Annotated in this window: 44 protein-coding genes and 3 tRNA genes (2 of these 47 running past the window's edge); 25 read left to right on the plus strand and 22 right to left on the minus strand. The window is 61.4% G+C overall.

The genetic code is table 11. The annotated features are described in order from the left end of the window. The 4 genes from typA to E4J93_RS01620 all read right to left on the minus strand — a co-directional run. Window positions 1-983, minus strand: the 5' portion of a protein-coding gene (gene typA / locus E4J93_RS01605; RefSeq protein ID WP_147587735.1) for a translational GTPase TypA. Its footprint begins 847 nt before the window's first position; only the first 983 of its 1830 coding nucleotides appear in the window; it begins with the start codon at window positions 981-983; its stop codon lies off the left edge, out of view. 90 nt (window positions 984-1073) lie between these two features. After that, window positions 1074-1541 carry a hypothetical protein gene (locus tag E4J93_RS01610; protein WP_147587736.1) on the minus strand — a complete coding sequence of 156 codons (468 nt, stop codon included), beginning with the start codon at window positions 1539-1541 and terminating at the stop codon, window positions 1074-1076. 250 nt (window positions 1542-1791) lie between these two features. Beyond that, window positions 1792-1867 (minus strand) — tRNA-Ala (locus tag E4J93_RS01615). 61 nt (window positions 1868-1928) lie between these two features. After that, window positions 1929-2005: transfer RNA gene (locus E4J93_RS01620), tRNA-Ile, on the minus strand. 254 nt (window positions 2006-2259) lie between these two features. Here E4J93_RS01620 and E4J93_RS01625 point away from each other — a divergent pair. Further along, window positions 2260-2760, plus strand: coding sequence for a bifunctional nuclease family protein (locus tag E4J93_RS01625; protein WP_147587737.1), 501 nt, complete (start codon window positions 2260-2262; stop codon window positions 2758-2760). Between the two features lie 134 nt (window positions 2761-2894). Here the strand turns inward: E4J93_RS01625 and E4J93_RS01630 are convergent, their stop codons facing one another. The 8 genes from E4J93_RS01630 to E4J93_RS01665 form a co-directional block, all read right to left on the minus strand. Beyond that, window positions 2895-5369, minus strand: a complete 2475-nt coding sequence (locus E4J93_RS01630) for a glycoside hydrolase family 3 C-terminal domain-containing protein (RefSeq protein WP_147587738.1) — start codon at window positions 5367-5369, stop codon at window positions 2895-2897. Between the two features lie 175 nt (window positions 5370-5544). Further along, window positions 5545-8286, minus strand: coding sequence for a DNA gyrase subunit A (gene gyrA / locus E4J93_RS01635; protein ID WP_147587810.1), 2742 nt, complete (start codon window positions 8284-8286; stop codon window positions 5545-5547). 166 nt (window positions 8287-8452) lie between these two features. Then, window positions 8453-10474 (minus strand): DNA topoisomerase (ATP-hydrolyzing) subunit B, encoded by a 2022-nt coding sequence (gene gyrB / locus E4J93_RS01640; RefSeq protein WP_147587739.1) that lies wholly within the window; start codon window positions 10472-10474, stop codon window positions 8453-8455. A gap of 126 nt (window positions 10475-10600) precedes the next feature. Beyond that, window positions 10601-11164, minus strand: coding sequence for a DciA family protein (locus tag E4J93_RS01645; RefSeq protein WP_255431865.1), 564 nt, complete (start codon window positions 11162-11164; stop codon window positions 10601-10603). Beyond that, on the minus strand, window positions 11148-12275 hold the full coding sequence (locus E4J93_RS01650; protein WP_147587741.1) for a DNA replication/repair protein RecF: 1128 nt from the start codon (window positions 12273-12275) through the stop codon (window positions 11148-11150). The genes E4J93_RS01645 and E4J93_RS01650 overlap by 17 nt, the downstream gene beginning before the upstream one ends. Next, a complete protein-coding gene (dnaN, locus tag E4J93_RS01655) occupies window positions 12275-13378 on the minus strand; it encodes a DNA polymerase III subunit beta (protein ID WP_147587742.1) in 1104 nt (367 codons plus the stop codon). The genes E4J93_RS01650 and dnaN overlap by 1 nt, the downstream gene beginning before the upstream one ends. A gap of 263 nt (window positions 13379-13641) precedes the next feature. Beyond that, window positions 13642-15453, minus strand: a complete 1812-nt coding sequence (locus E4J93_RS01660; protein WP_147587743.1) for a DnaA ATPase domain-containing protein — start codon at window positions 15451-15453, stop codon at window positions 13642-13644. A 43-nt stretch (window positions 15454-15496) separates the two neighbouring features. After that, complete coding sequence (locus E4J93_RS01665; protein WP_147587744.1) at window positions 15497-17035, minus strand: ATP-binding protein; 1539 nt, start codon at window positions 17033-17035, stop codon at window positions 15497-15499. Between the two features lie 341 nt (window positions 17036-17376). On the opposite strand from E4J93_RS01665, the gene rpmH reads away from it, so the two are divergent. From rpmH to E4J93_RS01710, 9 genes are all read left to right on the plus strand, one after another. Next, window positions 17377-17520 (plus strand): 50S ribosomal protein L34, encoded by a 144-nt coding sequence (gene rpmH / locus E4J93_RS01670; protein WP_085829682.1) that lies wholly within the window; start codon window positions 17377-17379, stop codon window positions 17518-17520. 15 nt (window positions 17521-17535) lie between these two features. Continuing rightward, window positions 17536-17862, plus strand: a complete 327-nt coding sequence (rnpA, locus tag E4J93_RS01675; protein WP_147587745.1) for a ribonuclease P protein component — start codon at window positions 17536-17538, stop codon at window positions 17860-17862. 44 nt (window positions 17863-17906) lie between these two features. Beyond that, a complete protein-coding gene (gene yidD / locus E4J93_RS01680; RefSeq protein WP_147587811.1) occupies window positions 17907-18101 on the plus strand; it encodes a membrane protein insertion efficiency factor YidD in 195 nt (64 codons plus the stop codon). Window positions 18102-18130: 29 nt separating this feature from the next. After that, window positions 18131-18907 carry a YidC/Oxa1 family membrane protein insertase gene (locus tag E4J93_RS01685; protein WP_147587746.1) on the plus strand — a complete coding sequence of 259 codons (777 nt, stop codon included), beginning with the start codon at window positions 18131-18133 and terminating at the stop codon, window positions 18905-18907. 28 nt (window positions 18908-18935) lie between these two features. Further along, window positions 18936-19499: a R3H domain-containing nucleic acid-binding protein gene (locus tag E4J93_RS01690; protein WP_147587747.1), complete on the plus strand. Its 564-nt coding sequence runs from the start codon at window positions 18936-18938 to the stop codon at window positions 19497-19499. A 116-nt stretch (window positions 19500-19615) separates the two neighbouring features. Then, window positions 19616-20380 (plus strand): 16S rRNA (guanine(527)-N(7))-methyltransferase RsmG, encoded by a 765-nt coding sequence (gene rsmG, locus E4J93_RS01695; protein WP_147587812.1) that lies wholly within the window; start codon window positions 19616-19618, stop codon window positions 20378-20380. A gap of 1540 nt (window positions 20381-21920) precedes the next feature. Further along, window positions 21921-22721, plus strand: a complete 801-nt coding sequence (locus E4J93_RS01700; RefSeq protein WP_147587748.1) for a ParA family protein — start codon at window positions 21921-21923, stop codon at window positions 22719-22721. 43 nt (window positions 22722-22764) lie between these two features. Then, on the plus strand, window positions 22765-23586 hold the full coding sequence (locus E4J93_RS01705; RefSeq protein ID WP_147587813.1) for a ParB/RepB/Spo0J family partition protein: 822 nt from the start codon (window positions 22765-22767) through the stop codon (window positions 23584-23586). Further along, the gene (locus tag E4J93_RS01710) at window positions 23583-23843 is read left to right on the plus strand and encodes a hypothetical protein (RefSeq protein WP_147587749.1); all 261 of its coding nucleotides are present in this window, start codon (window positions 23583-23585) and stop codon (window positions 23841-23843) included. Before E4J93_RS01705 ends, E4J93_RS01710 begins: the two co-directional genes overlap by 4 nt. A gap of 459 nt (window positions 23844-24302) precedes the next feature. Here the strand turns inward: E4J93_RS01710 and rlmN are convergent, their stop codons facing one another. Beyond that, window positions 24303-25370 (minus strand): 23S rRNA (adenine(2503)-C(2))-methyltransferase RlmN, encoded by a 1068-nt coding sequence (gene rlmN / locus E4J93_RS01715; protein ID WP_147587750.1) that lies wholly within the window; start codon window positions 25368-25370, stop codon window positions 24303-24305. Window positions 25371-25509: 139 nt separating this feature from the next. On the opposite strand from rlmN, the gene E4J93_RS01720 reads away from it, so the two are divergent. Beyond that, window positions 25510-26469, plus strand: coding sequence for a D-alanine--D-alanine ligase (locus E4J93_RS01720; protein ID WP_147587814.1), 960 nt, complete (start codon window positions 25510-25512; stop codon window positions 26467-26469). After that, a complete protein-coding gene (locus E4J93_RS01725; RefSeq protein ID WP_147587751.1) occupies window positions 26469-29378 on the plus strand; it encodes a helicase C-terminal domain-containing protein in 2910 nt (969 codons plus the stop codon). The genes E4J93_RS01720 and E4J93_RS01725 overlap by 1 nt, the downstream gene beginning before the upstream one ends. Here the strand turns inward: E4J93_RS01725 and E4J93_RS01730 are convergent. Both E4J93_RS01730 and E4J93_RS01735 read right to left on the minus strand, forming a co-directional pair. After that, window positions 29369-30307 carry a WYL domain-containing protein gene (locus tag E4J93_RS01730; protein ID WP_147587752.1) on the minus strand — a complete coding sequence of 313 codons (939 nt, stop codon included), beginning with the start codon at window positions 30305-30307 and terminating at the stop codon, window positions 29369-29371. The two genes, E4J93_RS01725 and E4J93_RS01730, sit on opposite strands and share 10 nt — an antisense overlap. Further along, window positions 30294-31340, minus strand: coding sequence for a YafY family protein (locus E4J93_RS01735; RefSeq protein ID WP_187231557.1), 1047 nt, complete (start codon window positions 31338-31340; stop codon window positions 30294-30296). Before E4J93_RS01735 ends, E4J93_RS01730 begins: the two co-directional genes overlap by 14 nt. Before the next feature lie 282 nt (window positions 31341-31622). On the opposite strand from E4J93_RS01735, the gene E4J93_RS01740 reads away from it, so the two are divergent. Further along, on the plus strand, window positions 31623-35105 hold the full coding sequence (locus tag E4J93_RS01740) for a M28 family peptidase (RefSeq protein ID WP_147587754.1): 3483 nt from the start codon (window positions 31623-31625) through the stop codon (window positions 35103-35105). A 74-nt stretch (window positions 35106-35179) separates the two neighbouring features. On the opposite strand, the gene E4J93_RS01745 is transcribed toward E4J93_RS01740, so the two are convergent. Continuing rightward, entirely contained in the window at window positions 35180-35404 is a 225-nt protein-coding gene (locus E4J93_RS01745; protein ID WP_147587755.1) for a glutaredoxin, read from the minus strand. Between the two features lie 147 nt (window positions 35405-35551). Between E4J93_RS01745 and E4J93_RS01750 the strand changes: the two genes are divergently transcribed. Beyond that, the gene (locus E4J93_RS01750) at window positions 35552-35794 is read left to right on the plus strand and encodes a hypothetical protein (RefSeq protein ID WP_147587756.1); all 243 of its coding nucleotides are present in this window, start codon (window positions 35552-35554) and stop codon (window positions 35792-35794) included. Between the two features lie 742 nt (window positions 35795-36536). Here the strand turns inward: E4J93_RS01750 and E4J93_RS01755 are convergent. After that, window positions 36537-40802, minus strand: a complete 4266-nt coding sequence (locus E4J93_RS01755) for a SpaA isopeptide-forming pilin-related protein (RefSeq protein ID WP_147587757.1) — start codon at window positions 40800-40802, stop codon at window positions 36537-36539. Window positions 40803-41107: 305 nt separating this feature from the next. Here E4J93_RS01755 and E4J93_RS01760 point away from each other — a divergent pair. Continuing rightward, window positions 41108-41182, plus strand: a tRNA-Gly gene (locus E4J93_RS01760). Between the two features lie 67 nt (window positions 41183-41249). Here E4J93_RS01760 and purB read toward each other — a convergent pair. The 3 genes from purB to E4J93_RS01775 form a co-directional block, all read right to left on the minus strand. Beyond that, the gene (gene purB / locus E4J93_RS01765; protein ID WP_147587758.1) at window positions 41250-42599 is read right to left on the minus strand and encodes an adenylosuccinate lyase; all 1350 of its coding nucleotides are present in this window, start codon (window positions 42597-42599) and stop codon (window positions 41250-41252) included. Between the two features lie 115 nt (window positions 42600-42714). Further along, a complete protein-coding gene (locus E4J93_RS01770) occupies window positions 42715-43308 on the minus strand; it encodes an iron-sulfur cluster assembly scaffold protein (RefSeq protein ID WP_147587759.1) in 594 nt (197 codons plus the stop codon). Between the two features lie 59 nt (window positions 43309-43367). Then, window positions 43368-44123: a hypothetical protein gene (locus tag E4J93_RS01775; protein ID WP_147587760.1), complete on the minus strand. Its 756-nt coding sequence runs from the start codon at window positions 44121-44123 to the stop codon at window positions 43368-43370. Window positions 44124-44269: 146 nt separating this feature from the next. Here E4J93_RS01775 and E4J93_RS01780 point away from each other — a divergent pair, with 146 nt between their 5' ends. After that, entirely contained in the window at window positions 44270-45814 is a 1545-nt protein-coding gene (locus E4J93_RS01780; RefSeq protein ID WP_147587761.1) for a helix-turn-helix transcriptional regulator, read from the plus strand. Here the strand turns inward: E4J93_RS01780 and E4J93_RS01785 are convergent. Then, window positions 45811-47166 carry a coproporphyrinogen III oxidase family protein gene (locus tag E4J93_RS01785; RefSeq protein WP_147587762.1) on the minus strand — a complete coding sequence of 452 codons (1356 nt, stop codon included), beginning with the start codon at window positions 47164-47166 and terminating at the stop codon, window positions 45811-45813. The genes E4J93_RS01780 and E4J93_RS01785 overlap by 4 nt on opposite strands. A 547-nt stretch (window positions 47167-47713) precedes the next feature. On the opposite strand from E4J93_RS01785, the gene E4J93_RS01790 reads away from it, so the two are divergent. The 5 genes from E4J93_RS01790 (at window position 47714) to E4J93_RS01810 (ending at window position 53081) form a co-directional block, all read left to right on the plus strand. Continuing rightward, the gene (locus tag E4J93_RS01790) at window positions 47714-48436 is read left to right on the plus strand and encodes a 4Fe-4S binding protein (protein ID WP_147587763.1); all 723 of its coding nucleotides are present in this window, start codon (window positions 47714-47716) and stop codon (window positions 48434-48436) included. 15 nt (window positions 48437-48451) lie between these two features. After that, the gene (locus E4J93_RS01795; protein ID WP_147587764.1) at window positions 48452-50704 is read left to right on the plus strand and encodes an aldehyde ferredoxin oxidoreductase; all 2253 of its coding nucleotides are present in this window, start codon (window positions 48452-48454) and stop codon (window positions 50702-50704) included. 22 nt (window positions 50705-50726) lie between these two features. Continuing rightward, window positions 50727-51407 (plus strand): cytochrome c3 family protein, encoded by a 681-nt coding sequence (locus E4J93_RS01800; protein WP_147587765.1) that lies wholly within the window; start codon window positions 50727-50729, stop codon window positions 51405-51407. A gap of 193 nt (window positions 51408-51600) precedes the next feature. Further along, complete coding sequence (locus tag E4J93_RS01805; RefSeq protein ID WP_147587766.1) at window positions 51601-51861, plus strand: TIGR03905 family TSCPD domain-containing protein; 261 nt, start codon at window positions 51601-51603, stop codon at window positions 51859-51861. 5 nt (window positions 51862-51866) lie between these two features. Next, window positions 51867-53081 carry a hypothetical protein gene (locus E4J93_RS01810; protein WP_147587767.1) on the plus strand — a complete coding sequence of 405 codons (1215 nt, stop codon included), beginning with the start codon at window positions 51867-51869 and terminating at the stop codon, window positions 53079-53081. 42 nt (window positions 53082-53123) lie between these two features. Here the strand turns inward: E4J93_RS01810 and E4J93_RS01815 are convergent, their stop codons facing one another. Next, window positions 53124-53753, minus strand: a complete 630-nt coding sequence (locus E4J93_RS01815) for a GNAT family N-acetyltransferase (protein WP_187231558.1) — start codon at window positions 53751-53753, stop codon at window positions 53124-53126. 180 nt (window positions 53754-53933) lie between these two features. Between E4J93_RS01815 and E4J93_RS01820 the strand changes: the two genes are divergently transcribed. The 4 genes from E4J93_RS01820 to E4J93_RS01835 form a co-directional block, all read left to right on the plus strand. Then, window positions 53934-54665, plus strand: a complete 732-nt coding sequence (locus E4J93_RS01820) for a response regulator transcription factor (RefSeq protein ID WP_147587769.1) — start codon at window positions 53934-53936, stop codon at window positions 54663-54665. Continuing rightward, a complete protein-coding gene (locus E4J93_RS01825; protein WP_147587770.1) occupies window positions 54665-56260 on the plus strand; it encodes a cell wall metabolism sensor histidine kinase WalK in 1596 nt (531 codons plus the stop codon). Before E4J93_RS01820 ends, E4J93_RS01825 begins: the two co-directional genes overlap by 1 nt. Before the next feature lie 168 nt (window positions 56261-56428). Further along, a complete protein-coding gene (locus E4J93_RS01830) occupies window positions 56429-57037 on the plus strand; it encodes an NAD(P) transhydrogenase subunit alpha (protein WP_147587771.1) in 609 nt (202 codons plus the stop codon). A 103-nt stretch (window positions 57038-57140) separates the two neighbouring features. Continuing rightward, window positions 57141-57671, plus strand: partial view of an aminopeptidase gene (locus E4J93_RS01835; RefSeq protein WP_147587772.1) — the start only. The gene runs 750 nt beyond the window's last position; the window shows 531 of its 1281 coding nt (coding positions 1-531); it begins with the start codon at window positions 57141-57143; the stop codon falls past the right edge of the window.

Below are 57671 nucleotides of genomic sequence, written 5' to 3' on the forward strand. Positions count from 1 at the left end.
TCGCCATCGCGGCCGACCAGCGGAGAGGTAGAAGCCTCGAAAACGATGGACAGCGTAGGCGGATCAATCTCGATAGGATCGAGCTCGACGGGGTTCTCGGGGTCGGTGTAGACGTCGCCGATATCGGTGCTCTCGATGCCGACCACGGCGGCGATGTCGCCGGCGCCCACTTCCTTGCACTCGGTACGGCCCAGATAGTCGAATGTGAAGAGCTGCTTGACCGTGGCCATGGCGCGCTCGCCGCTGTTCTTGACCACCAGGATGCTATCGCCCTGGTGAACGGTGCCCGAGAACACGCGGCCGATGCCGATGCGGCCCACGAAGTTGGAGTGGTCGATGGTCACGCACTGCATGGCAAGCGGGCCGTCCACATCGACATCGGGGGCGGGCAGCTCGTCCACGATCATGTCGAGCAGCGGATACATGTCCATGTTGTCGTCTGCCGGGTCGAGACGGGCATAGCCGTTCACGCCGGACGCGTAGACCACGTGCTCCATGGCAAACTCGAGCTGCTCATCCGAAGCGCCCAGGTCGGCCATGAGGTCGAGGCAGTCGTTGAACGCGCGCTCGGGGTCGGCGCCGGGGCGGTCGATCTTGTTGATGACAACCATGATGGACAGACCGGTATCGATGGCGTGGCGCAGAACGAAGCGGGTCTGGGGCATGGGGCCCTCGAACGCGTCCACGAGCAGCAGGGCACCGTCGGCCATGCGGAGCACGCGCTCGACCTCGCCGCCGAAGTCGGCATGGCCGGGGGTGTCGAGCACGTTGATCTTGATGCCCTTGTACTCGATGGAGATGTTCTTGGCGAGAATGGTGATGCCGCGCTCGCGCTCCTGGTCGTTCGAGTCGAGCACGCGGTCCTCGACCTGCTGGTTGGCACGGAATGCGTCCGTGGCACGCAGCAGCTTGTCGACCATGGTGGTCTTGCCGTGGTCGACGTGGGCGATGATGGCGATGTTCCTCAGGTTATCAACGCGCATGTATTGGTCCTCGTTTCAGTTGTAACGATAACGTATGAGAATTAGGCGGGCGGTAGGTTTTCCGCCGTAACCGCTCAATTTTAACCACTCTTAGACGAGGAGGGGCTCTTCTCCTGCAGGTTCAGGCTCGCTCCACATGAAGTTCTCGCCCTGGCCGATACCCTTCACCAAGGTGAAGGCGGAATACGCGCTGGGCGCGCCCGACTCGCCGAAGATCGTGATCAGGGCGTCGTTGTACGCGCCGTCCATCCCCTGCACGCAGCCGAGATAGAGAATCGCGTAACGCACGGCCCTGCCGACGCTATCCTCGGGCGAGCCGTTCTTCGCGGCATCGGACACGAACGTGCCAGCCGCTTCGAGGCACACCTCGTCGCCGTCCTCGGAAAACGCCACGGCCGCGCGATTGCCCTCGGCATCCTCGATGCACGCAACGACCCCGGGGTCTTCGCCTTCGGATAGCGAGAAGAGGAACTCGTCGATCATGTCGCACGACATGCGGTCCAATTCGGGCGAAACGAATCCCGGCTGTCCGGCCTGCTGCTGTTGTTCTGCGGCCATATCTCTCCTTGCACGCTGCTCATGGCAATCGCCCGCGGCGGTCCGCCGAGGGCGAGCATTCTTTACAATCATCGAAAACTATAGTGCATTGCGGCCGCGATACACGTCGACTACGTGCGGTTTATCCAGAAAGCACAGCCATCTTGCCACCGCTCAATTTAGGGACAGGCACCAATCTGAGCGGCGCGGGCCCATGCGCCGGGACTATATAAAAGAAAAGGCACCCTTGCGGATGCCTCATCAGATTTAATGGTGGAGGTTAGGGGGATCGAACCCCTGACCTCAGGCTTGCAAAGCCCGCGCTCTCCCAGCTGAGCTAAACCCCCAGTAATAAACACCCCAGCGGCGACTCTGCTCTCGCTGGGGTGTCTATTGCGAAAGAAAATGTGGTGGACCTGACAAGATTCGAACTTGTGACCTCCCGGTTATCAGCCGGACGCTCTAACCAACTGAGCTACAGGTCCTTTGCACTTGTCCTATAATACAGACGACCCCCTCCTCTTGCAAGCATGAATTTGAAAAAAGTTTTGATTTCTTTTGATTTGTACTTCTACCTGGTCTTTTACCGATTTGCACGTCAAGACGCCGTGTCTCTTTTCTATTGCAACCGTAAAAGGGAACGTTCTCGGCCCCGCCTTGTAAGCGATTGAGTACTATTGCTATCCGTCTTGAGCGAGGGCTCGAGACAACGACCCGTAGTCACTTTGGAGGCGCCCGCATGATTCGCGTCGATATCGAATCCATCATCATGGCCGCTGGACCCGTCCCGTCCATCATCGTCCTGCGCGAACGCAGCCACGACCAGATCGGCGAAGCCGACCGGCGCGCCCTTTCGATTCAAACGGGGTCATTCGAAGCGGCGGCCCTAGGACGCAGCATCGAGCATGTCGAGAGCCCGCGCCCCGTCACGCATGGACTCATGAACGATATCGTCGACAAGCTCGACGCGACCGTCGCACGCGTCGAGATCAACGACGTCGACGCCCCCGTCTTCTATTCCACTATCATTCTGTCCCAAGGCGGCAGCGAGGAGATCAAGGTCGATGCGCGGCCCAGCGACGCCCTCGCCCTCGCCGTACGCTCGCGCGCACCCATCTTCGTTGAGGACGACGTGATGAACCGCGCGGGGAGCACCGCCGTCCGCAGTGCGGAAAGCAACGAAGCCGAATTCGAGCGCTTCGATGAGTTCGTGCAGACGCTCTCGCCCGAAGACTTCTAAAAAGAGCGAAGCAGCAGAGCCAACCCCATGCGTCACAGGCGCGCCGCGCCCCATCCCGGGCGCGGCGCGCTTTCATTATGCCCCGAGCCCCGCGCCGTCCCCGCCGCCCGTGAATGACCCTGGCACACGGCGCCTTATGACCGGAAGCGCTGTGCCGCCAGCTCGCGACGGGCCTTCAGCCAAAATGCAACGATGCGCCGCAGCCCCCGTAGATAGCAGCCATTCAGCATGAACACGAGCCCCTCGACCGTGCGCATCGACACGCCGCTCGATGTGAGCGAGCGCAGGGGCATATCCGCCACGATCTCGCTGATCATCTCGCGCGTCTGCCCTTCGACCTCGGCCATGGGCTTCCTCATAACACGGTCGATCAGGCGCAGCGCAAGCCTGCCAAACGGGCTCGCGTTCATATCCGCCACCGTCGAGTCGATGGTGAACGGAGTAACCTGTCGACGCGGGGGCAGAACAAGACCCGGCAGGCTTGCAAACGCCTCATCATCGAACGCCCCGGGACGCAGGTGGATATAGGCGTCGTCAACGGGCGCGAGCATCTCGGCGGAAAGCTCGGCCGGCGCGACCACGTCCCCCGCGAGCGAAGGCCCTGCAACCAGGTCGAGCCGTATGCACGCGCGCACGTCACGAGACGACGATGCCACCCGGAGCTCATAGCGACCCGCCAGAACGCGCCAGGCGCCCGCGCCCGCATCCCACACGCGCAGGGCCTCGCGCTCGACAGGCAGACGCACCGTCGCGGCTTCCCCCGCGGCGAGCTCGACGCTTGCAAACGACGCCAGACGTTGGCGCTCGCGGTACACCGGACTATCCTGCGCGGCGACATACAGCTGCACCACGTCGCGGGCAGGGCAATCGCCCGTGTTCCGCACCCGGCACACCACCTGCCACGCACCGTCTGCCTCTACAAGCTCGGCATCCCCATATGCAAACGACGAATACGAAAGGCCGTGTCCGAATGGATACGCGGGCTCGACGCCGGCTGCATCATAGAATCGATAGCCGCTCAGCACGCTCTCGCGGTAGCGCACCTCGTTATCGAAATCGGGGAATGCGGCCCCCAGCGGAGTGTCCTCCAAACGAGCGGGCCACGTCTCGGCCAGCTTTCCAGATGGCGACACCGCTCCCAGCAGCAGATCGGCCAAGGCGGCACCGCCGCGGCACCCCGCGAGATACGCCAACAGAATGGCATCCACGCGATGCCGCCACGGCAGCTCCATGGGAGCCCCGCCCTGCAACACCACCACGCAGCGCGGCGCCGCGGCCGCCACGCGCTCTATGAGCTCGTTCATGCCGCGCGGCATCACCATGAGCTTGCGGTCGAATCCCTCCGATTCGAAACAGTCGGGGAGGCCTGCGACCACCACGGCCACATCGCTCGCGGCAGCCGTCTCCACCGCTTCCCGCACCAGCTCGGACGACGTCGCCCCCGATGCACGGTCGTATCCGCGCGCATACGAAACCGCGCAGCCACGGTCGTTGAGCTCGTTATATAGGTTATCGAGGGCAACAGGGTTGATCTTGGAAGAACCCGCGCCCTGATAGCGCGGCTCGACCGCGAACTCGCCGATCAACGCGATGCGAGCGGAAGGCGCCAGCGGCAGCGTCCCATCGTTTTCCAACAGCACCGCGCTACGAGCGGCGGCGCGCCGGGCGAGCTCGAGCCCGGATGCTACAGCGGGAAGGGCTTGTTCGGCAGCGGACGATCGGCCGTTCGCGGGGGACGCGGCATCGTGCACGCGCGCCGCCAGACGCACCACGCGCATCGCGGCCGCATCCACGGATTCCTGCGGCAACCGGCCTTCCGCCACCGCCTCTTCGAGCGTTGCCGCGTAGTCGTCGCGCGGGCCGGGCATACACAGATCGAGGCCGGCGGCGACAGACGCCGTCACGTCGCTCACCGCGCCCCAATCGCTGATGCATACGCCGTCGAAGCCCCATTCGCCACGCAGCACATCGTGGAGCAACCACGGATGCTCCGAACAGTACGTTCCGTTCAGGCGGTTATACGCGGTCATCACGCTCCACGGAGCCGAACGGCGCACGATGTGCTCGAACGGCGCCAGGTACACCTCGCGCAGGGCGCGCTCGTCCACCACCGAGTTGGAGACCTGGCGGGCATGCTCTTGATTATTGGCGGCGAAATGCTTTACGCACGCGGCGACGCCGGTGCCCTGGATTCCGCGAACCATGGCCGCACCCAGTTCGCCCGCAAGCAGCGGATCCTCGCTGAAGTACTCGAAATTCCTACCGCACAGGGGACTGCGCTTCATGTTGACGCCGGGACCAAGCACCACGTGTACACCCTGATCGCGCGCTTCCTCGCCGATCGCACGGCCCACTTCCTCGACAAGCTCGACGTCGAACGAACAGGCCAGCGCGCTCGCTGTGGGATAGCACACGGCGGGATCGCTCGCGTTGATACCCAGGTGATCGGCCGCACCGGTTTGATGGCGCAGTCCATGGGGCCCATCCGACATCTCAACGGCAGGCAACCCGTGTTCGGGAAAGGCGACCGTCGACCAATGGCTCGCACCCGCCAGCAGCGAGGCGCGCTCATGCGGCGTCATCGTCGCCACGATTCCGTCGACATCCATGGCGTCTCCCGTCTCCTCGATCCTCACTCGCCTTGTTATACCCAGCGCCATGAAAAAGGCGGGGCGCATGTCATCTGCGCCCCGCCCGGCTTGGGTGTATGTCTCAACCGCGCGCGATGGCTGGCAAGCCCATCCAGCCGGTATCCAGCCCCGCCTTACTTGGCAGCCCGACGCCCTACTCGTCGAGCGGACCCTCCGCCGCCTCGCCGTCGCGAGCGTCGCCGGCATCGTCGGCCTCGGATGCCGCCGCATCGACAGCAAGGTCTTCTGGCTCCGCATCTTCATCGGACGCGGCGTCCTTCTTCTCGCTGTCCATACGCGCCACCGCCGTCACGCGGTCGCCCTCGTCTACGCTCATCATCTTGACGCCCTGCGTGGCACGGCCGGTCTGCGAGATCTCGGCCGTCTTTACGCGAAGGACCGTTGCGCCCTCGGTGATGATGAATAGCTCGTGCTGCGGTCCAACCACCTTCATCGCGGCCAGCTGGCCCTTGTGTTCGGTCATATGGATGGTGAAGACGCCCTGACCGCCGCGGTTCTGCTCGGGATAATCGGCAACCGGCGTGCGCTTGCCGTAGCCGCGCTCGGTCACGACCACCAGGTCGCCCGAACCGTTGGAGATCTCCATGCCCAGAACCTCGACGCCGTCCTTCATGCCGATACCGCGCACGCCGCTCGTGTCGCGGCCCGTCGCGCGCACCTGGTCCTCGGTGAACACGATCGCCTTGCCGGCGGTAGTGGCCATAATGACCTTATCGCCTTCGCACACACGGCGGACGTCGAGCAGGCGGTCGCCGTCCTTGAGGTTGATGGCGATGAGGCCGTCGCGGCGGCTGCGGTCGTAGGCACTCATCACGGTCTTCTTCACCATACCGTTGGCCGTGGCGAACATGAGGTACTCGTCGTCGGGGAACTCGCGGCAGGAGATGACGCTCGCGATCTTCTCGCCCTCTTCGAAGGGCAGCAGGTTCACGATGGCGGTGCCGCGGGCCTGACGCGTGCCCTCGGGAAGCTCGTGCACCTTGAGGCGGTACACCTTGCCGCGCGTGGAGAAGAACAGCACGTACTCATGGGTGCTAGCGATGAACATCTCGTCGATGACGTCGTCTTCCTTAAGGTTGACGCCGCTCACGCCCTTGCCGCCGCGCTTCTGGGAACGATAGCTCGCCACCGGGATGCGCTTCACGTATCCGGTATGCGTGATGGTGACGACCATGTCCTCATCGGCGATGAGGTCCTCCACATCCAGGTCGCGGCCGGCATTGGTGATCTGGGTACGGCGCGGATCGCCGAACTTCTTGCCGATCTCGCGCATCTCCTCCTTGATGACGCCCAGGATCTTCTCCTCGTGCGCCAGCAAGTCCTCGTAGTAGGCGATAGCGCGGCGCAGGCCGTCGAGCTCGCCCTCGATCTTGTCACGCTCCAGGCCGGTGAGTCGGCGGAGCTTCATCTCGAGGATGGCGGTGGTCTGCTCCGGCGTGAAGCCGAAGCGCTCGATCAGGCGCGCGCTGGCCTCGGCATCCGTGTGGGAGGACCGGATGATCGAGATGACCTCGTCGATATGGTCGAGCGCCATGAGGTAGCCCTCGAGGATGTGCGCGCGGGCGCGGGCCTTCTTCAGGTCGAAGCGCGTGCGGCGAGTCACCACGTCGACCTGGTGGTCGATGTAGTGGCGCAAAACCTCGGTGAGCGACAGGCACTTGGGCACACCGTTCACCAGCGCGAGCGTGTTGACGCCGAAGGTGTTTTGCAACGAGGTGAACTTGTACAGGTTGTTGAGCACGACCTCGGGGATAACGCCCTTCTTGAGCTCGATGACCAGGCGGATGCCCTTCTGGTTGGACTCGTCGCGCATATCCGAGATGCCCTCGATGCGCTTCTCGTTGACCAGCTGGGCGATCTTCTCCTGCAGCGACCCCTTGTTCACCTGATAGGGAATCTCGGTGAACACGAGGCGGCTACGACCCGTCTTGGTGGTCTCGATATGGGCCTTCGCGCGCACCGTGATGGAGCCGCGGCCGGTCTCGTACGCCTTGCGGATGCCGTCGGTGCCCATGATGAGGGCGCCGGTAGGGAAATCGGGTCCGGGCAGGAACTGCATGAGCTCCGCGACCGTGGCATCGGGGTTGTCGATGAGGTGGCACGTCGCCTCGATGACCTCGTTGAGGTTGTGCGGCGGGATGTTGGTCGCCATGCCCACGGCGATGCCCGAACTGCCGTTGACCAGCAGGTTGGGGAAGCGGGCGGGCAGGACCTTGGGCTCGGCCAGGGACTCGTCGTAGTTGGGACCCCAGTCGACCGTGTCCTTCTGCAGGTCGCGCAGCAGCTCCATGGCGGGTTTTGCCAGGCGGCTCTCGGTGTAACGCATGGCCGCCGCGGAGTCGCCGTCGATGTTGCCGAAGTTGCCATGGCCATCGATGAGCGGAGTGCGCATGGAGAACCACTGGGCCAGACGGACCATGGTTTCGTACACCGCGGAGTCACCATGCGGATGGTACTTACCGATAACTTCGCCGACGGTCCAGGCGGACTTCTTATGCGGGCGGTTGGGGAAGATGCCGCTCTCGTTCATCGCGTACAGGATGCGGCGGTGCACCGGCTTGAGGCCGTCGCGCACGTCCGGCAAGGCGCGGGCGGTGATAACCGACATCGAGTATTCGATGAAGGACTGCTTCATCTCCTGGCCGAACTCCGAGATCTGCAGCGAGCCGCCGTTGATGTCCTCGCCGGCGCTCTCGCCACGGTCCACGACGCCGAAGCTCTCCTCGAGCTCCTCGTCGTCGTCCTCCTCGTCGTCCTCGGACTCGGCATCGGGGTCGTACCCCGCCTCCTCGCCTTCCTCGGCACGAGCCAGCAGGCGCTTCAGGTCGTCGGGCATGCCCGCCGTCTCCTCCGAGCCCAGCTCCTCGTTATTCATATCGTCAGCCACGTGCTCTCCTTACTCGTGGTCGCAGAAACAAATGACCATCGCTGGTCCAAGCGGTTTTCCAGGTGCCGCAGATTGGGGCGAAAGAGAAGGGCGCGCGCCTTGCATGCGGCGCCCGACGATTGAGCCCCAAAACGCGGTGCTCGGGAAAGCGCGACTAGGCGTCCAGGAACCTGGCGTCGTGCGCGTGCTTCTCGATATAGGCGCGGCGGAATTCCACCTGGTTGCCCATCAGCTCGCGAACGGCGCGGTCGGCGATGACCGCGTCCTCGATGGTCACGCGCTGCAGGATGCGGGTCTTGGGATCCATGGTGGTGCTGGCCAGCTGCTTGGGGTCCATCTCGCCCAAGCCCTTATAGCGCTGGACGGTATAGCCCTTTCGCTTCTTGGTGACCTTGCCGCTAGCGTCCTCGTCGCCATCGTCGGGATTGAGGCCCAGGCTCACGATGGTATCGCGCAGGATCTCCTCCTCCGGCTGGCGGCCGTTGGGGTAGACGTAGTGAATCTTGTTGCGCACCTTCACGCCGAAGATGGGCGGGCAGGCCACGTACACGTAGCCGGCATCGATGAGCGGGCGCATGTACTTGTAGAAGAACGTGAGCAGCAAGATGCGGATGTGGGCGCCGTCGACGTCTGCATCGGTCATGATGATGATCTTGTGGTAGCGGGCCTTGGTGATATCGAAATCGCCGCCGTCGCCGGTGCCGTTGGTAACGCCGCAGCCGATGGCTGTGATGAGCGACTGGATGGTATCGCTGGAAAAGGCGCGATGGTCGCCCACGCGCTCTACGTTCAAGATCTTGCCGCGCAGGGGCAGGATCGCCTGGATGTCTCGGCGACGGCCGTCCTTCGCAGAACCGCCTGCCGAGTCGCCCTCGACGATGAAGAGCTCGGTCAGCTCGGGGTTGCGCTCCGAGCAGTCGGCCAGCTTACCGGGAAGGCTCGCCGTCTCGAGCAGGCTCTTGCGGCGCGTCGCCTCGCGCGCCTTGCGGGCGGCGTTGCGGGCCTTGCTGGCCTGCTGGGCCTTCTTGATGATCTCGCGGGCCTGCTTGGGATGCTCCTCCAGGTAGTCGGCCAGCCCCTCGGACACGATCTTGCGCACGAGCGCGCGCATGAAGGAGCTGCCGAGCTTGGCTTTCGTCTGTCCTTCGAACTGCGGGTCGGCCAGCTTGACGGACACGACGGCGGTGAGGCCCTCGCGCACGTCGTCTCCCGTGAGGTTGCCCTCTTTCTCCTTGAGGATGTTATTCTTACGCGCGTAGTCGTTGATCACGCTGGTGAGGGCCGTGCGGAAGCCCTCCATGTGCATGCCGCCCTCGATGGTGCGGATGTCGTTCGCGAAACTCATGACCGTTTCGGAGTACGAGGTGTTCCACTGGATGGCAACCTCCACCTCGCCGGTGCGCTCGACCGGCGCATCGGGCTCGGAGGCGCCGGATAGGTAGATGGGCTCCTTCAGCTCCTCGGGCACGGCCTTGCCGTCGTTCAGGAAGCGAACGAAGTCGATGATGCCTCCGGCGTAGCAGAACTCCTCCACGAAGGGCTCGACCTCGCGCTCGTCGGTGAGGACGATCTTGAGGTTCTTGTTGAGGAACGCCGTCTGCTGCAGGCGGTCATGGAGCACGTCGTAGTCGTAGACGGTGGTCTCGAAAATCTCGTCGTCCGGCCAGAAGGTCACGGTGGTGCCGGTCGCATCCGAGGTGCCGACCTCCCGCATCTTCTGCGTGGTAACACCGCGGCTGAACCGCATCTCGTACACGTGCCCGTCGCGGGCGACCTGAACGACCGTCTTCTTGGAAAGCGCGTTCACGACCGACACGCCTACGCCGTGCAGGCCGCCGGAGACCTTGTACGCCGAGTTGTCGAACTTGCCGCCCGCATGCAGGATGGTCATAACGACTTCGAGCGTTGGGATCTTCTTCACGGGATGCTCGTCCACCGGGATACCACGGCCGTTGTCGACAACCGTGATCGAGTTGTCCGGGTGCACGGTCACCTCGATCTTGGAGCAAAAGCCGGCCATGGCCTCGTCGACGGCGTTGTCGACGATCTCCCATACCAGGTGATGCAGGCCGGTCGAGCTCGTGGAGCCGATGTACATGCCGGGGCGTACGCGGACGGCCTCGAGGCCCTCGAGGACCTTGATCTCGCCTCCGCCGTAATCGTTCTGTGTCGCCACGCGGTTTTCCTCCCACACACGAAAGACGTTTTACTTCAATCTTTACTATGATACACGCTGTTTCGGGGTGTCACTAAATAACCCGATTACCCCTACAGCGCGTTGAGAGGCCCGTGGCGGGGCTCTTTACTCGCCGCGCGTCTTGCTCCACTCAAAGCTCGCTTTCATTGCCGATTTGAGCGCGCTGCGCAAAGCGGCGTCCTCGATGGGCGCCACCTCGCGGTCGAGGCGGTCGCTCTCATCCGACGTGAGCGGGATCCGCGGCTGCGGGGTGCGGGGCGGCGGTGTGGTGTCGATGCGCCCGCGAGGCCCCTGCGGGGTGTCCCCCACCGCCTGATAGCCCGCGCGCGAGGTCTTGAACACGATGGCGTCGACATCGGCGCCGCGAGCGGCCATGCGAGCGCGGACGATCTCGCGCAGCATCGTCATCTCCTGCGTCCAGGACGGCGAATCCATGTAAACGATCAGCTCGTTGCGCTCGGCGGCAAAGTGCAGGCCCGTGGCGTGCTTGCCCTCGCGCGTGCCGCCGCACACCGCGTTCCATGCCGAATAGACCGCACGCGTGCGCTCGGCGGCGCGCAGCTGCTCGCGGCGCTCGGGGCTGGCGTCGTCGAACAGGCGGGCGCGCTCCGCGCCCAGGAATCCCTCGAGGCTCCGCGTCTCGCGCAGCCGGTCATCGCGCTTCGCCAATATGGACCACCTTCGTTCGAGACAGCAGATCGTCGTTGAAATACCCCAGGTTGGTCGTGGTGATGACCGTCTGGACCTCGCCTTCGATAAACAGCAGGATCGCCGCGCGACGCTGCTCGTCCAGCTCGCTCATCACGTCGTCGAGGAGCAGCAGCGGTGCGTATCCCAGGATATCGCGCGTCACCGCCACCTCGGCGATCTTCCACGCAAGCACGAGCGAGCGCTGCTGCCCCTGCGACGCGTACTGGCGCGCGGGCCGCCCATCGATGGTGAAGGCGATCTCGTCGCGATGGGGGCCCACCAGGGTGAGACCGCGACGGCGCTCGTCGTCGGCGAGCTCGGCCAGGCGGGTGCGGAACAGCTCCTCCACGGCCGCGCGATCGGCGAGGTCGGGGGTGACGCCGGGGGGATCCAGCGCGCCGGCGGGGACGGAGAAGATAGAGGGCTCGTACGCTATGGCCATGCGCTCGTGCGGGGCGATGCCCTCGTACGCGCGGGCGGCATGCGAGGCCACGCGGCGCAGGAGCGCGGCGCGATGCTGCATGAGCGCGGCACCGTTGGCCACCAGGGCCTCATCCCACGCCGCCAGGAGCGACGGATCGAGCGCGCGCTCTTTCAGCAGGTTGTTGCGCTGCTCCACCACGCGTTCGTACGCCGACACCAACGCCGCGTACCGCGCGTTGAGCTGCACACCGAAATCGTCCAGCGCTCGGCGGCGCACGCTGGCCGAGCGCTTCACCATGTCAAGGTCGTCGGGGCAGAACAGCACGCTCGGCAGCGCGCCGCGCACGCCGGATGCGTTCGTCTTCTTGCCGTTGCGCACGAAGGCGCGGCGGCTTCCGCCGAGCTCGCACGCATGCTCGATACGCCGGCCCTCGCCTTCCAGCGTCAGGCGCACGAGTCCGCGTTCGTCGCCCTCGCGCAGCAGCTCGCGCGGAGCCGGCCGGCGGAACGACTGCCCCGAGGTGAGCAGCTGCAGCGCCTCGACCAGATTCGTTTTTCCCGCGGCGTTGCGGCCCACCAGGATCGTGATGCCGTCGGCCAGCTCGAGCTCGTAATCCTCGTAGCTTCGATAGCCCCGCGCCGTCAGAGTACGTGCATAGATGGCCATTAGATACGGACGGGCATGACCAGGTAGAGGTAGTTGATCCTGTCATAGCTCTTAAAGACGCCCGCCTGGTTGTAGGACTGCAGCTCCAGCGAGATCTCCTTCTCGCGAGCCAGGGCGTTCAGGCAGCCGAAGATGTAATGGTAGTTGAACGCGATCACGCCGGAGTCACCCTGGACGTCCACGTCAACCGTTTCACGTGCAACATCCTGATCGCTCGAAATGGCGGAAAGGGCCAGCGTGCCGGCATCGGCATCGATCTCAAACTTTACGGCCGAGTTATTCTGCGCGATAACGGCGACGCGCTTCAAGGCGGCGTTGAACGCGGCCACGTCGATCTTCACCGTAGTGGCGCACGCAGCGGGAAGGAGCGCTTTATAGTTGGGGAAGACGCCCTCGATGCGGCGCGAGACATACGTGGTGTTACCCGCCTCGAACACAACCTGGGTGTCGGTGGACCCCATGAGGATGGTGCCCTGGCCGCCGGTGATGGACAGCGCGTCGTTGAACGCCTCCGCCGGAACGTTGAGCTCGAAGGAACCCTCGAGCGAGGAGGTCTCCACCTGCGTGTCGCACACGGCAAGACGGTAGGAGTCGGTGGCCACCAGGCGCACGGTATTGTTTTCAACGGTCATGTACACGCCGTTGAGGACCGGACGGTTCTTATCGGTGGACGTGACGCGCCACACGCGCGAAACCATATCGGAGAGGACGTTAGCGGGTAGCTCCACCGTGGACTCCAACGCATACGTGGGGAACTCGGGGAAATCGCCGACGTCGAGCGTGTTGAGCCGGAAGGAGCTCTTCTCGCACCTGATGCTCACCTGGCGCTCCTCCATCTCGAAGGACACCGGTGCATCGGGAAGCGTCTTGGTGATGTTGGAGAGCATCTTGCACGGAACGACCATGGCCCCCTCGACCTCTACGCGCGCGGCGATGCGGTGGCGGATGGCGATCGTGTAGTTAGAGGTCTGGAATTCGAGAACGCCGTCGAATGCTCGGATGAGCACGCCCGAGAGAATGGGGAGCGTCGAAGAGCCGGCTACGCCTTTCATGACAGTAGCGAGCGCCTCGGAGAGTGCCGACTGGCTAACGGTAAACCTCATCTTTTATTCCTCTCTATATAGATATATATCTAATAATAGTAATAAGGCGGTGGACGCGGTGGATAGTTTACATATCTGCAGCTCAGGCGCTATATATCTTCTAGTTGAAGCCTGTGGAAAACCGAAGCGGTTATCAACAGGCGCCCGGTGCGGTGCGGTGTGCCCACAGGTGTCGGCAGCTCTTCAACATGATATCCAACAACTCCTAACAGGCTTCCCACAGGGCTCGTTCGAAGATTATCCCCATCTGTTTCCACGGTTTGCTAGGACTTCGTGGCGATCTTGGTTTTAAGCTGCTGTAGATCCTCGCAGATGCGGCGGTCTTCCTTCATCTTGCTCTCGACCACCTTGAGGCTGTTGAGGACCGTGGAATGGTCGCGTCCCCCGAACTCCGCTCCGATAGCCGAGGAGCTGAGCTCGCACAGCGAGTTGGACAGATATACGGCGACGTGTCGGGCGAAAGCGATGTCCTTCGAGCGCTTGGGGCCGATCAGGTCCTCATGGCTCACGTGGTAGAACTCCTCGACCACGGCTTGGACCGCGTCGATGTGGATGACCTTGTGGACCGTGTCGAAGTACTCGTCCGCCACCTTCTCGATATCCTCTGCGGACAGCTCCCGCCCCTGCTGCTCGCGTTCATAGGAGACGCTCGCGCAGCGCTCGCAGAAGCTCTCCAGCTCGCGGATGTTGTTGCCCGAGATCTCGGCCATATGTCGCAGCTGGTCGTCGGTGAGGGTGCCGCCCTGACCGCGTACGGCGTCGAGCAGCGAGGCGTCCACGTTGGCAAGGTCCGCTTCGGCTTGCACGCGGATGGAGCTCTCGTAGTAGCGCTTCAAGATCGTGTATTTCATCTCGAAACCGGGTTCCGACACCAAGCAGAGCATGCCGGCGTTGAAGCGGCTGGTGAGGCGCTCGTCCATGCCGAGGTTCTTGGGCGCGCGGTCGGACGCGATCACGACCTTCTTGTTTTCGCGGATGAACTCATCCATGAGCGAGAAGAAGTACTCGATGCTGGCCTGTTTGCCGATGATGTTTTGGATATCGTCGATGATCAGGACGTTCGCCTCGTGGTACTCGCGCAGTATCGAACGGCCCTCGGTCTTCTGCCGAGCGATCTCGTTGATGAAGTCGTCGATATAGGCTTGCGAGTTCGCATATTTCACGCGGATGTGCGGCTTCATCTCGGCGAGGTAGTTCTTGATGGCGAGTAGCAGGTGGGTCTTGCCCAGACCCGAGTCGCCGTAGATGAACAGGGAGTTGCACTGGCCCGGCTCGTCGGCAAATGCGGCGAAGCGCTGGGCGGAATGGTAGGCGTGCTTGTTCTCGTCGCCGTAGACGAAGGTGTCGAAGGTGAATTTCGAGCTCACCGGCGCGGGCGGCTCCGGAGCCGCGGTGGCAACGGCGCTTGGCGCCGCGGGCATTGCTGCCGCGGGCTGCACCTCTACCTGCTGGCCTCCTGCCGCCGCAGTCTTATTCGCGTTGAGGATGCGCATGAAGTCGTCGCGCGACATCGTGTTGGTTACGTTGACGCCGCTGGGGTCCTTTTCACGCGCGAGCGGCACGGTGCCGCCTGCGCCCGCGCCGGGGATGCTGGCGGGGAACGGGTCGGCGCCCGCCGCGGCGCCGATTGCGCCCCCGGCGGCGGAGGTCGGTGCTCCGGCGGCTGGCGGGCTTGCGGGCGGCATCGAGGGCACCGCGGCCGCGGTCTGCGGTGCGACGGACTCGGGGGCGATGGACTGGGCCGCAACGGCCGGGACCGCGGCGGCAGGAATCGCTGCAGCCAGGGTCGCTACCGGCTGCGCCGGCGCCACCTGCGGTGCGGGTGCACCGGCGGGCGGCTGGACCATCAGCTCGATGGGCATGAACGCGATTTCCTCGAGGTAACGCTCGATGATGGGTTTGTTGCGCTCCAGGAACGCCACGGCAAACCGCGTGGGGGCCTCGATGATGAGCGCCGTATCGGTCATGTCGAGGGGGCGCGACTGCCCCAGCATATTGGTGAGGCGAGCATCTTGGCCGTCGCGTTGGCAGAAGGCTACGGCGTCTGCCAACAGGATTTGCGCTTCGCTTTCCATGTTCTTCCTCTTATCGTCCGTCTAATTCACGTCTTGCCGCCTGCTAGCCCTGTTGGGATTGCAGGTTCTGAAGCCATACGCGCCCCATTTCGGTGAGCGTCCGCTTCTGCCCGCGCTTGATCACCAGTCCCGCGCCCGTGAGCGTTTCGAGCTCGCGCGACCAGGTGGGCGCCGATGAGCCGAAGGTACGTTCGAGGTCGGTGGGGCCGCATGCGTCATGTTGCTCGAGGTATTGCAGAGCGAGCATGCCGCGTTCGGATACGTATGGCTGCGCCGTTGCAGAGGCGGTGCTTGCAGGCAGGGGCGCCTGTGCCGGATGTTGCCAGGGGTTTGCGGGATATGCCGGCTCGGGCCACCCCGCCTGCTGCGGGTAGGCTCCCGCCGGCTGGTACATTCCCGGTGCGTAGGCTTGCTGTGCATAAGCTGGCCAGCCACCGTTCATGCCGGGCGCCGGGTATCCGTATCCGCCCCAGAATTGGCTCTGCGCCTGCGGTGCGGCTGGTCCCGCGTTTTGCACGCCCGCTGCCGCGCCGGGTTGCTGCGGTGGATAGGGGTAGGGATAGGGGTTCTGCTGCATGGGTTGCGTGCCCGGTGCTTGCGGATATGCGCCGGGAAGGGGCTGCCCCGGGATGCCCCCGGCGCCCTGCTGGATCGTTGGCTCCGCGGGCTGCATCGGGCTGGGGTAGCTTGCGCCCGCGGCCGCCGCCTGCGCCTCTTGGGTTTGCACGGCCGGCGCGGGCGCCGCCTGGCCGTAGGGTTGGCCGAATGCGCCCGGTGCGTGTACCGCGGCGGGCATGTATGGTTGCTGCGGGCTGGCTGCGGTCGCTCCGTACGGCACCGGGGCTTCGGCCGCCGCCGTGCCGTAGGGGGACTGGTTCGTCGGCGCGGAGGCATCGTGCGCCGACGCGGCGGCGTGCCCGCTTCGTACGGCCGCCCCGCGGGTTGCAGCCCGCTTGATCTCGCCGACGCGGGCGGGGTCGAGGCTCACGGTTACCACCGTGCCCTGCCCCAGGTTGTCCTCGATCGATACCGCTCCGCCCGCGTTCTCGAGGTACTGCTGCACCATGGGGAAGCCCGCGCCCGTGCCGCGGATGAAGCGCTTCTTGTCGCGGTCCGCCGACGTCACGCCAAACTCGAATGCCCGCTCTTTGTCCTCGATTCCGGGGCCCTGGTCGGCAAAGCGAATGGTTGCGCCGTTATCCAGGATCGAGATGATGGGCTCGACGAAATGGGCGTGAATGAAGTTTTCCACAATCTCGCGGATGACCATGAGGGAGATGGTGCCTCCCTGTTCTTTCATACACCGGTAGACCGTATTCGTGATCTCTTCCAAGTAGGTGCGCACGTCTTTGGGCGTGATTACGATCACGCGCGGTGTTGAAAGCATGTCGTCGTAGACGGCGATGCGCGTCGCGTAGCTCACCGGCGTTCCTTGGGCATCTTCGGACACCTGGCCGTTTTCCCGTGCAGCCTCGGCAAGCGGTCCTCCCGCGGCGGGCTGGGGAGGCAGGGCCCCTGCTATATGGTTGTTGTTGGGGGCGGGGTCGCCCGAATCCACAAAGGGATAGAAATCATCCACCATGGCATCCCGTTCTTTCGTTTCTGTTTCAACAGAATATCAGCTCAGGCTGAAAGCTTTCGCATCTTTCAACAAGTTTTCCCAATCGGTTGAAAACTGAAGAAAAGTCGCGAAAAGTTATTAACAACTTGCCAACAACCTGTGGAAAACTCGGTGAAAGAACGTGAAAGAAATTGTGTAGACGAATGATCTCGTGCACGAACGATGGAAATGCCCAGGGATTTGTCAATCTTTTCAGCCAGATTCATTGACATTTCCTCCAGCTATTCCCTACAATCTCTAAGCTCACATGTCTATATCTGTGAGTCTGTGAGCAGACGAAATGCACCAGGAGGATAGTAACCATGAAGCGTACCTACCAGCCCAATAAGCGCAAGCGCGCCAAGACCCACGGCTTCCGCGCCCGTATGGCCACCAAGGGCGGCCGTGCCGTACTCGCCCGTCGTCGTGCCAAGGGTCGCAAGCGTCTTACGGTGAGCGACAACTAAAGTCACGCAACTCGCATGAGGACACTGAAGTCTCGGCTGGAGTTCGAGCGTGCGTTCACTCAGGGAAGGCGATATAACCATCCCCTGATTCGAATGGTTATATGTGAAGCAGTCAACGAAGGCGATCCGGGTCGGGTCGCCTTCGTTGCTGCAAAACGCCTTGGCTGCGCCGTCGTGCGCAACCGTTCCAAGCGCGTGCTGCGTGAGGCGGCGCGCGCACTTCGCTTACCTATCGAGGGCTACGACATCATTCTGTTTGCAACGCCCAAGACGCGCACATCCCAGCCAGCTGCCATGATCGAAGCACTCGAATCCCTGCTTAAACGCGCGGGGGTAGCTTAGTGCGCGGATTTTCACTTGTTCTCAACGCTCCCAAGCGCGCTGCGATGGGGGCTGTGCGCGCTTACCAGCGCTATATATCGCCGTTGCTGCCAAGCGCGTGCATCTATTACCCCACCTGTTCACAGTATGCTGTTGAAGCTATTGAGAAATATGGTGTTCTAAAAGGCTGCTGGCTCGCCGCCGGGCGCATCTTGCGATGCAATCCCCTGCGAGTTGGCGGTTATGATCCCGTGCCCTAACAGGGCGTTTTCGTTCGGAGGATTTCAACATGTGGGATTGGATCGTTAACATTCTATTGGAGATCCTGAAGGTTATTCAGGGTTTCGCGGTCGACTGGGGCCTGTCGATCATCATCCTGGTGATCATCGTGCGCCTGCTTCTTACGCCGCTGCTTCTCAAGTCGACGAAGGCGACCGCCCGCATGCAGGTGCTGCAGCCCAAGCTGATGGAGCTGCAGGAGCGCTATGCCGATGACCCGCAGCGCCAGGCCGAGGAACTGCAGAAGTTCTACAGCGAGAATAAGTTCAACCCGTTCGGCGGCTGCCTGCCGCTGTTCATCCAGATGCCGCTTCTGCTCGCGCTCTTCACGCTCCTGCGCGACCTGCCGCATTATTTCCCGAACCACGAGGGTTCGTTCGCTTTCTTCGATATCCTGCCTAGCCTTACCACTTCTCCGGCTACCGCTATGGCCGACGGCTTCACCGCGGCGCTGCCGTACATCATCGCGTTGGTGCTCTTCTCGGTGCTCACGCTTATCCCTCAGCTGTATATGTCCCGTAATCAGACGGGTGCCCAGGCTCAGAGCATGCGCACCATGGGCGTCGTCATGACCATCATGATGCTGTTCGTCGGTTGGGGGCTGCCCGCCGGTGTTCTGCTGTATTACGATGTTTCTACGCTTTGGCAGGTTATCCAGCAGATCTTCGTAACGCAGAAGATCATCGACAAGGCCAAGGCAGAGGAAGAGGAGCGCCTGGCTAACGCGCCCATGGAGGTCAACGTTGTTCGCCGCGAGCGCAAGCCTCGTCCGCATAAGAAGAACTAATCAGGTACCTTACTAACTAGGAGGAACCATGTCTGAGCTGATGAACGACGAGACGGCCGTTACCGAGGAGGCCTCGATTGATTTTGAGGTGCTTGCGGAGCGCTATAAGGCCGGCGAGGCACTTTCCGATGCCGAGCTCGATGCTATCGCCGATATCGCCGTTTCCATTCTGCGCGCCATTCTTGGACACTTCGATGCCGCCGACTCTCCCATCGATGAGTATGACGGTGATGAGGGCGAGCTGATCCTTGACGTTACGGCTCCCGATCTTGCCGTCCTGATCGGTCGCCATGGTCGTACGCTTGAAGCTCTTCAGACCCTTTTCTCTCTGCTTGTGAGCAGGAAGCTCGGTTTTCGTTATCCGGTTGTTGTTGATGTCGAGGGATATAAGAGTCGCCGCCAGGATAAGGTTGTATCGATGGCGCTGTCTGCTGCCGCTCGTGCTTTGAGTCAGGGCCGGTCAGTGAAGCTTCCTCCTATGACCGCGTATGAGCGTCGTCTCGTCCATATCGCGCTTCGTGATAACACTGAGGTTGATACGCATTCCGAGGGTGTTGATCCCGAGCGCAGGGTTGTAATTCAGCCTCGTTAAGACAGGTTGTTTCCAAGGGGATGCTTACTGCATCCCCTTTCTTTTTGTCTCTCCTGACTGAACTTCGTGTATCGTGGATTTCAGTCAGAGATTTTTGAAAGGAAGTGTTATTGCTCATGCCCGCCGCTCGTACGATCGATCTCCAAGATTTTGAGATTGGACAGGATAGGTATGATCAGCTGCTCTCCTCCTTGAGCGCCCTTGTCGATGAGTCTGGTTTGTCGATCTCTAGAGATAAACTTGGGTTGTGCTTGGATCATCTGCTGTACGTGTGCCAGGTTAATGAATATATCAACCTGACTCGCATTACCGATTTAGATGATGCCATTGTTCTCCATATCCTCGACTCCCTGCTTCTTGAATCCTATATTCCAGATTCTGTTGAACGAGTTCTCGATATGGGTACCGGTGCAGGCTTTCCAGGTATTCCGCTTGCTGCCACAACTGAGCTTGACTATGTTCTTCTTGATTCTGTTGGTAAGAAGATCAATGCGGTGAAAGCATTTGCAGAGAAGCTTCAGCTCGGCAATGTGGCTGCTGTCCATAGCAGACTTGAAGATTACGCGCTTGAGGAGTCCGGGCGATTTGATTTGGTATGTGCTCGTGCTCTCGCATCTATGCCGGTTCTTGTTGAGTATGCTACACCTTTCTTACGCAAGGGCTCCTACCTGATGATTAGCAAGGGTAATCCTGAACAGTCCGAGATTGATGCCGGCAATGCAGCTGCAAGCATGTGCGGTCTTGAGCTTGTTTCTCATGATGAGTTCGATCTCCCACGCGATCTTGGCCATCGCTCGATCTATCTGTATAAGTCCGTGCGGGCTCCAAAGGTTCAGCTTCCTCGGCCTTCTGGCACTGCGAAGAGGACTCCTCTCGCATAGTCTGCTTAGTTTCACGTGAAACATTTTCATGCCGGCTGTGGGAACGTCCATAGCCGGCATTTTTGTGATTCGAGTTGTGCGTAATGATGTCTTTCAAGTTAGCGTTGCCGCTCGATAATTTGGAGCGCTTGCTTCAAATTGACATGTCTGCAGTTCCATCGCAAGCATTGCGTCAAACTCTGGCTTAAATGCCATTTCGAAATATTAATAACCTGCGGTGTTATGATTATTTCAAACCACAGTGATGTTGCACGGTAGTTTTACTTGAGCTTGTGATTGTATTTCTAATGACTGCAGACTCCACAGTTGTTGATGTTGAGTCTGCTTAGTGTCGGTCAATATCGGTGGTTATCATTCCAATGGTATTTACTCAATCCAAGTATCTGTTTTGATCGCAATATGGTTGAATGTGTCTACGTATTCATGGAGGTAGTCGTTTGAGACCTCTGTTCGGAACAGCAGAACTCTATACTGTGTATTAGTGTATGTCGATATAGTCGCTACTAATTGCTATTGTTGACTGATTTAGTTAACTTTATCCTTCCTTGTCGAGCTCTTCGGCTACATCGTGTCCGCTGATTTCCGATATTCCGGTTATCGTAAGTCTGTAATACAACTGTCCACCATTGCTTGCGCTCTTTGCTTGTACAGCGTATGTTTCACGTGAAACCAATTCAACGGACATCGTTAGAAACTGCCGAAATGATATAAATTATCGGTTTGCATATAATGATGCATGCAATATCTGTCAAATTCTGCTTGACAACATTAGTCGTAAGATGAATGGCGCTAATTCGACATGAATATTGTTTCTCAAGTCCCGCCATCCTTACTCCCTGTCTTTGAATGATATGGAATTTGACTCCGGATTTCTAAACTCAGCTAACAGTTGATGCTGCTAGTAAGTGTTTCACGTGAAACACTTACTAGCAACGCTGATGTTAGGTCTATATTCGACAATGGTGAGCTTGCTCGGCTTTCATTTCGGATGGATCACCATCTGACCGATTGTATTAAGTTCCGTCAAATTCTTACGTTGTACAGCTATGAATTGAGTTGTTTCACGTGAAACAATGATATTTGAATGACATCTGCTTCTGCATCTCGATGTATGCCACTGATACAACTGGAAGATCCGAAGTGGTCTTGGAATCAATCTGGCAGCTTTGCGTACTTGTGAGTCACTGCACATAATGTTTCACGTGAAACTATGTCTGCTTATTACTTTTTTCAGTAAAACCGGATAAGTTGGCAGTAAAAGTGGCGGCCAGCATCCTAAGCCGAATATAACTCGTAAGATTGATTTGTAAGTCACCATGGTGATTACTGATACGCTTATTGTTATAAGGCATTTTGAGCAGCACATTATGTGGTTGACAGCTACTACGGACCGTTTTCGCTTTCCTCACGTAAGACTATTGCATTTAGCCTGAGATTTGTTGTTGGATGATGATTCATGAGGAAACAGAGTCTAGAATGTGAGATAGTTTCACGTGAAACAATTCATGTTGAACAGGAAAATACAGGTTAGGAGCGGTGCGTGACCTATAAAGACGTAAAGCGATCCAAGGCTGAGAAGGATACGCGCATAATTGCGATTATCAATCAAAAAGGCGGCGTTGGAAAGTCAACTACTGCGGTAAACCTTGCTGCTGCCCTCGGTGTTCAAAACAAAAAAGTCCTGATTGTTGATTTTGACCCGCAGGGCAACACGACGAGTGGCTTTGGAATCGATAAAGAGCGGCTTTCGCAGTGTGTCTATGATGCAATTCTGAACGATGTTCCTGCGGAGGAAATCATTCAGGATACCCCTTGCAAGCGCGTGTTTGTGGTTCCAGCAACTATTCAGCTTGCTGGTGCAGAAATCGAGCTCGTAAGCGCCATTGCTCGCGAGACGCGTTTGAAAGATATGATAGATCCAATTCGCGACGAGTTCGATTTCATCTTTATCGATTGTCCTCCTTCGCTTGGACTGCTTACGATCAATGCGCTTGCTGCCGCGGATAGTGTGCTCATTCCGATTCAGTGTGAATACTATGCTCTTGAAGGTGTGACAAAGCTCCTTGAATCGATGCGCATGGTTAAGGGCAGGATCAATAAATCCTTGGATACGTTCGGAATTCTGCTCACGATGTATGATTCCCGAACTTCTCTCTCGAATCAGGTCGTTGAGGAGGTTCGCAATTACTTTGGTAACTTGACATTTAAGACTTTGATTCCGCGCTCAGTAAAGATTTCTGAGGCTCCTTCCTATGGTCTTCCGGTTACGAAGTATTCTCCATCCAATAAGGGTGCGCGAGCATACGTGAGTCTTGCAAGGGAGGTAATCCGTCGTGCCTAGTCCGAAGAAAAAACCAGCTCTTGGCCGTGGTCTTGGTTCTTTGATGGGCGAAGCCCAGTCGGAGACTGGCTTTAGCGCTTCAGCGGATCAGAAACTATCTATTGATGAGATTAAACCAAATCCAAATCAGCCTCGTACCCACTTCAATGAGACCGAGCTTGAGGAGCTGAGTGAATCAATTCGCGAACATGGGGTGCTTCAGCCCCTGTTGGTTCGTAAAAAGGGTTCCTTCTACGAGATCATTGCTGGCGAGCGAAGGTATCAGGCATCGCTGATGGCGGGGCTTACTGAGCTTCCGGTGATTATCAAGGATGTTGATGACCAGGCGGTTATGGAGATTGCTCTGATTGAGAATCTTCAGCGCTCTGATTTGAATCCAATTGAGGAGGCGCGTGGCTATAAGCAGCTGTTGAAGGCGAGCGGTATGACTCAGGAAGCTCTGTCGAAGGCTGTGTCAAAGTCTCGCTCGAGCATAACTAATTCGCTCCGTCTTCTTGATCTTCCCGATACAGTTCAGCAATACCTCTATGACGGAAAGCTTACGGCAGGTCATGCGCGCGCGATTCTGGCCGTCCCGTTCGATGATCAACGGATCAAGCTGGCTGACAAGGTTGTAGCTGAGGGTTTGTCAGTTCGTGCGACCGAAAACCTTGCTCCATTGTTTTCTGTCGGCGATGTGCCGCGGACGCCACGACCCGTCACACCTCAGTCGTATAAGAAAGCTGCTCGCTACCTGAGGCAGGTATTCAATACGAATGTGCGTGTGAAATCGACGCGAGGTAAAAATAAGATTGAGATTGAATTCAAGGATGAAGAAGAGCTGAGCAGGATTCTTTCGCAGGTTATTGAAGGCGATGACGAATGATGCGTACGACAGCAAGAGAGATCGCCGTATTCGCTATAACAGCGTTGGTTGTTGCCGGCGCTGCTGCGGCGACCGTCGTGGCATGTGATCAAGAGGTTCGAGATAGTTTGAAATCTCTATTCAGTAAGGCGCGAGGCGAGTCGAAGGCGGCCGCAGATACATTTACCGAGGATATGATGTTGAAGAAGGCTCGGCTTAGGAACGATCCTTCGATTAATCAGTCCTGGACTGAAGGCCAGTGGGAAACCATCAGTTAATTAGGTACCGAACAAATTGCTTGGTGATCGGATTGCTGCGGCGATTGGATGCTATCCCGGACTATGAGAAGAGCTGCCAATTGGCAGCTCTTCTGTTCTATACGAGGGTCTAGCCGTTCAGACGTGTCTCACTGAGTAGTTGCAGGATTCGGAAATGACACAGTGAGATGATGGTTCAGGTCGAGAGGGGCTTGGCTGGATGGTGACAAAGGAGCCCGAGTAGATGTAAAATGCAACTAAAGGTGAGGCATAACTGAAAGCATGATGGGTTCTTCCTGCCATCGAATGCGGGCGCCTCGCAACGCCGGTTTGAACAACGTGGTGTCCCTACCGGCGGTTATGTAGTGTTCCCCTATTCTTTACGCTCGTGATCGGAGCCCTTCCAAAGGCTTCGAGCGAGACAAAAAAAACGGGGCCCGAAGGCCCCGAATGTTTCATGTGAAACGGTGTCTGCTCGTGTTAAGCGTTCGGCAGAATGATCTTCTTTGCGGAGTTGCGCCGCTGCTTGAGCTGGCCGCATGCGGCGTCGATATCGCCACCCCTAGAGTGGCGCACGGTGGTCTCCACGCCATACATGGTGAGTCGGCGCTGGAGGGTCTCAACCTTTTCCATCGGCGAGGGCTTGAGGGGGCTGTCAGGGATGTCGTTGAGCTGAATCAGGTTGACGTGGCACAGGGTTCCCGTGCAGAACTCGATAAGAGCTTCCATTTCGGGATTGTTGTCGTTTACGCCGTCGATCATAGCGTATTCGTACGTCGGACGACGCCCGGTCTTCTCAACGTACTGCTGAATGGCCTCGTGCAGGCGCGGCAGCGTGTATTTCTTAACGCCGGGCATCAGCTTGTTGCGGGTGCTCTGAACGGCGGAGTGCAGTGAGATGGCAAGGGTGAACTGTTCGGGAAGCTCGGCAAAACGCTTGATGCCAGGGATAATTCCGCAGGTAGAAACCGTGAGATGGCGCGCACCAATCTCGAGGCCGCCCGGTGCGTTGAGCATGCGCAAGGCATCGACGACATTGTCGAAGTTCATAAAGGGCTCGCCCTGACCCATGAAGACGACGCTGGTCACGCGCTCGCCGAAATCGTGAGCAACGTGCAGGACCTGGTCGACCATCTCCTGGGCCGTGAGGGAGCACGTGAGGCCCGCAAGACCGGTGGCGCAGAAGGCACAGCCCATGGAGCAGCCCGCCTGAGATGAGATGCACACGGCGAGCTTGTTGCGAGAGGGCATGCCGACGGTTTCAACGGACGTCCCATCGCTGAACTGGAGGAGATACTTGCGAGAACCGTCCTTGGATACCTGTTTGGCGATCTCAACAGGCGTGTTGAAAGAGAATCGCTCGGAGAGCTGCTCGCGGAAAGCCTTCGGGAGGTTCGTCATCTCATCGAAGGAGCATACGTTCTTCTCGAAGATCCACTCTTTCAGCTGCTTCGCTCGGAAGGCGGGCTGACCGAGTTCGCTGGTGAGCTCGGAGAGGTCTTCGATGGAGAGCGAGCGAATATCGCGCAGCGGTTTTGTACGTTCCATTTGGAGCCTTTCGGAAGGGGGAAACGAGTTGGTTCCTTATACAATAAGGTATCTGTAGCTATAACGGGGCGCACTCGATATCCGTATGGAAAAAATGCAGGATATCGCCGTCTTTTCGTATGAGATGGAGGACAGAGAGATGGGTTTGGTGGCTAGGGAAGACGCACGTATTGCCGTTCTGGCGGGCGGCAGCTCGAGTGAACGCGATATCTCGCTTGCATCGGGCGGCAACGTCGTCGCGGCTTTGCAAGAGGCGGGCTTCGGCTATGTCGAGCTCGTCGACCCGGCATCTGATGACTTCGTTCACCATCTTGCCGACGGCTCGTTTGACGCCGCGTTCATCGCCATGCACGGCGCCGGAGGTGAGGATGGTAAGATTCAGAGCCTGCTCGAGTATCTTGGTATCCCCTACACCGGTTCCGACGTCACCGCAAGCGCGTGCGCTGCCGATAAGGACCTTTCCAAGCTTCTGTATGCTCGGGCGGGTATCCCCATCGCGCCCGGCGTTACGCTCAAGCAGGGCGATACGATCGACGTGGACGAAATCCTCTCTGTCGTTGGCGAGAAATGTTTCGTGAAACCTGCCGTGAACGGCTCGAGCTATGGCATTACGTACGTGAAGCGCGCCGAGGATCTGCTTCCCGCAATTGAGTATGCCTTCACGTTCGACACCAAGGTGCTCGTCGAGCGCAAGGTGGAGGGCGTTGAGATCACGGTGGGCGTGTATGGCGGCAGCAGCGTCGAGGCGCTGCCGATCGTCGAGATCCTGCAGCAGGAAGACGCCGAGTTCTTTGACCTGCGTGTGAAGTACATCTCCCCCGATAAGATTCATCGTATCCCGGCTCAGATTTCCGAAGCTGATTACGCCCGCGCCCAGGAGCTGGCATGCCGAGCCCATCGTGCCCTGGGATGCTTCGGCCTGTCGCGCAGCGACTTCATCGTGTCGGCCGACGGTCCGGTGATCCTTGAGACCAATACCATCCCCGGCATGACGGATACCTCACTGTTCCCCGATGAGATTCGCCATACGGACCACCTGGTGTTCCCGGAGGTCTGTGCGAGCCTGGTCGAGATGGCCGTCGAGCGAAGCGAGCAGTAATGAGCCTGTCTGCAGCAAGGCTAAGCAAATTCGAGGCCGCGGTGCTTCCCGGCACCCCATCATTCGTGATAGAGGCGTATTCCACGCTCGAGGAGCGCGCCCGGCATCGTTCGTTCGGCTTGATCGAGGACGATGTCGTCGTGCTCGATACGGAGACCACGGGTCTTTCAGTGCGCGATAACAAGCTGATTGAGATCAGCGCCGCCCGCCTGCGTGGTCGGGAGGTGGTCGAACGATTCGATACCTTCGTGAATCCCGGGATGTTGATTCCGCGGGAGATCACGGCGCTTACGAGTATCACGAACGCAGATGTGGCCGATGCTCCCGCGAGCGTCGAAGCGGTGGCCGCCCTGGCGGAATTCGTCCAGGGCGTGCCCGTTATTGCCCATAACGCCGTGTTCGACCGCTCATTTATCGAGGCCGTGAAGGGCGGCGTGCATGTGAGCGATATCTGGATCGATTCGCTCGCCCTGTCGCGCATAGCCTTGCCGCGCCTGGCGTCGCACAAGCTCTCGACGATGGCCGAGCTGTTCGGATGCGATGCGGTGTCCCACCGTGCTGCGGATGACGTGGATGCGCTGTGCGGCGTATGGCGCATCCTGCTGTGTGCACTTGCCGATCTGCCTGCCGGACTTATGCGCCGCCTTGCGGATATGCATCCCGATGTGAGTTGGTCGTACCGGCCGATCTTTTCGTTTTTAGCCGGAGAGAATCCCGATGCGGTGTTCTCGCTGCCCGCCGCCCGCGCCGACGTGGTGCGTGCGGACACCTCTCCCGAGCGCATCGATGCAGACGAGCTGCCGGTTCTCCATATGCCGCAGCGTGCTGAAATCGAGGCGTGCTACGCGCCGGGTGGCCTGGTGAACAGGATGTATCCCACATACGAGCCGCGGCCCGAACAGATCGAGATGGCCGCCGAGGTGCGCGATGCCCTGGCAACATCCACGCATCGGGTGATCGAGGCGGGTACCGGCGTCGGTAAATCCATGGCATACCTGGTTCCGCTGGCCGAAGCCGCGAAGCGCAACAATATCACCGTGGGTATCGCGACGAAGTCGAACAACCTGGCCGATCAGCTTATGAATCAGGAGCTGCCGAAGCTCGCGCGCGAGCTCGAGGGCGGCTTGACGTACTGCGCGCTCAAGGGGTTCGATCACTATCCGTGTCTGAGAAAGCTCGAGCGCCTCACCCGCGCCCGCGAGATCGTGACGGATCGCGATCCCGCCGATACGCTGACGGCCATCGCGGTGATCTACGCATTTGCATGCCAGTCCCCTTCGGGCGACCTGGATGCCCTGGGTATTCGCTGGAAGAGCGTGAACCGCGCGGACCTCACCACGGGGTCGCGGGAGTGTGCGCGCAAGCTCTGCCCGTATTTCCCCGACAAATGCCTGGTACACGGCGCGCGTCGACGCGCCGCGCGCGCCGATGTCGTGGTGACCAACCACTCGCTGCTGTTTCGCGCCGTGGCGTCCGGAGGCAAGATCTTGCCGCCTATTCGCCATTGGGTTATCGACGAGGCGCACTCCGTGGAGCGCGAAGCGCGCCGCCAATGGGCGCTGAGCGTTTCGGCTGAAGAAGCTCGGCTGCTCTTCGAGCGCTTGGGCAACGAGCGCACGGGCGCTTTAGGCGCTTTGGTAAACCAGCTTGCGGGCAGCGATGCCGCAACGTTGTTCATGGGAATCTCTGCCAAGGCGACGTCTGCCGTCCAGCGCGCGTCGCTGGCCATGGCCGAGTTGTTCGAGGCCGTCCGAGACCTGGCGGGCCGGCAGCGGACGGCGGGCGGATATGATAACGCCAACGTGTGGATCGGCCCCGAGATGCGCGATGGCGTGGCCTGGGCCGCATTCGCCGAGGTTGCGCATACGGCTCTGGACGCCCTGGACCAGGCGCATAAGAACCTGGCATCGCTTGTCGAGACGGTTGGTGCCGAAAAGCCGGAATTCGTGGTGGATGTCGCCGACGGCGCCCGCCGCATGAGGGAAGCGATGGACGCACTACGGCTTATCGTGGACGGCACCGATGAGCGCTACGTGTATTCCCTGCAGGTGAACCGCAGGCTGCGGGCAGGCGGCGAGGCCCTTACGGCCGAGCGCATGGATATCGGCGAGGCGCTTGCGGAGCAGTGGCTCCCCGAGGTTCATAGCGCGATCTTCGCTTCGGCAACCATGACGGTTTCGAAGGACTTCACCCATTTCAATCATGCGGTGGGCCTCGACCGGCTGTCCGCGGGCTCGCACAAGACGCTGCGGCTGGATTCGAGTTACGATTTCGACCGCAATATGGCTGTTGTCGTGGCGGGCGACCTTCCGGATCCGCGCAATCGCGAGGCGTACCTCGACGCCATGGAACGCCTCCTGCTCGACGTTCATCGCGAGATGGGCGGCTCCACGCTCACCCTGTTCACCAACAGGCGCGACATGGAAGAGCTCTACGCGCGCGTCGAGCCGCAGCTGGCGCGAGATGGCCTTGAGTTGGCCTGCCAGCTCAAGGGGTCGAGCGCCAAGCAGCTGCGCGATCATTTCATTTCGGAGGAGTCCTCGTCGCTGTTCGCGCTCAAGGCGTTTTGGGAGGGCTTCGATGCGTCGGGCGACACCCTGCGCTGCGTGGTGATTCCGAAGCTACCGTTTGCAAGCCCCACCGAGCCGCTGGCATGCGAGCGCAATATTCGCGAGGACCGTGCCTGGGCGCGCTACGCGCTACCCGATGCGGTTCTTGAAGTGCGGCAGGCTGCGGGAAGGCTCATTCGCACCTCGACCGATAGGGGCGTTCTGGTGCTGGCCGATTCCCGCTTGCTGAGCAAGGGATACGGTAAGAAGTTCCTCGCCTCCCTGCCCACGGGCTATCAGCAGATAGCCGCAGGACAGGTCGGTCGGTACCTCCATATGTGGCGCTCGTCTCACGAGTGACGATGCTGACGGGAGAGGCTTCTTGCGTATGCGAGGAGCCTCTCTTTCATGTCGGCGGGGCTTGCGAGCACCGCCGCGCCGCCGCTGGATAGGATCCGGTCGAAGAGCCAGGTCTCAGATGCCACGGGGACGCGCAGTTCGACGCGTCCGTCGTCGAGCGGAATCCGTTCGAGTCCCTGCGTCCAGGCGAGTTGAGCGGGAACGAAATCGGTGGCGAGGATGACGGTGGCAACCGCGCCGTTTTTCGCAACGCTTTCGGATGCGGCCTCTTCCCGTATGTCGTGCGCCTCGGCCGAATCGTCGGTCAGCTCCACCTTGGCGATGCGATCGAGGCGGTACATGCGCTGCGCATCGCGATCGATGTCCCAGGCGATTAGATGAGCGCTGTCGGCTTCCGTGGAGATGCGAACGGGATCGATCGTGCGCCACGATGCGGCGTCTTCGCGCGCGGAGCGGTACAGGATGCGGCAGCGCACACCGTCGCCGATCGCTTCGTGCAGGGGCTGATAGTGCCGCCCAAAGACCGGCAGCGATCCCAGGGTGGAATCCTCGAGCTGAAGGCGACCCAGGGGAAGCAGCGCGTCCGCAGCGCGCTCGCGCACGTCGTCGCTGATGTTCAGGCGTCCGAGCACGTGGGAGAGCACGGTGCTCTCTCCCAGGTCGAGGCGGATGGTTCCCACGAGGCCCGCGTTGCCTTCCAGTGCGATTTCACCGTCCTCGCAGGCGATGGCGGCGTGCGCGCCCGAATGGGAATCGGAGAGCGTGGAGACGCAGTCGACCACATCGGCGAGCTGTTCGGCGGTGAGGTTCAGGGCGGCTGCGGCCTGCGCGCGGGACACGCGATGGTTCGGTGCGTTTGTGAGCAGCTCGAGCAGGTTGATGCCGGCTTCGATAACGAGGTCGCCGGGTGTTTTCTTATGCGCGGTCATGGGCGGCCACCACCTTTGCAATCTGGTTGTTCCATGCTTCGACGAGCCCGCGGGGCGACAGCGGACGCATGCCCGTGCCGGCGTGCCCCAATGCGAAGGAGGCCGCTGCGGTCAGGTCGCGTGCCGGGATGGTCCAGGTGCGCTCGCCAGCGCTGCCGGTGCCGAGCGATCCGCGACCATGCGTTATCGCCTCGATTTCGGCTGCGGGAAGACCCTGCGGAAAGGTGAAGGAGGCATCAACGGCCTGGGTGTCGGCAAGGTCGAAGGGCAGGAACTGGTAGTCGGTCACGTTGAAGTCGTCGGGGATCGCGTAGGCCTTTCCCGGTTTGTTGACGCTGCGCACGCGGTCGACGCGGAACGTGCGCGCGGCTTCGCGGCCGTGGTCGAAGCCGACGAAGTACATGCACTCGTCCTGGGCGAAGAACCCCCATATATCAACGGATCGCTTTTTCGTGGTGGCGCCCTGTGCGTCGGTGTAGGTGAAGACGGCGTTCTTCCGCAACGTGAAGGCGGCCCACAGAGCCTGGAACACAGGATCGCCGCCGGCGGCGGCGTCCGAAGCGGCTGTGTGTCCCGCGGCCGCTGCGCCCTCGTTGTCGAGCTTCGCGATGATGTGCACGAGCGCGCTGCGATACGGGATGCCGGGTTGCCCCGCGTAGTCGCGAAGCGCCGCCAGGAGGATATCGGCGTCGTCGGTGGTGAGGATGCCGAGCTCGGCCTGGGTTTGCGTGCGGTCGATAACCCAGGAGCTCTCCTCGTTCTCCGTCGCGCCCTCAGCTTTGTGCTCGACGACGTGCACGCCGAAACGCGCCAGCTCATCGCGGTCTCGCTTGAATTTGCGTTTGTCCGAATCGGGATTTCCCGAGTTATAGCCCAGGTCGGCGTCGAAGATGATGTGGCTGGTGCTGATTGGCGTCTTCGATGCGTTGAGGACGAAGAACAGGTTGAGGATGCGCCGGGCCCAGTCGTCGTACCCAACGGCCTCATCCGCGGCTGCATCCCAGCCGGAGTTCGGGTGGCGTGTGCTGTCCATGTACTCGCCTTTCTTGCGTGATGGGTGGCCGCATGCATGGCTTGGTTTGTTTTCGCAGGTATAAGGCGCGTTGGACCACGGCATGCATGCGACGCGTGCGTCTGGATTGCATTGTAGTCGAATCCCGGCCCGCTATGGAATGCGCAGTCGCGATGCTGTTTGGTTCCGTGTCCGCGCGATGTGGTGCACCTGCATATAAGTAAGGGTATACTTTCGACTATATATAGGCTTACCGTGGGAGCGGTATGCTTGGACTATACGAATCAATGATGTGGAGCCCACATGGCGAATACCAGAAAGTACCTCAATCATCTCCTGCAGAACACGGGGATCACGCCCGCATGCAGTGAGGAGGAGCGCGCTGCCGCCGACATCGTTGCCACTATCTTCAGAGATCACGGATTTCAACCTGAAATCCAGGAGTTCAGCGCATCTTCTGGCGGCAAGATCGCCCAGGCGGTCTATGGCATCCTGGTCTTTGTCGGCGCCATTCTCATGGGTGTCGGCGGGTCCGTCGGCTTGGTCGGTTTGGTTCTGACGCTCCTCGGCGCCGTTCTCTATGTGCTCGAGCGTACGGGTCACCCCATGTTGTCGCAGTTCGGCAACGGTGGCCTGAGCCAAAACGTTATCGCCTACCATCAGGCTTCGGGACCGCTCGCCTCGCCGCGCAACCGCCCCGTCGTCGTGGTCGCCCATTACGACTCGCCGCGCGCGGATTTTCTCTCCCAGGCACCGTTTGCCAGCTATCGCCCGATCATCGTCAAGCTGCTTCCCTTTGCCATGGTCGTGCCCGCGCTGATCGCCGTGGCGTGCCTCTTCCCCGTGCCCGTTGCCGCTAAAACCGTGCTGTGGATCATCGGTATCGTGGTCGCGTTGGTACCGATGGTGTATTCGGTATCCATTCTTGCCAACAAGTTCATCCTGCCGTATACCTCCGGCTCGGTATGCAACAAGTCTTCCGTTGCCGCAATGCTTGGCGTGATGGATGCCGTCGCCCCGTTCGAGGGCGCCCACGAGTTCCCCGCGGACAAGCCCTTCCACGAGTTCATGGAAGAGCAGCAGTCCTATGCGCCGGTGGAGGATGAGTTTGGCGATTTCGAGGACGAGGGGCGGATGGAGCCCGCATACGGCGATATCCAGCCTGGTCAGGAAGTCCCTGCTGCCGCCAACACGGCTGTTGAGCCGGCTGTGGCTCCCGAGCTGATTTCCGATCAACCTTCTTCGGCCACGTTCGAGCTGTATGATGACGAGCCGCTGTCTGGCGCCACTACCACGATGACGCGCGACGACCTGGTTGCTGCCGGTCTTGCGCCCGTGGAGGCGCAGGGCGCTGATGCCGACGCGCTTGCCGATGCTCCCTATGTGCACGAATCCGAACCTTCGGTCGCTCGTGGTGTCGAGTCGGAACCGGAGCCCGAGCCCGAGCCCGAGCCCACGCTGCCGCGCAATGCCGTCGGCAATCTGCGCTATGGCGCCGATATCATTCGAGCGCTTGGCATGGTTGGGGAGGACTGCGCGTTCTTGTATTCCGCCGATGCGCTGCCCGTGATGCCCGAGCCCGTCCAGCAACCCGTGGGTCCTGCGCCTACTCAGGTCTCCGAACCCGTGCATCGAGAGGAGTCCCGCGAACAGCAGGCTCCAGCTTTTGAGCCCGCACCCGTCCGGGTCGAGGCATATCACGTGCCCGAGCCCGTTCCCGCGACAGAGCCCGTTCCCGCGCCCGAGCCGACCTATGTGCCCGAGCCGGTCCGCGCTTCCGAACCCATGGTTCCCGAGCCCGCTGCGGAGGAGCTCGCACAGCCCGAGGCGTCTTTCAGCCAGCAGGCATACGACGATCCCAGTATGTGGGAGGCTCCGCAGACCTTGCAGGGCGAGGCATTCGAACAGGTAGACGAGATATCAGAGGTTCTTGAGCCCACGCCGTTCGACGGCGCGGATTCCTTTGACGACCTTGCCGCGTCCGTCGCCAGCGAAGCCCAGGACATCGTCGATGAGCTTCCGGCTGAAGCCGCGGCCGAGGATGAGTTCCCCTCGCCGTACCAGCAGGTCGAGGAGGATACGAGCGACTATATCCTCGAGGCCGAGTGGGAGGTTATCGAAGAGGAGCCCGAACCCGAGCCGGAGCCCGTCGATGCCGAGGTCGAAGGGGATCTTGTTCCCGAAGCTGACACCGAGGACGATGAGCCCGTTGCAGAGGATGCTTCTGTCGAGCAGGCTGACGTTGCCGGCACCGTATCGATTGATGCTTCCGAGATGGACGGCGCCACCGCTGTATTCTCTATGGACCAGCTCGAGCACACGGCGGTCTTCGGTTCTTCGCCGATCGAAGCCGAATCGACCGAGGCTTACGACGAGGAGCTCGTGGAGGATGAGCTTCCGTCCGTCGATGCGACCGAGGTTTTCGAGGCCGTGGCGATCGAACAGCAGATAGACGATCGTGTCGAAGAGGATGCAAGCGAGGGCTTCGAGGCTGAAGCGGTTGACGAGATGCCCGTCGAACTCGATGACCATGAGCTGTCCAGCGTCGCCGATGCATCCGATGGGTCTTCGGAGAATGGCTTGCAGTCCGATGAAGCACCCGCTGAGGAGGAATCTCGGATCGCGCTCGATCGCACGATGCCCGCTGCGCCGGTAATCGCTTCCGATCAGCCCTCCGCCGAGCCCGCGGCCGCTCCTGGCCAGACGATGGCCGTGCCCGCGGCGGTCGAGTCCCGCTCCGAGCAGCCCGAAGCGGCTGATGCTGCGACGATGCAGGCCGAAGCGCAGCCGGCTTCCCGTCCACAGCGCGCCCTTAATATTCCATCTATCGAGGCTTCCCAGCGTCCCGCCCCGCGCCGCATTCCCAGCGTGCCGGGTATCGAGGCCCTGCAGCAGACTTCGAGCCGAGCGCCGCTGTTCGATCTCCCCGACCCCTCGGTCAAGCCCGCCGATCCCTTTGCTCCCGCTCCCGCTTCCACCACGTCGGCCGCCACGCGCGGTTTCTCGGTTGTTGAAAACACCTCGGCAGGCGCTCAGTTGTCTTCCAACCAGGAGAGCAAGCCCGAGGAAGCGAAGCAGGCTGAATCCTCGAAGACATCCACCCCGACGGAGAAGCCGCGCCGCGGTCTCGCCCGTTTCTTCGGTAGGAAGAAGAAGCAGCAGGATGACAGCATGAGCGGTTGGCTCGGCGTCGACGATGATTTCGATGCCAAGCGCAACGGCAACGAGATTGGTTCTTGGGACAATTTCGACGACGACAACGGTTGGAAGGGCGGCGCCGCGGGCCCTGAAGGCGTAGGCGAAGACGAGCTGCGCGACGCCATCACGTCCATGGGCGACGAGGAGCTCCTCGGCCATGATATCTGGTTCGTCGCCACCGGCGCTTCCGAGTGCGGCAACGCCGGCATCAAGGCCTTCCTCGATACTCATCGCGATAAGCTTCGCGGCGTGTTCCTCATCAACCTCGAAAGCGTTGGTTCCGGCCAGCTGGCCGTTCTGGCAAGCGAGGGTGAACAGCGTGTCCTCAAGGGGGATAAACGCATTCTCAAGCTCGTGCAGCGGGTATCCGCCGACTTCCATCATGAATTCGGCGCCGTCGATATGCCCTTCGTGGATACCGATGCGTACGAGGCCATGTCTCGAAGCCTGCGCTCGCTTACCATCGCCGGCATCGATGGCTCTCATTTCGCATGCTCGCATAGCGAGGAGGACCAGCCGTACAACGTTGACGAGGGCAACGTAGCCCTGGTATCCGATGTTGTGACCGAAGTCATCCGCCGCTCGTAGCGGATGGGGAATAGCATGGCATGAAAAAGGACCCGTATGGGTCCTTTTTCATGCCGGTGGAATAAGCGGCGGTATTAGCGGGTGCGCAGAAACGAAATGATGTCGTCGGATTCATAGAGCGGCGACCCATTGATGAACAGGCAGGGTACCTGGCGCTTGCCACCAACCTCCACGAGTGTCTTTGCGGCCTCTTTGTCCTCGTTGATGTTCTTGAGCGTGACGCGGACAGACATATCCTTGAGAGCGTTGAGCACCTTGATGCAGTAGGGGCAATAGGGGCTGTAGTACAGTTCGAGCACGGCGTGCTCCCTTCCAAAACGGTTGATGAGAGAATCACATCAACCGTGTACCCAATTTCTGCAAGATGCTCGCATATGTTGGCTTGCCAGCGTAGAATGTCGGGTATTACGTAGACGTATGTGCGGATCTGGTTTATCGGAGGGCTTGTGTTTGCATTCATGAGGCGTCACTGGGCTGCATATCTGATCGGTGCCGCGCTGGCCGTTGCCATGGGCTTCGGTGTCTCTCATTTTCTTGGGGAAAAGTGGTCGACTCCAGCTGATGTGCGCGCTGAGCGCGTTGCGGCCGAAAAATCAAACAAGAAGGCTGCTGATCAGCTGGCGGATATGTCCGATGGCGAGCTTTCTTCCTCCGATCCTTCTGATTCCGCGGACGTGCCCAGCGAATAGCTCTCCTGGGGGCTTACGTATATAACGAGGGTCCGCTCCCTCCCCGCTCGCTGGTTCTTTGTGCATGTCACCAAGGTGAGGGCGCTGCGTGCCCTGCTTATAAGCTCGTCGCAATCAGATTCGGCTACAGCGGCGTCCTTCTTGATGGCGTGGAGCCATGTGCGCAGCTCATCGGCTGTGGCGAAGGAGAACCGCTGAATGGTTTCGTATGCTTTGTCGACGCGACAGGCGAACGCCGGTGTAAAGCTGATCATGCAACGGCCTTGTTGGAACCAAGTCGCTTCGCCCATTTCGCTGAATACATCCGCTTTGAACGCTCTGGCTAACGAGGTAAACCCCAGTCCCGGTATACCGAGATTGTGTCCGTAGACCATGAGGTGGCGCGTTTCCGTGCAGCGCGCATCTAAATATGGCGTTCCCGTCCGTTTTGGTTGGCCATCGATGCCATGTCGCAGATACCAGTCGGGTGGTTGGTTTGGCGAGGGCTGAGCTATCCAGGTTGATATGCCGGCGCTTTCTACGACGAGGTGACCTACGCCAGCCCCTTTGGAGTCGGCTTTGCTATCGGTTTGAAGATGTCGTTCTATCGGTTGGAAATGCGATGGCGGGTCGCTGCAAACGGGCACCGCCGAGCTGAGGACCATGAAGCAGGTGAGCGCCGTATAGGCGCATAGGATCAGGAGCAGCGGTCGATGGCCGCGCCGGCCGCGCGCATGCACGCCACGGCCGGCGCGGGGAGCCCTTACCGCTTCCGCCTTGTCGCAAGGGTTACCATGCATAGGCATGCGAGGCCTCCAACGATGAGAGCGGGGGTAAGCGGGAAACCTGTGTTTGCCAGTTCCGGTCCCTCGTGCTTGGGCGTCTGGGTAACGTGATCGCTGTCGTGATCCTCCAGCTGCTCGCCCCCTCCGTTTCTATACAGATGCACGGATGCCTCGTTCTCCAGGTGCGTTCCCTCCTGATAGGCGTTGGTAAGGCGCATGGTGAGAATCGCGGGTGCATCCGCGCCATCTTCGTCATCTGCGGGAATTGCACCGCAATCGTCATGCCGGTCTTTTATATGGCTGCGGTTCCATCCGTCCGAGCGCGTGGTGAACCCGTCATCTACGCGTCCATATTCCATGCGGATGGCAACGATTTGCTCCCCTGCTTTCAATTTGAGCGCATCGACTGCGAGCTCGGTGGGTGCGTCGGCTCGCAATCCCTGGGCCCATAGCGTCCAGCCGTCGTATGATAGCGAGCGCCCGTCGGTTCCAAGTACCTCAACGACTTCGGGTTGATCGAGCCAAGGGTTGGTATGCCCATCGTCGCGCGTGGCATTAGCGTCGCTGGTAGTAGGGGCTCCTGCGTTTTTGGTTCGATACCAAACGTTGACCAGGCCGTCGAAGTCTCCGTGCGCTACGGGCGTCGTAAGGGATTCGAGCGTGGCGAGGCCTGCTTCGGCGGCGGCCAGGCGGTCGTCGATCGTAAACTCATCAACCCAGGTATTGCTCGTATTGCGCGCATCGATGCTGTATCGATAACGGCCGTCGGGGGACGCGGTGACCGCTGCCTTGTTGGCGCCATCTCCGTTTTCAACGGTATTGGCCGCAATGGGGTCGGCAATCTGCTGTCGCTTGTCGATTTCTCCGGCTATCTCGATGGGTTTGTTATAGAGCGCGACATGCTGGATCTCGCCGGTTGGGAGCACCTCGAAGGTGCAGCTCGATTCATAGTCATACGTGCGAGGCGTGAGCCGTTCCACCAGGGTATAGATGCCAACGGGCATCTTGTCGATGCGGTGTGGGGTATCCCCGCTCACCCAGCTGCACACCTCGTTGCCGTCGCTATCGAGGATGCTCAAGTGGGCTCCGGGCACCTCTTCTTCCGTCGTTATATCTCGTTTGGAAACCTCCATCTTCGTGTAATCGTTTTTGAAACCGAGGTGATGGTCGGTTTCCCCGTCAACGCGCCCGCGTTCATCGACATGGAGGTCGATAACCCGGTCATCCCTGAGGAACCCTGCAGGGGCATCGAGCTCGCAGAGGCGGTAGGAGCCGCGTTCGATATGGTCGAACACGGCGACCCCGTGCTCGTCCGTTGTGGCTTCATGCAGCGTGGCACCCGGTTTGAGCAGGATGGGCGCGGCTGCCATAGAGCCGTCCTCGAAGGTGAGATAGCACGGACGGTTGGCTGCAACGGTGCATGTACCCACGGGTTCCGAGTTGACCAGCACATCGTAGGTTCCGCTTGGGATACGCTCGATCATGTAGGCGTTCCAATCGGATGAAAGGACCGCCTCGATGGGCTTTACCAGAGCTTGCGACTGCTCTATCGACCCCGTCAGCCCAAAGAGGCCTCCGCGTACCTGCACGGTATAGGAGTATCCCGCCTTACATTCGAGCGGTAGCACGAGGCCGTGCTTATCGTCGCCCTTGTTGGTTATTCGGACTTCATAGTTTCCCGGGGTGATCCAGCTGCCATGTTGGGCGGAAATATGAGCGCCTTCGTCGTCAACGATGACGGCGGCCGCCCCGCTGGGAAGGTCGAAGAGTATTTCCGCGGTCGTGAGGGATGGCTGAACGGCAACGGTCAGATCATCGCTGGATGAGCGGAGGGCGAACGAGCTGTCGGGTCCATCCGTCGGCGCGGGCAGCTCGTCCCGTGTGTTCCAAAGACCGTAGGTCACGCCGCGCAGCGGGTCGTTCGTGCCGGTGACCGTCTTGTCGACCGTTACGCGCGTCGGTTTATCCTGCGTATCGGCATGCTGATGGACAACGGCCGCATGTTGGTCCCGATAGCTCAGGATGAAGGGAATGGGGGTATCGTCGAGGGCATGGCCCTGTGGCGGCACGGATTCGATGAACGCATAGTGCGCCATTCCGGAGCCAAGGGGAAGGTCCTCTATGCTTCCGGTGCCCGTATCGTCGGTGATGACTCGTCCGACAGTCTCGCCTTCACCAGCTTGAACGATCCCGTCGGGTGAAACCAGCGTCTCAAGGGCCACGACGTCGTATTCGGCGCCGGCCAAGGCCTCGCCCCCATCTGCACAGGTCTTGGTTATGCTTGCGGTTCCTCGGGCCTGGTTGTCGGCCACCTCGACTACGCATAGGGGTGCGATTTCGCCCTGGTCCGCCGCGATCTCGAAGCGCACGTCCGTTTCGGCGAGGATGTAGGGCGGTTGGGCGGCGGTTTCGCGGATGTAGTAGACACCGGTGGGAAGGGGTTGTGGCAGCGTGACGCTGCCGGTGGCATCGGTGGTGAAGATGCTTGTCGAGCCGTGCTCGGGATGCCAGGCCTCTAGTTCGACGGGTTCTTTTTCATTGTTGAGCAGCTGGAACGAGAATCCAGATAGTGCTACGCGCTCCCCGCTCGCGGCGTCGGTCTTTATAATCTGCACGCGCGACATCAAACGCGTGTTGTTCACGATATAGCGCAGGCACACGCCGTCTGCGAGCTGCTCGGGGGCGATGTCCCAATCGTCCACGCGCTCAAAGCCCTCGGGTACGGTCGATGCCACCTCGCGAACGGTATATCCCTTGGGGTCGTATGGTAGAGCCCCGGCAAGATCGTCGGTCTTGTCGCCCGCGCCGAACCAGTGTCCCCTAGTTGATGCAAAGCCATCGGCGCCCGTCGTGATGGTCCCCATGATGCGCTGCGATGAGCGCGAAACGATCTCGAAGGACACACCCTCTGCCGGGGTTTCGAGCTGGGAGCCATTGCCGGCGCCTTCATCGTTGAACTTCGCGATTTCGATATCGAAGGCAACGGGAGCTTCCATGAAATCGTCTGTTGGCTGTAGCTCGACGATACCCAGGTCGTTCATCTGGCCTGGCTGCGCGGTATAGGTATGGACGTTCGGGTCGAGCAGGTATCCTGCCGGTGCCTTGGTTTCTACAATCTGAAACGTGCCCAGGGGGATATCTTCAACGGTGAGCGATCCGTTGTCGTCGGTTGTGGCGTCCGTGCTCCATCCTGGTGCGGAGAGGGAGGTGATGCGGTATTCGGCGCCTTGAAAGCTCAGGTTGTTTTGGGGTCCGCCCTGGGTCGCTGCATCTTTCTTTTGAAGGACGAGGCGAGCACGACCAGGTTTGTCTTCAAGGGCGACCGATCCGCCATCGTCGCCGGTGGTGAATGGAATCTCTCGAGGGTCGAGTGCGAAGCCCTGGGGAGCCTTGGTTTCCTTGGCGAAATAGGAGGTGCGAGGTTTTAGCTGAAGCGACGCTGCGCCCTGGGCATCCGTGGTGATGCTGCCGACCTTTTCACGGGTGTCCCGCAGATGGATGTCGTAGCAAGCGCCTTCGAGCGCATAGCTGTCGTTGCCGTTCGTGACCTCGGCGCATGCGGATGTCTTGTTGAATCTAACGGTTCGAGATTTCTCGACGGTAACGATAGATTGATGCTCGAATGCAGGGATGCCGTTCGCATAGGTGGGTGTTTTGTTGAGCCAGAGGCACGAACAGCCTTCCTCGACACCTCCTCCGCCCGCCTGCTTATAGGCCAGGGCTTCTTGATAAAGACGCCATGCAGCGTCCTTGATGCGTGGATCCTCGATAAGGTTCCACCGTTCCATGTAGGCTTTGTTGCCGTGATAGGATGAGCCATCGCGGCCTACGTAGGTGAGTACGTCGGCGCGCTGGTCGGCGATGGCAAGCCATACGGCGTGCGCCGTTGCGGCTTCGGAGCGGCCCGCGTCAAGGCCGTAGACGGAATCGATCACCTCGCCGTCGTAGCCATGCCACAACACGTAATCGAGCTCGGGTATCTTGAGATCGCCGTAGTGCTCGAGCTTTTGGCCAACAACCGGCTGCCGCAGCCATCCTTGCGCGCAGTACGCAACGTTGCCCGTGCCGGCGCTACCGCGTATGAAATGCATCGAGCCTGTTGAATATGGATTGTCGACGAGCGAGGTGATCGACAGGATGCCATCGCCGGCCGCGCGTATAGCCTGCGGCATGGTAAAGCCGCCAAGCGCGAGGATCACGGCGATGAGAAAAAGGGTTGGTAGGGCGAATCGCTTGCGAATCATATCTGCTCCCTCCAGTAGCGATGGAAGGGCAGCTTAAACCCGGCGATTCTAAGAAAAACCGAACGATGCTAACAGCCGCCAAAAACGATTGCGAGCTCGATTCGAACAAGGCTTACATCCGCAGCTCAGGAGCCATGGGAGCGAGCGCTGCGGGGTATTCCCCGCACACGTGCGTGGCTGGGAATTCACGAAATGAACCATAAGAGAGACGGGCGCCGGCATGGCACCGCATGGAAAGCAAATGACATCTTGCCGTGCCTCGACCCGCGGGATATACTCATCAGGTGCACAAGTTGCACCATATCGCGGGCATCGCCAAGTGGTAAGGCATCAGCTTCCCAAGCTGACACTCGCGGGTTCGAGTCCCGTTGCCCGCTCCAGAAGAGCACCGAGCCCGGTACCGTAGCAGGTACCGGGCTCGTTTCATGCAGATGCCGGGGGCTCGCCCTATTCCTCGAAGGACAGGTGCTCCAGGCGGTCGAAGACGCTGTCGATGCGCGTGAGGAAGTCCCAGGGATCAAAGATCTCATCGAGCTTCTCGCTGGTCACGGTGCACTCGGGATCGGCTTCCAGGCGTTCGCGCAGGTTGGGTCCGGCTACGGCGTTGTGAACGTCGTCCCATACAGCCATGGAGTTGCGCTGCACGATCTTGTATGCGTCCTCGCGCGTGATACCGGTATCCACCAGCGCCAACAGCACCTTGGACGAATAGATGAGCCCACGCGTGAGGTCGAGGTTGGCCTGCATGCGGGCGGGGTACAGGATGAGTCCGTCCACGATGCGGATGAGACAGGTGAGCATGTGGTCGAGCGCGATGAAGCTGTCGGCCTGCGCGACGCGCTCGGCGGAGCTGTGCGAGATGTCGCGCTCGTGCCACAGGGCCACGTTCTCGAAGGCGACCTGGGCGTTCGACTTCACCACGCGCGACAGGCCGCAGACCTTCTCGAGCGTGATGGGATTGCGCTTGTGCGGCATGGCCGAGCTACCCTTCTGTCCCTTACGGAAGGGCTCTTCAACCTCGAGGGTGTCGGTCTTCTGGAGGTTGCGGATCTCGGTGGCGATACGGTCGCAGGTGGCGGCAGTGGTGGCCAGCACGCCCGCCACGTATGCATGGTGGTCGCGCGAGATGACCTGGGTGGACAGCGGGTCGTGCGCGAGGCCCAGGCGCTCGCATACGTACTCCTCGACGAACGGGTCGATGGAGCTGTAGGTGCCCACGGCGCCGGAGATGGCGCCCACGGCCACGTTCTTGCGCGCGTCGATGAGGCGGTCGAGGTCGCGCTTGAGCTCCCAGGCCCAGCTGCCGAACTTCATGCCAAAGGTCATGGGCTCGGCGTGGATGCCGTGGGTGCGGCCCACGCACAGGGTGCGGCGCTCCTCGAAGGCGCGGCGGCGGCAGATCTCACCCAGCTTGCGCACGTCGTCGATGATGATGTCGCAGGCCTGCGTGAGCATGTAGCACAGGGCGGTGTCGCCCAGGTCGGAGCTGGTCATGCCGTAGTGGACCCAGCGGCTGGGCTTGGGTTCGCCCTCCGGAACCTCGGCATCGATATGCTCGCCCATGTTGGTGAGGAACGCGATGACGTCGTGGTGCGTGACGGCTTCGATGGCGTCCACCTCGGCGCGGTCAAAGCCGGCGTGCTCGCGGATCCATGCGGCCTCTTCCTTGGTGATACCGCAGGTGCCAAGCTCGGCCTGCGCCTCGCATGCCAGCACCTCGATCTCCTGCCAGATGGCGTACTTGTTGTCGAGCGAGAAGATGTGGCCCATCTCCGGGCGGGTGTAACGATCGATCACGGATGACTCCTTTTTGACGATGCGCGCGGCGGCGCCGGTTCGTGCTGACGACTATTGTACCGTGCGCGCCGAGCGGGGCGGGTTTGACACGGTGCACGGCACGGGGGCGCTCCGGCTATTCGATCTCGCCCAGCTCCCTCATCTCCTGGTCGACGCGCTCATCGCGCAGGGAGCAGTTTTCGGTGAGCAGGCAGTTGGCGCACATGTAGTCGCATGGGATGTAGTCGTTCAGCTGCGCGAGCGAGAAGCCCTTCACGCGCAGGCAGTAGTCGCCGATGAGCGCGCGGACGGCTTCGGTGCCGTAGAGCAGCGTGTAGCGGCGGCTGGAAGGCAGGCCTCCGAGCCGCTCATCGAGCTCCTCCTTCGTGATGGCGAGGGCCTGCTCGAACGTCATGCCGCGCAGGCGCTCGGCGAGGGCCGCGGCGCACCCGATGGCGGCTAGGCAGCCGTGGCTGCGAAAGCCCACCTCGACGAACGTCTCGGTATCGGGGTCGATGCGCGCGAACAGCTGCATCTGCACCGTGCCGCGCTTCTCCTTGCCCACGCTGCAAAACGCGTTGGCGCCTTCGGGGATGCCGAACGCCGCGGTGTCGGCGATGATATCGAGGGTCGCATCGGCGTATTCGGTGATGGGTGCGTCGTTTTCGATCTGGTACATGTCGGGGGTGCGGAGGAACGGCGTGTCCTCGGTAAGGCGCTGCTTGGCCATGGGGATACCTTTCGCTTGAAGGGGTGATGGTTGGGGCGGGGCGCCCGCCTACGGCGGCGCTACGGGTTGCGGACCTTCTCTACGCCGTACCACTCGGCAAGCGCTTTGCCCTGCGCATCGCTCAGGTACAGCGTCGAGTAGAAGAATGTCTCGTTTTCACTGGTGAGGCACGTGTGAATGTCGCTGAATGCCTCTTCTCCCTGAAGCTGCTCGAACAGGTTGCGGGTTTTGTCGGTGGGCCACAGGTAGGGCGGGTTCATGAACGAGAGGATGGAGACGGGTCGCGGATAGGTGCGCGATTCCGTGCGAACGACATCGATGAACGTGGTGATATCGTCGTTTTCGGCGGTGAGGAAGAGGGCGTGAGCGAAGCTGTTCGAAAGCAGCGGCTTGGAATACAGGTAGATGGCCTTCTTACCATAAAGCAGCACGATGTCGGAGACATCGGGCTCGGGCAGGAGCTCGCCTTCATCCGGCTCTCGGCCCGCGAGCTGCACGTCGAGCGGCGCCGGTGCGCTCATCTGGCCGATGGCGGGGCCGTCTTCGGCGTGCTCGTGTTCCTCGATGTAGCCCACGAGCGTATCTTCGAAGGGGACGCCATCCGGTCCTTCGGGTGCCAGAGCCAGCCGCTTCCAGCGCGCAGGCGTGGTGAGCTTGCCTTCGTATGAACGTTGGCGCAGGTCGGACAGGGCGCGGTCCATAGCGCGGACGCGCTCGTTGTGGGCGCGGACCGCCTCGAGTTCACCGGTGGAGAGCTCGGGTGCGGCCTGTTCGTCCGCGGCGGCTTCGACGCGCTGGTCTTCTTCCGGAGTCATCGCATACCTTTCACAAAGCCAGGGGGTCGTGTACACATATGCAAGCAAGTGTAGTACAAGGTATACTAACCTATCGCTTACAACGGTTTGCCTGGTGACTCCTTGCAGGTCGCTGGCTATACGATGCAGGATGGAGCGCAGGTTAGGTGCAGGGGAAAGACGCAGAACAGCAGATGCCGCCGCTCGGGTTCGAGGCGTACGGCGTGCTCCTCCACTCCGTCCTGGGTTTGGCGTTCGCCTCGTCCGTCGTGAACCTCTGCGTGCAGGCCGCGCACGCCACCACGGGCACGTCGATGCTGTCCGGATGGATCCTCTTCGCCTCCGCCTTCGTCATGGGCCTGTTGTTCTTGTCGACGCTGGTAATCAAGCGCTTCACGAAGCGCTCCGTGTCGCTGGGCGTGTTTTTGGCGATTCATCTCGCCGGCTTGTGCTCGCTGGTCCTCGCCCTCGCTTCATGGGGTCCCGCCGACCCCGATTCCACGCTGGGCTTGGCTCTGGGGACGGGCGTTACGGTGGGTAGCACCTATCTGGAGTTCTACTGGTTGCGCAAGCTGCGCGGCATCTCGGCGCAGGCGGCGTCGGTCGTGGTGTTCGCGGCCCTTGCGCTTGCCGAGACCATCACCTACATCCTGAGCTTCTCGGACAACGCGTGGTGGTATCTGGCCGGTACCGCGCTCACCTTCGGTCAGTTCGCCCTGGTGAGGTTGTCGCGCACGATGGACGCGCCGAGCGACTCGTTTCCCGCGGTCTCGGAGCTCTACTTTGGAACCGATGAGAACCGCTTCTCCAACCGCAGCTTCCTGGCCGTGGCCGCCGCGGGCATCTGGCTCATCTCCATTCCCATGGGTATGGGCCGCGGCTTTCCCGCGGGCGACCCGGTGTATATGAGCCTGGTTCCGCGCTTCCTCATCCTGGTGTTCGTGTGGATCGTCTCCCTGCTATGGGTGCGCAACGGCCTGCGCTCGCGCATGCGGGCGCTCACCACTAGCATCTGGGTGGTCATGCAGGTGCTTTTGGCCTTGGGCGCGGTCTTCTTCGCTATCTGGCCCAAGACGGTTTCCATCGGCGCGTCGTTCGTGATGGCGTCGTCGCTCGTGCTCAACGCGTTCGTGTGGTATCTCACCATCGCGTTCATCAGCTTCGGCTGGCGCGATCCGTACTACTACGCTTCCGCCGCGTGGATCGCCATGAACGTGCTCACGGTGTTGGGCATGCGGTTCGACGCGCTGCTCGACCGCATGATGCCCGACAACGCGCCGGTCATCATCTCCATCATGAGCTTGTTCGTGCTGGCGTCCGCCCAGCTGGTGTTCACGCGCCTGCTCTCGGCTCCCAGCGAGGCCGTCGAGGCGAGTCGGGCGCGCGGTCCCATCACCGAGGACGACGTGCGCAAGATTCCATTCATGGGCGTGTTGGCAATCGCGCCGCAGCAGCAGGCGCCCATGGTGAATCAGAAGCCCGACGTGCACACCGCCACGTCCGTGATGAAGATGGGCCAGCGCTTCGGCCTTACGGGCCGCGAGGTCGAGGTGCTCACGCTGTATGCGCTGGGCCATACGCAGGCGCGCGTGAGCGAGGAGCTACAGCTCTCCACCAATACGGTGCACACGCATATCAAGCGCGTATACGAGAAGACCGACCTGCATTCCCGTCAGGAGATCTTGGATTACATCTCGGAGTACGGCGGCTAGGCGCGTCCCGCTTCGTCGGCGGCCCGTGCCGCCGCGATCTGCTGCGCGGCGGAGTCGTCGAACATCTTTCTCTCGCAGGGCGGTAGCATCGCGCGCAGGCGGTCGCGCTCGGTATTCATGCCGATGAACACCTGTCGCATCATAGCCAATACCAGGTATCGCCCCTTGCGGGTGAGCGTGAGCTCGTCGGCGTTGTTCGTCGCGAACGCGCCGTTCGCCGCGAGGTAGCCATACTCCATGGGCAGGTCGTATTGGATGTAGCGGCCGAAATCGCGCTTCCACGCGCGGTTGTCGAGGCGCAGGCCAAACAGCTCGCGGCCCATGCGGTAGCGCTTCTCGTTGGCGGGTCCCATGTCGATGCGGGCGGTAACGCTCGTCGCGTGTTCCCCGACGCGCCGGCAATAGCCCGCCAGGGAGGAGTCGTTGGCAAAGATCTGGTCTCCTAGGAAGGAGTACCCGCCGCATCCCGCGGCCACGTATTCGCCGTAATCGACCACGTATTCATCGATCATGGCTTGTTTATCCTGGGCGAATGTATAGACGTCCGAGGCGTGGAAGCCCGCGCCGCCCGCTGCCGTGTCGGCCGTCATGGCATCGAAGATGGCATGGTAGAGGCGCTGCTCGCGTGCGGGGTCGACCTTGCCGTGGAAGCACGTCTCCATGAGGCGCTCGCTGCCGGGCGAGGTCATGAGCGGGTAATACGTGATCTGGTTGGCGCCCGTGGTGCGGAAGGTCTCGATGTCCCGCAAGACCATTTCCTCGGTCTGTCCGGGGAAGTTGAAGATCATATCCACGTTGAAGGTACCGAACATATCGTGCGTATTCTGGATGCGCTCGACGATCTGCTCGGCGCTGCCGTTTTTTCCATAGCGATCCATGCGCTTGAGCAGCGTGTTGTCGAAGCTCTGCACGCCCACGGAGAGTCGCTGAACCATAGCGGAGAGGCGCTCGAGCCGCGTGCGGTCCAAGTGCGGAGGATTGGTCTCGCATGACACCTCGCGGATGCTGGGGAACAGCTCTCGCATGTAGTCGATGGTGCGCTCGAGTTCGTCCATGAGGATGGTGGGCGTGCCGCCGCCTATATAGGCGGCGGGTGGTTGGTAGCCCAGGTCGCGGATCATGGCGAGTTCGCGATGGAGTGCCTGGAAGTACCTGCGCGCGGCGTCCTCGCGAAGCGGGAAGCGGGTGAAAGAGCAGTAGGGGCACAGCACGTCGCAAAACGGGATGTGGACGTAGAGCAGGTGCGCGTGGCCGGGGTTCGGCGCGGGAAGCGTGCCGGGGGCGTTTGTGGAGCGGAGCAGCTTGCGGGCACCGGCGCCAACGGTTGCGGAGAGGAGTCGTTCGGAAAGCATGGGACCTCCGGTTGGGTGACGGCCGCCTCCCTTCTCCCATGCCGTGCGGATGGGCGGGGAGGGGCAGGGCGAAGGGCGCGGCGTCGGCTTGGGAGCCGATGCGCCCGTGCGTACTGGTGGCCCATTGTGCGCCCCGCGCGGCGTTTCGTCCGTACCAGATGATCCTCTCGCGCCGTCCGAGCCGACGCTTCGCGCGCGGCGTGCCGTCGAACGGCGCCCGTCCTTATCCGAAGGGTGCGGAAAGGCTGCGGCGTATGGTGTTTTTGCGCGGCGCTCTGCCTTGATAAAGCGTTTGCTGTTGCTTTGCGCGTGCGTGCTACCAAAAGATAACCGCAGGTAGAGGGGGTACCCTATAACAGGTGACACGATTTTTACCTATCTGGCGCCCGCCGAACGGATTACCCCGAAAGCAGGTGAGCCCCTTGTGCGTCCGTCATGCACAATACAACCTGATGAGTCCTGTCCATAACGCCTGTGGTACGGATTCAAGGATATGGCGCGGGCGTCGTCCCGGACGTTCCGCGTGAAGTAGTAAAGGGAGGGAACTATGAAAGAGAACACCGCTTTGGAGCAGGTTGGCTCCGGCGCGGATCGCCTCGACTCCTTCTTCACCCGTCGTGGGTTCGTGAAGGTTTCGGGCGCATTCGTGGCGAGCATGGTGGCGCTCGGTCTCCTGCCGGACACCGCTGCTGCGGCTCCCACGAGCTCGAAGGGAAAGGTCGATTATTACGCGACCCCGTCCCACGTGCTCAAGGTGAACCGCGCCCGCTGCACCGGTTGCCAGCGCTGCGAGATGAGCTGCACGCTCCTCAACGACGGCGTGTCCCAGCCGGCCGCTGCGCGCATCCATGTGCACGACGGCTACCAGTACGGTAAGGAGCTCGGCTCCGGCGACGGCATCTTCTATTCGTGCGAGTGGAACGTGCGCGCCTGCCACATGTGCAAGACCGCGCTGTGCCAGACCGCGTGCCCCCAGGGCGCCATCGTCACCGATGACAACGGCGTGCGTCGCGTGGACGCCGAGAAGTGCGTCGGCTGCGGCACCTGCGTCGCCGCCTGCCCCTATCACATGCCCGTGGTGAACACCGTTACCGGCAAGTCTTCCAAATGCATCGCGTGCGGCCGCTGCGCCGAGCAGTGCCCCAACGGCGCGATCGAGCTCATCGAGTGGGAGGACGTGAGCCACTCCTCCGGCCCCACCAAGCAGGAGCACCCCTGGCCGCTCGTCTCCGAGCAGCAGGACTTTGTTGCCGGTGGCAAGATCGCTTAAGAATAGGAGAAGTAAATGGCTGAAACCTCTTACGGTTGGGCTGGCTGGATCGCCCGCGTCAACCTTACGAGCGGTGAGATCACCGAAGAGTCCGATGTCGAGATGCAGAAGGACTACATCGGCGGCATGGGCTTTGCAAACAAGATCATGTACGACGAGGTCCCCGCAGGCGTGAAGTGGATGGACGAGGAGAACAAGGCCGTTCTCGCCGTCGGTCCCCTGACCGGTTCCGGCGTGCCGCTGGCCGGTCGCTCCACCTGGTCCACGCTGTCCACCTTCACCAAGGACCACCTGGTTGTCGACTGCCACTGCGGCGGCCAGCTGGGCGCCACCCTCAAGTATTCCGGCCACGACGGCTTGATCATCGAGGGCAAGTCCGACAAGCCGGTCTACATCCTCATCGAGGACGATAAGATCTCCATCGAGGACGCCTCCGCGCTGTGGGGCAAGGGTGCGCGCGAGGTCAACGAGGCCCTGTGCAAGAAGCACGGCCTCGAGTGCTGCGTGGCCACCATCGGCCCCGCCGGCGAGAACATGCTGCCCTACGCCTGCGTTATGAACAGCCGCTCGCACTCCGCGGGCGCCGGCCTGGGCGCCGTCCTGGGCTCCAAGAAGTGCAAGGCCGTCGTCGTCAAGGGCACCAAGGCTTGCAACGTGGCCGACCCGCAGATGGTCGCCGACCTGTCCGATTACATGATCGCCCAGGTCCTGGGCTCCAACAACAACCATGTCGTGCCGAGCACCCAGCAGTCCTGGGCCGAGTACTACGACAAGGGTTCCCGTTGGACCGCTCGCAAGGGTCTGTACTGGGCGGCTGCCGAGGGCGGCCCCATCGAGACCGGCGAGCCCAAGCCCTTCGAGCCCAACACCATGGGCTACCGCTGCATGAAGTCCACCAAGGACCTCGGTCCCGCGGCCGAGAAGTACACCGTGAAGATGGCCGGCTGCCACGGTTGCCCCGTGCGCTGCTATGCCCAGGTGAAGGTGCCGCAGGTCCAGCAGGCCACCGGCTACGAGTCCTCGGGCAACACCTGCGTCCCCAACTTCCCCTTCACCGCCTACATGCAGCCCATGTGGCAGGTGCCGGGCATCCAGGAGGGCGAGAACAAGACGCTTACCGATCTGTCCGTCTTCTATAACCAGCTCATCTCGGTGACCGTGGACGACCTGGGCCTGTGGTGCAACTACGCCCAGCTCTACCGCGACCTGGCTTGGACCTACAAGGAGGGCCTGCTCGCCCAGCACTGCACCCCCGAGCAGATGGCCGAGTACAACTTCGACGCCATCTTCGCGGGCGACCCCACCTCGTTCATCAAGATCTTCCTCGACATCGCCTCCAACGACACCGAGAACAAGCCCATCTCCTGGCTTGGCCACGGTCCGTACGTGTGGACCGATGCCGACCACTGGAACCGTCCCGACTGGTTCGATAACAAGGCGTCCAAGCTCATCAACTATCGCGGCTGGCCGGTCCACCATTCCATCGAGTGCTTCGCGCAGGTGGGCGGTCTGTACAACATGGTGTTCAACCGCGACAACATGATCCACTCCGCCGTCAACCTGCAGGGCTGCGGCCTGCCCATCGAGCTTAAGAAGCAGATGGCTGCCGAGATGTTCGGCGGCGAGGACGCCATGGATCCGGACAAGAACTACACCCCCATCAACGAGCACAAGATCGAGTTCGCCTGGTGGAGCATCGTCACCGACGTTCTGCACGACTCCCTGTGCCTGTGCAACTGGGTGTGGCCCATGGCCATGGCACCGGCCAAGGAGCGCAGCTACCGCGGCGACCTGGACCTCGAGGCCCAGTTCTACACCGCGGTCACCGGCCAGAAGGTGACCATCGACGACCTGTACAAGGCCGCCGAGCGCATCATGACCCTCCAGCGCGTCAACACCGTCCGCGGCATGACCGACAAGGACGGCAAGATGGGCTGCAACGACATGCGCAACGTGCATGACGTCATCACCGAGTGGGTCTTCACGGAGGATCCCGACATCAAGCCCTTCACCCCGGGCACCGACAAGATGGAGCGCGAGGACTGGAAGAAGTCCCTCACCATGTTCTACAAGCGCTTCGGTTGGGACGAGAAGCTGGGCTGCCCCACCAAGCAGTGCCTGGCCGACCTGGGCCTGGAGCAGGAGTCCAAGGACCTCGAGGAGCTTGGCCTGCTGGTCGACGGCGGCGTTTCCTACGACGAGCGCACCCGTAAGTACGACGGCCTGCTGAAGAAGTACTGCGGCGACAACCCCGCGCTGAGCGCCTAAGTGGTCTCGAAAGGAGAAAACAATGGCTGACGAGATCAAGGAGAGCACGGAGGCTACCGAGTCCGCCGCTCCCAAGAAGAAGAAATTCGATTGGAAGGGCAAGCGCCTTCCGATCGTCATCGCTGCCGTGGTCGTTGTGACCGTGCTCGGCGTTGCCGGCTGGGCCTGGCATGCGACCCCCGAGTTCTGCGATGCCGTGTGCCACAGCACCATGGGCAAGTACTACAAGTCCTACACCCAGGACACCACGTCGCTCGCCTACAAGCACCGCGGTACGACCAATAACCAGTGCCTGGGCTGCCATGAGGCAACCCTGCCCCAGATGATGCACGAGGTCCAGGTCCAGCTGTCCGGCGACTATCCGCAGCCGTTCGACAAGGTCACCTTCTCGAACGACTTCTGCCTGCAGAGCGGTTGCCACCTGGGCGCTGGCGTGATGCCGGGCGCGACGGAGTCCTCTACCAAGGACTTCCCGTTCGACCCGCATAGCGACTACCACGGCGTGCAGCAGTGCAACTCCTGCCACCTCATGCACGACGAGCCCGTCTTCACCTGCGCTTCCTGCCACCAGGTAGGCGCCTGGGAGGGCGAGGGCGGCATCCCCGAGGGCTGGGTCATGGAAGACCTGGGCAACGGCAAGACCGGTGCCGTTCCCGAGGGTTGGGCTACCCCCTTCACCTTCGAGGCCTCTTCCGGCAAGTAAGGTATCGGGTCCCGATACGGCGCGTACGCGCGATCGAACCATGGACGGTCCTCCGCAGTGGAGGGCCGTCCTTTTATATATGGTGCGAACGCGTGCCGGCGGCACGTGTACGCCTTCGTGGAAGATTGATGCCGGGTTGTGCGGACGCGTAGGCCGCGGGGATAATGGCAGGGACCGAACAAGGAGGTTTTAGATGATCACGTACGATTACAAGCCGCGCGGCGTGTGCGCACGCGCCATCCATGTCGAGCTTTCCGACGACGGTTCCACGGTGGAGAACGTGTTGTTCGAAGGCGGTTGCAACGGCAACCTCAAGGCCATTTCCAAGCTCGTGCACGGCATGCCCACCGACCGCGTGGTTGAGCTGCTGCAGGGTAATACCTGCGGTCCGCGTTTCACATCCTGCGCCGACCAGCTCACCATCGCCCTGCGCGCGGCTGCGGCGGAAGCGTAGCGGCCATGGCGTGGTGCGATCGCGGGCACAAGGGTATAACGCGCCGCGGCTTCGCGTTGGGGGCGGCTGCAGCGGGCACCGCCGCCGCGGTGTTGAGCGGTTGCGGGTCCGAGGGCAAGAAGGTCAAGCCCACTTCGGGCGAGCCGCAGGTCGTCGAGGACTCCTCGCAGATCATCGACGCGCTCGAGGAGTTCGAGGGCAAGGACACGGGCCTCAATCCCGTGAAGATATGGAACCTGCCGCTCGGTACGGTGTTGTTCCACAGCGATGGCTCCTGGGCCGCGGCCATGATGGCACCCGAGTCCGCCCAGCACGTCAATACGCTGGGCGCGCTTTCGGTGATCGACGGCTCGCTCGTTACGCTCAAGGAGGATCCCACGCTGGGGCGCACGTACGGCTTCTTCGACGTTCGCTGCGGTTCCGGGGTGTACGCATGGATCGAGATCGACTACGCCACACGTATCTGGGTTCTGCTTGCCCAGCAGTTTAGCGGCGGGGCGCTGTCGGGTGAGCCGGTCCAGCTCGATACCGGTGACAAGAATTGGGAACCTCCGCTCTTCACCTGCACCGGCCCCACGGTGATATGGCAGAAGATGCCGCTTGCTTCCGGCGACCGCCGCTCGTCCGATTCGCATTGCTATCGCTGGTCGGTGGGGGATGCGAAGGAAACCGAGGTGTGGAGGTCCACCGGCCGCTTCGCCACGCCCCCGCGCGTTTCGAATGGGATCCTCACCATCACGCCGCGCGTGCGGAACGAAGAGGGTACATACTACGGCCTTACCGCGGTCGACCTGCAGAGCCCGAACAACACCAAGCTCGACCAGCTGGTGCTGCCTGCATCCGTGAGGCCCTTTGAAGCGGTGTACACGGGCGAGGTCTTCGCCTTCTCCATCGAGGCGTCGTACGATTCCGCCGGCAGCCTGGGCAAGATGGGTACGTTCGTGGGGCGCGAGGGCGGTCCGTACGTGTACTTCAGCCGCGAGCCCGCCGCGCAGATCGCCTACAGCGGCACGAGGTATCTCGTAAAGACGCAGTCGGCGCATTACATGTTCGACCCCGCCAACCAGCTGCTCGACTCGATCTCGTCGCCCGACCGCTCGCTGGGCTTCGGCGACTATCCGGCGAGCGAGGGCAGCGTGAGCACCTTCGTGACCTATGCCACCGTGCGCGATGCCAAGGGCATCCCTTCGGGCGTGGTGGCCCGCACGTTCGAGCTCTAGCGAATCCTGCGGTTCCGTGAACGCACGGCGTTTGCGGGACCGCTATGCGTTGTGGGCACCGTCGCGGCCCGCCAGGCGCTCGTTGGCGCGTTCGATGATGAGCTGTTGGACGCCCTCGGCGCATGGCGTCGGCGGTTCGGGGTCGTCGCGGTAGGCCGCCAGCGGTTTTTCGAGCCACTGAATGGACAGCCAGCGACCAAACTTGCTTGCGCACGAGCGGTGCTCGCCCACCACGCGATAGCCATGGCGACGGTGGAAGGCGATGGAGCCGGTGTTCTCGGAGCAGATGCAGGCTTCGCTCGTAACGATGCCGCCAGCGCGCATGATATCTTCCAGGCAGGACAGCAGCTCCGCGCCAACGCCGTGGCCCGTGCAATCGTCTGACAGATAAATCGATGTTTCGGCCGACCATTGGTAGGCCGCACGGTGGCCGAACGCGCCGTAGGTGGCAAAGCCGACGATGCGCCGGTCGTCGCTGTGGACGCCCGCGCCGCCCGCTTCCACCACCAGGTAGGTGGTCGATGCGAGGCCATGGGCGATACGCTGCGCGTAGTCGTCGACGCTGGGGACTGCGAGCTCGAAGCTCACCGTGGTGTCGCGCACGTAGGGCGCGTAGACGTCGAGAACCTGCGCGGCATCGCCGGGGCGCGCCAGCCGAATGCGAAAAGTCACGGCGACCTCCAGGTGAAAGAGAAAAAAGGAGTTGGGCATAATAGGAACCTAAGGGCAGGATAACCGTATTCTGCCTCATGCGGAGCACATTCCAACCGCTGGGGTTCTCCGTTAGCAAGTTTAGCGCCCGCTGCGCTAAAATGGACAGGTTATGTGATTTATAGATTAGGAGGCCTCGCTATGGCTTCGGACGCAAGAAAAATTCTGCTCGTTGAAGACGAGAAGGCTATCCGCGATGCCGTTGCGGCCTATCTCGAGCGCGAGGGCTACTATGTCGTGGGCGTAGGCGACGGGCAGTCCGCTGTCGAGGAATTCGAGAAGCACCAGTTCGACCTTATCGTACTCGACCTCATGCTCCCCAAGCTGTCCGGCGAGCGCGTCTGCCGTGCGATTCGCGACACCTCCGACGTGCCCATCATCATGCTCACCGCTAAGGGCGAGGTGGAGGACCGCATCATCGGTCTCGAGCTGGGCGCAGACGACTACCTCATCAAGCCGTTCTCGCCGCGCGAGCTCGTGGCCCGCGTTCGAGCGCTCTTCCGCCGCACGCATCTGGCCGACGAGCCCCAGGTCGAGGTGCTCGACTTCGGCGACCTGGTTATCGACATCTCGGGTCACAAGATCTTGGTGGACGGCCACGAGGTCGACCTCACGGCGTCCGAGTTCAAGCTCCTCACCACGCTTGCCCGCCATCCCGGTCGCGTGTACAACCGTATGGAGCTGGTCGAGAAGGTTCTGGGCTACGACTTCGAGGGCTACGAGCGCACCATCGATAGCCACGTGAAGAACCTGCGCGCCAAGCTCGGCGACGATCCCAAGCATCCCAAGTGGCTCTACACCGTGCACGGCGTGGGCTACCGCTTCGAGGCCCCTGCGAAGCCGGCTGAAGCTGGCGAGGGTAGCGCGAAGTAATGCTCCCCGCTCAGTTCACCATCGGGCAAAAGCATAAGCATACGGACGAGGCGAGTTCACGCGCAAGCTGGAACACGCCTCGTTCCGATTACCGCACCGTTATGAGCTACGGCATGCGCATGGCGGTTTCTTTTGCCCTTACCTCGTTTATGACCGTGCTTGTTCTGGTGTGCGTGGTAACCGTTGTATGGGGCGGCGCGTTTTCCGACTACACCAGGGCAAACGTGGTGGAGATCGCCGAGCTCACGGCAAGGAAGCTTGCCGAGGGCTATAACGAGACGGGCTCGTTTTCCACGGCGGCGCTGGCGTCGGTGGCCGAGTCCAACCTGCTATCGGACGATATCGGCATGCAGGTAGTGGATGTCGATGGCGATATCCTCTTCGACGATACCTGGCCGGCGAGCGCCCTTGCCGCGGAGACCGAGAAGGATTCCGCGCCGGGTTCGGGAGCCGGTTCGGCGCCTGCGCCCGCTTCCGAGAAGCGGCGTCCGCATAGCCTGGTATCCACCGCGCCCACCGATAAGGAGGGGGCGGTCTCCGAGGAAATCGTGGATGCCGAGGGCAACCGCGTGGGAACCGTGCGCCTATGGGTCCTGGGTAGCGACGCCTTGCTCACCAAGGCCGATGCTGCCTTTCGCGAGAAGACCTTCCACGCCATGGGCATGGCGTCGTTCATAGCCATCGCCATAGCGCTGGTCATCGGCTTCTTCGTATCCAGCATGCTTACCAATCCCATCCGCCGCATCACCACTACGGCCAAGCAGATCCGCGACGGCGATCTTTCGGCCCGCACGAATATGCGGGGCGACGACGAGATCGACCAGCTGGGCGAGACCTTCGACGAGATGGCCACCTCGCTCGAGAAGGACCTGAAGCACGAGCGCCGCCTCACATCGGATGTCGCGCACGAGCTTCGCACGCCGCTGCAGGCCATGCTCGCCACGGTCGAGGCCATGCAGGACGGCATCTATCCCACCGATGCCGAGCACCTCGAGACGGTGGCGTCCGAGACGCGTCGTCTCTCGCGCCTGGTCCAGCAGATGCTCGATTTGTCGCGTATGGAGAACCGAACGGCACCGCTCAACCTGCGTCCCGTGGATGTGGCCGCCCTTGTGCGCAACATCGTGAACACGCAGCACCAGCTGTTCCATGCGCGCGACCTGCACCTGCGCTTTGCCGACGAGACGATGGGCCGCAGCGCCACCATCGAGGTCGATTCGGATATGCTCACGCAGGCCGTCATCAACCTGATGAGCAACGCGATGCGCTATACGCCCGAGGACGGCTGGGTTGTCGTGAAGGTGCAAAACGACCGTCGGCATCTGCTCATCTCGGTATCGGATACGGGTATCGGCATTGCCAAGGAAGACCTTTCGCGCATTTTCGGCCGGTTTTGGCGCGCCGACGCCAGCCGTGCGCGCGAGGCGGGCGGTCTTGGCGTGGGCCTGGCGGTGACGAAGCAGATCGTCGAGCGCCATCATGGCTTCATCTCGGTGGAATCCGAGCTGGGCAAGGGCACCACGTTCACCATCCACCTGCCGCGCGAGCATGCAAGCGATCCTTCTAGCACCGGGTCGCATGCCTTGATCGAGTAGACGCTCGGAGGGGCCGGGGCTCGCGCATGCGGTGCGGTTGGCTCCGATAATCCCAGCGTAGACACAAGGTACCCATCGTTTGAGAATGATGGGTACCTGTTTTATTTTGATACCAACGATGGTAAAGTGACTTTCGCCAAAGAACGCATATGAAGGAGTAGAGGACACGTGAGCACCCGTAGCCCCATGAATAAGCGCAACCAGGAGCATGCCGGCGTTGGCATGACTCGAAAGTCCGCAGGTTCGGCCAAGCCGGCCCGCGCCGCCGCCGCGTCGGTGCGCGTGGTTCCCGCCAGCTCGAAGGAGAAGCGCAAGCAGCTCGAGCGCGGCGAGGACCTGTCTAAGCTGACCAAGGAGGAGAAGAAGGCGCGCAAGGCCGAGCTCCGTCGTCAGGAGGACCGCGTGTACGCGGCGTCCAACATCCTGATGCGCGAGGACGCCGACTATCCCAAGCGCCGCAAGGTCTTCTGGGGCATCATGATCCTGGGCATCGTGTTCATCGCCATCGGCTGGGCCATGCTCATGTTCTTCGGCGATGCCGCGGGCAGCCAATACCAGACGCTCGAGATCATCGCCATCGCACTGGCCTACGTGTGCATCATCGGCGGCTTCATCTACGACATGGTGCGCATCCGTCCCATCCGCAACCATGCCCGCGCCACGGCCGAGGGCATGTCGGACGCCAAGATCGACGACGTGCTCGATCGCGCTTCGAAGAAGGACGCCGAGAAGCGTGCCGCGCGCGATGCCAAAACGCTCGAGCGCAAGAACAAGTAAGAACGATTTTCCGGGTACAAAGGGGAATCATAGGACGGGTGCGTCGCGCGGTGGTGCCGCGGACGCACCCGTTTTTCAACGCAAACAGGAAAGGGGGCCCGCTATGAGCGAGCTCAAATACAGTCTGGAAGAGGTCCGCGTGGGCATGGAGCGCCTGATGCCCAGCATCGAGCGGTACGCCGAGCTGGTCGTCCGCAAGGGTGTGAACGTGAAGGACGGCCAGGAGGTCGTGGTGCAGGCCCCGGTTGAGTGCGCTTTGTTCGTGCGCCTGCTGGTGGCGGCAGCGTATCGGGCCGGAGCCGGCCATGTGACGGTGATCTGGAACGATGACGTGGTGACGCGCCTCACGTACGAGAACGTCGAGACCTCGTGGTTCGAAACGGTTCCCTCCTGGCAGCACGAGCAGTTGGACTCCCTGGCCGAGCAGGGCGCGTGCTTCATCTTTGTGGAGGGCGCCGACCCCGAGGCGCTCAAGGGGATCGATTCGGCAAAGCCCGCCGCCGCAAGCAAGGCGTGCAACACGCAGTGCCGTGCGTTCCGCCATGGCCTGGACTTCAACATCAACCCGTGGTGCATCGCCGGCGCCCCCGTGGCCGCATGGGCGCGCCACGTCTTCCCGGGAGAGTGCGATGAG

The sequence above is a fragment of the Collinsella sp. BA40 genome (assembly GCF_008014645.1).
In the GTDB taxonomy this organism is placed as follows: domain Bacteria; phylum Actinomycetota; class Coriobacteriia; order Coriobacteriales; family Coriobacteriaceae; genus Collinsella.

Bases quoted from the DNA above. Each gene is read 5' to 3' on its own strand.
- E4J93_RS01610 (WP_147587736.1), bottom strand. From the start codon at position 1,541: ATGGCCGCAGAACAACAGCAGCAGGCCGGACAGCCGGGATTCGTTTCG.
- E4J93_RS01625 (WP_147587737.1), top strand. From the start codon at position 2,260: ATGATTCGCGTCGATATCGAATCCATCATCATGGCCGCTGGACCCGTC.
- E4J93_RS01630 (WP_147587738.1), bottom strand. From the start codon at position 5,369: ATGGATGTCGACGGAATCGTGGCGACGATGACGCCGCATGAGCGCGCC.
- gyrA (WP_147587810.1), bottom strand. From the start codon at position 8,286: ATGAATAACGAGGAGCTGGGCTCGGAGGAGACGGCGGGCATGCCCGAC.
- E4J93_RS01650 (WP_147587741.1), bottom strand. From the start codon at position 12,275: ATGGCCATCTATGCACGTACTCTGACGGCGCGGGGCTATCGAAGCTAC.
- dnaN (WP_147587742.1), bottom strand. From the start codon at position 13,378: ATGAGGTTTACCGTTAGCCAGTCGGCACTCTCCGAGGCGCTCGCTACT.
- E4J93_RS01660 (WP_147587743.1), bottom strand. From the start codon at position 15,453: ATGGAAAGCGAAGCGCAAATCCTGTTGGCAGACGCCGTAGCCTTCTGC.
- E4J93_RS01665 (WP_147587744.1), bottom strand. From the start codon at position 17,035: ATGGTGGATGATTTCTATCCCTTTGTGGATTCGGGCGACCCCGCCCCC.
- rpmH (WP_085829682.1), top strand. From the start codon at position 17,377: ATGAAGCGTACCTACCAGCCCAATAAGCGCAAGCGCGCCAAGACCCAC.
- rnpA (WP_147587745.1), top strand. From the start codon at position 17,536: ATGAGGACACTGAAGTCTCGGCTGGAGTTCGAGCGTGCGTTCACTCAG.
- yidD (WP_147587811.1), top strand. From the start codon at position 17,907: ATGGGGGCTGTGCGCGCTTACCAGCGCTATATATCGCCGTTGCTGCCA.
- E4J93_RS01685 (WP_147587746.1), top strand. From the start codon at position 18,131: ATGTGGGATTGGATCGTTAACATTCTATTGGAGATCCTGAAGGTTATT.
- E4J93_RS01690 (WP_147587747.1), top strand. From the start codon at position 18,936: ATGTCTGAGCTGATGAACGACGAGACGGCCGTTACCGAGGAGGCCTCG.
- rsmG (WP_147587812.1), top strand. From the start codon at position 19,616: ATGCCCGCCGCTCGTACGATCGATCTCCAAGATTTTGAGATTGGACAG.
- E4J93_RS01705 (WP_147587813.1), top strand. From the start codon at position 22,765: ATGGGCGAAGCCCAGTCGGAGACTGGCTTTAGCGCTTCAGCGGATCAG.
- E4J93_RS01710 (WP_147587749.1), top strand. From the start codon at position 23,583: ATGATGCGTACGACAGCAAGAGAGATCGCCGTATTCGCTATAACAGCG.
- rlmN (WP_147587750.1), bottom strand. From the start codon at position 25,370: ATGGAACGTACAAAACCGCTGCGCGATATTCGCTCGCTCTCCATCGAA.
- E4J93_RS01720 (WP_147587814.1), top strand. From the start codon at position 25,510: ATGGGTTTGGTGGCTAGGGAAGACGCACGTATTGCCGTTCTGGCGGGC.
- E4J93_RS01725 (WP_147587751.1), top strand. From the start codon at position 26,469: ATGAGCCTGTCTGCAGCAAGGCTAAGCAAATTCGAGGCCGCGGTGCTT.
- E4J93_RS01730 (WP_147587752.1), bottom strand. From the start codon at position 30,307: ATGACCGCGCATAAGAAAACACCCGGCGACCTCGTTATCGAAGCCGGC.
- E4J93_RS01735 (WP_187231557.1), bottom strand. From the start codon at position 31,340: ATGGACAGCACACGCCACCCGAACTCCGGCTGGGATGCAGCCGCGGAT.
- E4J93_RS01740 (WP_147587754.1), top strand. From the start codon at position 31,623: ATGGCGAATACCAGAAAGTACCTCAATCATCTCCTGCAGAACACGGGG.
- E4J93_RS01755 (WP_147587757.1), bottom strand. From the start codon at position 40,802: ATGATTCGCAAGCGATTCGCCCTACCAACCCTTTTTCTCATCGCCGTG.
- E4J93_RS01770 (WP_147587759.1), bottom strand. From the start codon at position 43,308: ATGGCCAAGCAGCGCCTTACCGAGGACACGCCGTTCCTCCGCACCCCC.
- E4J93_RS01775 (WP_147587760.1), bottom strand. From the start codon at position 44,123: ATGACTCCGGAAGAAGACCAGCGCGTCGAAGCCGCCGCGGACGAACAG.
- E4J93_RS01785 (WP_147587762.1), bottom strand. From the start codon at position 47,166: ATGCTTTCCGAACGACTCCTCTCCGCAACCGTTGGCGCCGGTGCCCGC.
- E4J93_RS01790 (WP_147587763.1), top strand. From the start codon at position 47,714: ATGAAAGAGAACACCGCTTTGGAGCAGGTTGGCTCCGGCGCGGATCGC.
- E4J93_RS01795 (WP_147587764.1), top strand. From the start codon at position 48,452: ATGGCTGAAACCTCTTACGGTTGGGCTGGCTGGATCGCCCGCGTCAAC.
- E4J93_RS01800 (WP_147587765.1), top strand. From the start codon at position 50,727: ATGGCTGACGAGATCAAGGAGAGCACGGAGGCTACCGAGTCCGCCGCT.
- E4J93_RS01805 (WP_147587766.1), top strand. From the start codon at position 51,601: ATGATCACGTACGATTACAAGCCGCGCGGCGTGTGCGCACGCGCCATC.
- E4J93_RS01810 (WP_147587767.1), top strand. From the start codon at position 51,867: ATGGCGTGGTGCGATCGCGGGCACAAGGGTATAACGCGCCGCGGCTTC.
- E4J93_RS01820 (WP_147587769.1), top strand. From the start codon at position 53,934: ATGGCTTCGGACGCAAGAAAAATTCTGCTCGTTGAAGACGAGAAGGCT.
- E4J93_RS01825 (WP_147587770.1), top strand. From the start codon at position 54,665: ATGCTCCCCGCTCAGTTCACCATCGGGCAAAAGCATAAGCATACGGAC.